Genomic DNA, 57671 nt, shown 5'->3' with positions numbered 1-57671 from the left:
CGCTGGCGGCGGCGGTGCGGCGCGTGGTGATGACGGTGCCGTCCATGACCGCGGCCGGCTGCCCGGTGACGGCGTCGAGGACGACCACGAGGGCGGCGATGGTCGGCAGGCCCGCGGCCGCGTTGGCCGGGGTGACGCTGCCGAACTTGGACACCGCTGGGTCCGCCGTCGACAGGCGGGCGGCGTAGCAGAACGCCACGGCGCCGTCGTCCGCGGCCGGCAGCATCAGCTTGTCCGGCTGCACCGCCGTGCCCTTCCCCAGCGCCTCGAACGCCGCCCGCTGCGACTCGACGGCGGTCTCCGGGTCGAACAACGCCGCGACGTCGGCGGCCGAGAGGACCATCACGTCCGCTGTCATCACGTCTCCTCAACCTTAGGTATAATACCTTACATTCCAATCGGTCCGCGGTCGAGAGGGTGCCGTCGTGAACAGAGTCGCCGTCGTCGGCGCCGGAGTGACCGGCTTGGCCACCGCCTGGTTCCTGCAGGAGCACGACGTCGACGTCACGGTGTTCGACCGGACCGGTGTCGCGGCCGGGGCCTCGTGGGGCAACGCCGGGCTGGTCGTGCCGGCCCTCACCGCGCCGCTGCCCGCGCCCGGCGTGCTGACGTTCGGTCTGCGTGCGCTGCTGAACCCGGCGTCGCCGGTGTCGGTGTCACCGCGGCCGGACCCGGAACTGCTCCGGTTCTTGACGGGGTTCGCCCGGCACAGCAGCCAGCGCCGCTGGGCGGCCGGGGCGCGCACGTTCGTCCCGCTGGACCGGCTCGCGCTCGAGGCCTTCGACCAGCTCGCGGCCGGTGGTGCGGGTACGGACGGCGCGGGCGGCCGGGCGGGTCCGCTCATCGCCGCCTATCGCACCGAGCGGGAGCGCGACGTCCTGCTCGCCGAGCTGGACCACCTCCGCGCCGCCGGACGTGAGCCGGCGTTCGACCTGCTCACGGGCGACGAGGCGCGGGCGGCCGCGCCGGCACTGTCCGGAGCGGTCGGCGCGGCGGTCCGCCTGCACGCCCAGCGCCACGTCGACCCCGGCCGGTTCGTCCACGCGCTGGCCGCGTCCGTCACGGCCCGCGGCGGCACCGTCCGCACCGGTGTCGAGTCCGCCGCCGTGACCGCGGTGGCCGACACCGGCGCGGACGTCGAGGTGCGGATACCCTCCGGGACAGAGCCCTACGATGCCGTCGTGCTCGCGACCGGCGCGGCCCTCGGCCGACTGGCCCGCCGGTTCGGCGTGCGCCGCGTCGTGATGGCCGGACGGGGCTACAGCTGCAGCGTGCCGGTCGATCCGCTGCCGGCGACGCCGCTGTACTTCCCGGCCGCACGCGTGGCCTGCACGCCGATCGGCGGCCGGCTGCGGCTGGCCGGCATGATGGAGTTCCGCCGCATCGACGCCCCGCCCGACGCCCGCCGCGTCCGCGCCGTCGCCGACGCCGTCCGCCCGCTGCTCACCGGCGCAGACGTCGACGACCAGCGCGACGTCTGGGTGGGCGCCCGCCCCTGCACGCCCGACGGCCTGCCGCTGGTCGGCGCCACCCGATCGCCGCGGGTGTTCGTGACCGGCGGCCACGGCATGTGGGGCGTCACCCTCGGCCCAGCGACCGGCCGGCTGCTGGCCGAGCGCATCGTCACCGGCCGGCTGCCACCGGAACTGGCGCCCTTCGACCCGCTTCGCTGACGTCGCGCCGCACCCCCCGTTGCCCGCCGTCCCCGCCGGCATGTGGCCGTGGGGTCAACGGGGAGTTGCCGGGCGATATGCCCGGGGGCGATCGATACCCCGGTTGCCCCGGGATCACCGCAGTCGGGACGGCAGGCGGGGACGGGCAGGGCGACCCGGAGTGCGGCCGCTTCAGCCGGAGTGTTCGGCGTGACCGGCCCAGATGCCGCGAGTGTGCCGCAGGTGGCGATCCATGATGGCCGCTGCCAGGTCGGCCTCCCCCGCGGCAACGGCGTCGATGAGGGTGTCGTGCTCATGGGTGGACTCCATGAGGCTGGCCGAGCCGGCGACGTGGTCGAGGCCGTAGAGCCGGCCCTGGTCGCGCAATGAGCCGACGATGGTGAGCAGCCGCTCGTTGCCGAGGTGCGCGAGCAGGCCCATGTGCAGGTCGCGGTCGTTGTCGAGGAAGCCGACCCAGTCGCCGTCGGCGGCGCACTTCTCGGTGGCGGCGGCGATCTCGCGGAGGCGGTCCGCCTCGGCGTCGGCGAGCAGGCCGCGCTCGGCGATGGTGCGCACGGCTGAGACCTCGATCATCCGCCGCAGCTCCACGATCTCGTCGAGGTCGCCGTCGGTCATCTCGCGGACCCGGAAGCCGCGGTTGCGGGCCAGCTCGACGAGGCCCTCGCGGGCGAGGTCGAGGACGGCCTCGCGCACCGGCGTCACCGAGACGCCCAGCTGCTCCGCCACCGCGCCGAGGGCATACAGCCGTCCCGGCGCCAGCTCGCCGGAGATGATCCGTGCCCGGATCACCCGCAGCGCCTGGTCGCGCAGGCTCGACGCCGTCAGCTTGGCTCCGCCCAGCTCCTGACCCAGACCCGTCACCGCTTCACTCACCCGATCATTGTCGCACAGACACGGAAGAAAGGCTTGACACCACACACGTAAGGTATTACACCTAATGTTCAACCAGGCGGATCGAACGGGAGCGAGTGATGACCCTGCACTCCGACGCGATCGTGATCGACGGCACGTGCCCGGCCCTGTGGTGGCGTGAGCAGTACCCGAGCTGGATCGCCGGCGGCGCCACCGCCTGCGTCGTCAGCGTCGCCGCGTGGGAGAGCTGCCGCGACACCGTCGGCCTGCTGGGCGACACGTACCGGTTCCTCCGCGAGCGCGACGACCTCGTCCTCGCCACCACGGCCGACGACATCCGCGCCGCCAAGCGCGACGGAAAGCTCGCCGTGGTCCTGCACTTCCAGGGGACGCAGCCGGTCGAGTACGACGCCGGCCTGGTCGAGGTGTACTGGCGGCTTGGCGTGCGCGTGGTCCAGCTGACCTACAACGTCCGCAGCCCCGTCGGCGACGGGTGCGAGGAGCCGAACGACGCCGGGCTCAGCCGGTTCGGGCGCCAGGTCGTCGGCGAACTGAACCGTCTCGGGATGATCGTCGACGTCTCGCACACCGGCCTGCGGACCAGCCTGGACGCCGTCGAGGCCTCCACCGCGCCCGTCATCGCGTCGCACTCGAACTGTGCCGCCGTGCACCACAGCCGGCGCAACCTGACCGACGACCTCATCCGGGCCCTCGCGGCCGGCGGCGGCGTCATCGGGGCCAACGGCTACGGCGCGTTCGTCGTGTCGTCGGCCAAGCCCACGCTCGACGACTACATCGACCACATCGCCTACCTCGCCGACCTGGTCGGCACCGAGCACGTCGGGATCGGCCTGGACTACACGACGCCGAACCCGCCGCTGGACGTCTACGAGCAGCTGATCCGCGACGGCGTGTGGTCACGGGAGAGCTACCCGCCGCCGCCCTGGCACTACCCCGCCGAGCTCGAGGACGCCTCCGGCCTGCCGCGCCTCACCGAGCGGCTGTTCGAGCGTGGGTTCGGCGCCGACGACGTGCGCGGCATCCTCGGCGAGAACTGGCTGCGCGTCTTCGGCCAGGTCTGGCGCTGACGGCGGGGAGGCGAGGGCTCCGAATGGGCACAACGACGTTGACCGGACTGGACGAGCACGTCGAGCAGGCCCTGCACGACTGGGGCATCCCCGGCGCCGCCGTCGCCGTCGTGCACGGGACCGACGTACTGCACGTCGGCGGCCACGGCGTCAAGGAGGCCGGCAGCGACGACCGCGTCGACGAGCACACGCTGTTCCAGCTCGGCTCCACGTCCAAGGCGTTCACCGCCGCCGCGGCCGGCGTCCTCGTCGACGAGGGGCGGCTGGGCTGGGACGACCCGCTGGCCGCCCACCTCCCCGGCTTCCGGCTGCACGACCCGTGGCTGACCAGAGCCGTCACCGTCCGCGACGCGCTCGCGCACCGGACCGGCCACGTGGACGTCTGGGCGCCCGGCCTGGAGATCATGGGGGCAGACGAGGCGCTGCGGCGGATGCGCTACCAGCGCCAGGCCGAGCCGTTCCGCGCCTCGTACGTCTACAGCAACCTCATGTACGGCGCCGTCGGCCAGGTCGTCGAAGCCGTCTCCGGCACGACCTGGCAGGAGCTGGTCCGGACCCGCATCTTCGAACCGCTCGGCATGACCCGCAGCGGCACCAGTGCCCTGGACTACTGGGACGACAAGCACGTCACCGCCACGTTCTTCGGCACCGCGCCGGCCGGCGAGGTGCGGCGCACCGAAGCGCACGATGGCAACGTCGCGATGCCGCACCGCCTCGGCGGCGGGCCGGCCCGCAGCATGCCCTGGCAGAGCTATGACACGCTCGCGGCCGCCGGCGCCGTCGTGTCCAGTGCTGCGGACCTGTCGAACTGGCTGGTCATGCAGCTGAACGACGGCCGGCCGATCCTCCGGCGCGACACGCTGCGCGAGATGCACAGCCCGCAGAACCCGCACGACACCGCCCGCTTCCCGTTCGAGAACACCACCCACGCGCTCGGCTGGCGCAACGAGCGGTACCGCGGCGAGACGCACGTGTCGCACGGCGGGCTCATCATCGGCTTCCCCGCCCAGGTCTCGCTGCTCCCGGACCGACGGCTCGGCGTGGCCGTGCTCGCCAACGGCGACCGGGCGAGCTTCGACCGCACGGCCCATGGCTACGACCCGTTCGCCTTCCACACGGCGGTGTCGCTGTGGGTCTTCGACCAGCTGCTCGGCCGGCCACTCACCGGCTGGAGCGCGGAGCTGGCCACCCGTCAGCGCGCGGCCCAGCGGGCGCACGACGAGGAGGCGGCAGCGCTGACCGCCGCCCGGCTGAGCGGCACCCGGCCCACCCTCGCGGTGGACCGGTATGCCGGCGACTACGAGGACCACCACCGTCTCTACGGACGCCTCCGGATCACCGCCGACGACGACGGTCTTCTGCTCGCGTTCCCCGGTGCGGGCGCGTTCGCCGCCCGCCTCGAGCACTGGCATGGCGACGTGTTCCGGATCCGGCCGCTGGGCGTGCCCTACGTGCGCCCCTTCGCCCGGTTCGCCGTGGGGCCGCGCGGGTCCGTCGAGGCGCTCAGCATCCTCGACGCCGACTTCCGGCCCGCGTCGTGAGCGCCCCGATGAGTGAGGAGACCTCTCATGCGTAGAACGTTCGCACTGCTCGTCGTCACCGGTTGCCTCGTCACCGGCTGCGGCGCGTCGTCGGACTCGCCCGCGAGCCAGGACGACGAGGTCCGCTACGCCGTCGACGGCACCTTCACCCGGTCGACGCCCGCCGACCCGGTGTCCTTCGACCCGTACCACTCCCCCGGCGCGCTCGGCTACGACGACCTTCTCTACGACCCGCTGGTCAACCTGACCCCGGACGGCGAGTTCGTCTCCGGTCTGGCCGAGGAGTGGACGGTCGACGCGACGACGGCGACCTTCACCCTGCGCGACGACGTGACGTGCTCCGACGGCTCGCCGCTCACGGCGTCGCAGGTGGCAGCGGACATCGCCTACGTCAGCGACCCCGCCAACGGCGCGGTCCTCTATGGCCTGCACACGCCGACCGTCCCGGTCACCGCGACCGGCGACGACGCCGCGCGCATGGTGACCGTGACGGCCGAGCAGCCGTTCGGCTTCCTGCTCGAGACCGTCGGGGTGCTGCCGATCGTCTGCGCCAAGGGCATGCAGGACCGGACCATGCTGCAGGCCGGCTCCGACGGCACCGGGCCGTTCGTCCTCACCGACGTGGTCGCCGGGCAGACCTTCACCTTCACCCGCCGCGACGACTACGCGTGGGGCCCCGACGGCGTCGGCACCGACGAGCCGGGCACCCCGAAGACCGTCGTCGTCCGCGTCGTCCCCGACGAGACGACGGCAGCCAACCTGCTGCTGTCGGGCGAGCTGAACTTCGCCCAGATCACCGGCGACGACCACCGGCGGCTGGACGCCGAGGGCCTGGACAAGGACCAGGGCCACTCCGGCGTGGCGCTGTGGTTCAACCAGCGCGACGGCCGCGTGACGCAGGACGAGGACGTCCGGCGCGCGCTCGCCCAGGCCCTCGACCTCGACGAGCTCGTCCCCGTCGCCACCGGCGGGACCGGCACGGCGGCGACCGGCCTGGTCGCGCTCGACCCGAACGTGTGCGACGGCGACACCGTGTCCGGCCAGCTGCCCGAGTTCGACGTCGCCGCCGCGGAGGCGCTGCTCGACGAGGCCGGCTGGGTGCGCGGCCCGGACGGCATGCGGGCGAAGGACGGCACGCCGCTCACGATCGACCTGCACGCGATCCCCACGACCAACCGGTACGACCAGCCGACGGCCGAGCTGGTGGCCGACCGGTGGGAGCAGCTCGGCGTGACCGTGGACCTCAACCTGGACGGGCCCAACGGCTACACCGAGGTCGCACTCGGCGCCGCCGGCAACTGGGACGTCTTCGTGCTCGGCTACGGCTTCTACCTGCCCAGCCAGTGGATCCCATACGCCTCCGGCCCGGTCCCGCCCGACGGCGTCAACGTCTCCGGTATCCAGAACGAGGACTACCTGTCGCTGGTGGCGCAGGCGCAGACGCTGACCGCGCCGGAGTCGTGCACCTTCTGGAACCAGGCCGAGCAGGCGCTGTTCCGCGACGTCAACACGCTGCCGATCGCCTTCCGGCCCTCCTTCTACTACCTGCGCGGTGCCGAGGCGGAGGTGTCCGGGTTCTCGTTCCCGATCCCGACCAGCATCCGCGTCCTCGAGGAGACGTCATGACGGAGCAGACGTACGGCACGTTCGACTTCGGCCTCACCGCCGAGCAGGAGGCCCGCGCCGCCCGGCTGCACCGTGACAGCGTCATCGTCGACATGACCTACCAGGGCCCGTTCTCGCCCGACGTCTGGACCGACGACCTGGTCAAGGAGTACGAGGCGGCCGCGGCCGCCGCGCCCGGGCAGGCGGCGAGTGTGGCCTTCGACTTCCTCGTCGGCAAGGCGATGCGCGGCGAGTTTCCCGAGTACCGCGAGTTGTTCGACGCCTCCGGCGCCACCGCCGGGCTCACCGGCTGCACGCTCTCGGACCGGGCGGCCATCCTGGAGGCGGCGGCGTCGCTGACGGCGACGACGCGCACGCTGCCCTGGCTGCGGGCGGTGCGGCGGGCCGACGACATCCGCGCGGCGCACGCCGACGGTGAGCACGCGCTGTGGGGCATGTGCCAGTTCAACCGCCTACGCCTCGGCGACCTGGACCTCGTCGACGCCGCACACGAGCTCGGCGTGCTGCACACCGCCGACTGCGCCTACAACACGATGACCTTCGTCGGCACCGGCTGCACCGAGCGGTACGACGCCGGGCTGAGCCATTTCGGCCTGGAGTTCGTCCGGCGCTGCAACCGGGTCGGCGTCATCGTCGACACCGCACACAGCGGACGGCAGACCACGCTGGACGCCTGCGCCGCGTCGGAGCAGCCGGTGCTCGCGACGCACACCTGCGCCGAGGCCCTGTACCGGCACGACCGCGCGAAGAGCGACGACGAGCTCCGGGCCATCGCCGCGACCGGCGGCGTCATCGGTGTCGTGACGGTGCCGGCGTTCCTCGCCCCGCCCGGCCACCCGCGGCCGACCATCGAGCTGACGCTCGACCACATCGACCACATCGTCGCGCTGGTCGGCTGGGAGCACGCCGGCATCGGCACCGACTGGCCGCTGGGCTACTCGCACGATCTTCAGCAGCGCTTCATCGTGCCACTGCTCAACGCCAACGGGTTCCGGCCCGAGCACCACATCGACGTCACCGCCACCCTGGAGGGGTTCCGCGACTACCGCGACCTGGTCAACATCACCCGCGGCCTGGTCGCGCGCGGCTACACCGACGAGCAGATCGCCGGCATCCTCGGCGAGAACTTCCTCCGGGTCCTCGAGACCGTCAACGGCTGATCTGAGAGAGGAAGGCACGCCCATGTCCGATCTCGGCACCCTGCGCGACCGACTCACCCACGTCCTCGAGACCCGCTCCGCCGAGCTGAAGGTGGCCGGCGCCGTCGTCGCGGTGTCCGTCGGGGGCGAGCGGGTCGCCGTCGCCCACGGCAGCGCCAATCTCAACACCGGCCAGCCGTTCACCACCGACACCGGCTTCCTGCTGGGCTCGGTGACGAAGGTCCTGGTGACGACCGCCCTGCTGCGGCTCGTGGAGCGGGGCGCGGTCGACCTCGACGCTCCGGCGCGGCGATACGTCCCCGAGTTCACGCTGGCCGACCCGGACGCGGCCGCCGCGGTCACCGTGCGCATGCTGGTCAACCACACCAACGGCATCGACAGCGACGGCCTGTGCCCGACCCCGGTCCGCGGCCGCGACGCCAGCCGCTCCTACACCGAGCACCTGCCGCGCATGGGCGTCCTGTTCGAGCCGGGCACGTACCTCCACTACACCAACCCCGGCTTCGTGCTGGCCGGGCGGATCCTCGAGGAGCAGACCGGGCTGCCGTTCGAGCTGGCCATCGAGCGTGAGCTGTTCGAGCCGTGCGGCATGGCCGACGCGACGGGCGTGCAGACCCAGGCGTTCCTGCGCCGCACCGCCATCGGCGCGTACACCGACCCGGAGACCGGCGCGCTGCGCGCCACCCCGCGCTTCACCCTCGGCGAGTCGCTGGCCGGCGGCGGCTCCACGCTGATCGTCACCGTCGACGACCTCATGGCGTTCGGCCGCATGCACCTCTCCGGCGGGATCGCTCCGAACGGCGCCCGAGTGCTGTCGACGGAGTGGGTCGACGCGATGCGGACCCCGACGTTCGACCTCGGCCTGCCGCAGGGCCCGCCGATGGGGCTGGGCTGGTGGCTGTTCCCCGTCGCCGGCACGACGGCACCGTGGCACGGTGGCGGCTCGCCCAACGGCGTCTCCAGCTTCGGCATCCTGCCCGAGCACGACGCCGTCATCGCCAGCTTCGCCACCGGTGGCGGCCGCGCGGTGATGAACGACCTGCTGCACGTCGCGGCGGTCGAGGAGCTCACCGGCCGCTCCGTCACCGCGCCGATCGACGTCACGCCCACGCCGGCCCACGACGCCGTCGCCGGCGAGTACCGGGCGTTCCAGACCCGCATCGTGGCCGAGAAGGACGGCGACGCGCTGGTCCTCACCCGCCACAGCGAGCCCTACGACGAGGACCACGCGGCGCAGAGCCTCGCCTACGCGACCGGTATGACCGATCCGGTGCCGCTGCCCTACCGCGGCGTCGCGCCCGGGCAGTACGCGCCCGCCGACGCCGACGAGTCGGCCCTGGGCGGCTTCTACGGGCGCATGGGCCTGGTCGCCGCCGTGCCCGCCGACGGCGCCCGCCGGGCCGGCCTGCACACCGGATTCCGCTACTACCCGAAGACCGCCTGAGAGAGGACGAGAACGATGTCGCTGAGCCCGAGCGAGCTGCAGAAGGAAGTCGACCGGATCGTCGAGAAGCACGGCGTGCCCGGCATGGTGGTGGCCACCTGGCAGGGCGGCGTACGGGCGACCGCGGCCGCCGGCGTGGCCAACCTCAACACCGGCCAGCCGTTCGCCGCGGACACCGGCTACCTCACCGGGTCGATCACCAAGGTCTGGCTGTCCACCTTGCTCATGACGTTCGTCGAGGAGGGCACGCTGGACCTCGACCTGCCACTGGTCGCGTACGCCCCGGAGGTCCAGTTCGGCGCCGACGTCGAGGTGGCCAAGACGCTGACGGTGCGCCACCTGATGAACCACTCCAACGGCGTCGACACCAGCGACCTGTTCGTCGACTCCCGCGAGTACCCGGACGGCGTCGAGGACTACCTGCCGCGGATCGCGGCGGCGCCGAAGCTCACCGAGCCCGGCGTGGTGTCGTCGTACAACAACATCGGCTGGATCGTCGCCGAGATCGTGCTGCGCCGGCTGAGCGGCCGCACGTTCCACGAGCTGCTCCAGGAGCGGGTGATCGAGCCGCTCGGTCTGCGCCGCACGGTGTTCTCGCCGCGCGAGGCGATCCTGCACCGGACCGCGATCGGCAGCTTCCCGGCGGCGGCGGGCCGGCACGAGCCGACGCCGCAGTTCATGTACCCGAGCGCGTGGGCCGCGCCGGGCACCACCATCGTCACCACCGTGGATGACACGCTGACGTTCCTGCGCATGCACCTGGCCGACGGGCTGGTGCCGGACGGTGGCGGCGACGCGCGGGTGCTGAGCGCGGCGTCGGCGCAGGCGATGCGGACGCCCACCAGCGCCGACCCGACCGGGCCGGCCAGCGGGTTCGGCCTGGGCTGGATGTACAACGAGCAGGACGGCCGGCGCGTCTTCTCCCACGGCGGCGGCTCCCCCGGCGGCTGCGCCTACGCCCTCGTCTCCCCCGACGACGACCTCGCGCTGGCCGCGTTCGTGAACAGCATCGCCGGCATGCCGCCGCTCGCCGACCTGGTCGACGCCGTCCTGCCGGCCGGTCCGTCGCCGCTGGCCCCGCCGGTCATCGGCGCCGTGCGCACGGACGTCGACCTCGCCCCGTTCCTCGGCAGGTACCAGCGGGTGACACAGCGGGTCGAGATCGTCCCCTCACCCGACGGCGACGGCGTCCTCGTGCGCCTCGTCCCGCTGCCCGACGACCTCGTCGGGGCGACCTTCCCCACCATGACCGACGTCAAGGAGTTCCGTGCCGTACCCACGGCGGAGGACACGCTGGTGTCACACGGCCCGGCGTTCGCCGGCAGCGCCACCGCCCTGCACTTCTCCGAGCCCGGCCCGGACGGCTACGAGCTGGTCTACCTGGGCAAGCGCCTGGCCCGCCGCACCGGCGAGGCGGCCGCACGATGACCATGGACGCCGCCCGGCTGCGGGCCTGGCTGACCGAGCTGATCGGACGCTTCGACGTGCCGGGCGCCACGCTGGGCGTGCTGCGGGACGGGCAGATCGTCGACGTCGCCGCCGGTGTGCTCAGCCGGGCCACCCTGGTCCCGGCCACCCCGGACTCGGTGTTCCAGATAGGCTCCATCACCAAGGTCTGGACCGCCACACTGATCATGCAGCTGGTCGACGAGGGGCGGCTCGCGCTCGACACCCCGGTGGTCGACGTCCTGCCCGGCTTCGCCGTCGCCGACCCTGGAGTCACCCGCACGGTCACCGTCCGGCACCTGCTCACCCACACCAGCGGCATCGACGGCGACGTGTTCGTCGACACCGGCCGCGGCGACGACGCCGTCGAGCGCTACGTCGAGCGGCTGGCCGACGTTGCGCAGACGCACCCTCTGGACGCCACGTTCTCCTACTGCAACTCCGGCTTCTCCGTCGCCGGACGGATCGTCGAGGTGCTCACCGGGCTGACGTGGGACGCCGCGATCCGTGAGCGCATCGCGGCACCGCTGGGGCTGATGGCCACCGTCACGCTGCCCGAGGACGCCATCCTGCACCGTGCCGCCGTCGGCCACCTCGGGGAGCCGGGCCGTTCCCTGGCGCCGACCACAGTGTGGGCGCTGCCCCGCAGCGGGGGTCCGGCCGGACGGATCACGGCGCGCGTGCACGACGTGCTGGCCTTCGCCCGGATGCACCTGGCCGGCGGAGCCGCCCCGGACGGCACCCGGCTGCTCTCGACGGCGTCCGCGGCGGCGATGACCGAGCACCAGGTCGACGTCCCCGACCCGGCCGCCATCGGCGACTCGTGGGGGCTGGGCTGGATCCGCTTCGACTGGGACGGCCACCGCCTCGTCGGCCACGACGGCGGCACCGTCGGCCAGCGCGCCTACCTGCGGGTGCTGCCGGAGCGGGACGTCGCCGTGTGCCTGCTCACCAACGGCGGCGACACCGCAGGCATGTACCGCGAGCTGTTCGCCGAACTGGCGGACGTCACCATGCCGGCGCCGTTCGCCCCGCCCGCCGACCCGCCTGCGGTCGACCTGCGGCCGTACGTCGGCCGGTACTCCCGTGCCGGCTTCGACACCGACGTCTTCGCGCGCGACGGATCCCTGGCGATGCGGGTGACGGTCAACGGCCTGCTCGGCGACCTGCTCCCCGAGCTGAGCCGCGAGCACCTGCTGGTGCCGGTGGCCGAGGGCCATTTCGCCACCCGGCCGGAGGGGGCCACGCAGTGGGAGCCGGTGTTCTTCTACACCCTCGCCGACGGCTCCCGGTACCTCCACCACGGCGTCCGCGCGAACCCCCGCGTGGAGGCAGGCGCCGAGCCCCGCTGAGCCTCACACGGCGCTGGTCTCGGCGACCGATGCGATCCAGCGGTCGATGATGCCGTCGAGGACGTCGAGGGGGACGGAGCCGCTGGCCAGCACCTCGTGGTGGAAGTCGCGGACGTCGAACCGCTCGCCCAGCCTGCGCTCGGACTCGGCGCGCAGCTCGCCGATGCGCAACCGGCCGATCAGGTAGGCCAGGGCCTGGCCGGGCCAGGCGATGTACCGGTCGATCTCGTTGACGACGTTGCTCGGCGAGGTCGCGGAGTTGTCGCGCAGGAACGCGACCGCCCGCGACCGGGACCAGCCCAGGTGGTGCATGCCGGTGTCGACCACCAGCCGGCAGGCCCGCCAGGCCTCGAACGACAGCATCCCCATGCGCATGAGGTCGCTGGTGTAGAGGCCCATCTCGTCGGCGAGCCGCTCGGTGTAGAGGCCCCACCCCTCGGAGTGCGCCGCCACGTAGCCGAACCGGCGGAAGTCCGGGATGCCCGTCAGTGTCTGGCCGAGCGCGAGCTGCAGGTGGTGCCCGGGGACGCTCTCGTGGAAGGCCAGCGCCTCATACTCGTGCCGGGGGCGGGTGCCGGGCAGCAGCGTGTTGACCACGTGCGCGCCCGGGCGGGAGCCGTCGGCCGCGGGCGGCCGGTAGTACGCGAGCGTCGCGCCCTCGGCCTCGACCGGGTGCATCTCCTCGACGTCGCACGGCGCGAGGTCGTACGGACGGAACCAGCGCGGCGCCTCCGCCATCGCCCGGTCCAGCGCCGACCGGACGCAGCTCAGGATCTCCTCCGCCGCGCGGAACCGCAGCGACGGGTCGTCGCGCAGGCGGCCCAGCACGGCGGCGACGTCGGCGCTCCCGAACGCGCGAGCGCCCAGCTCGGCCAGCTCCGTATGGACCGCCGCCAGCCGCTCCATGCCGATCTCGTGGATCACTGCCGGCGTCAGGTCCGTCGTCGTGTGCGCGCGGACGAGCGCCAGGTAGGCGTCCTCACCGCCGGGGACGTGCCGCAGCCCGACCCTGGCGTCGCCGCGGCCCACCGCCAGCAGCTCGTCGGCGAGGGCGTCGCGGAAGCGCACCAGCGCCGGGCGCACCATGCGCGCCACCATCTCCCGCGCCCGGTCGGCGACCTCGCCGCCGGCCACGCCGGCCGGGCGCGCCAGCGGGTCGTCGTCCAGGCTCAGCTCGAGATAGGCGTCGACCTGCCCGACGGCCTGCCGCACTCCGAGGGCCGTCGGGACCCGGCCGGACGCCGCCGCCTCCAGGTACCGCTCGACCAGCGTGTCGAAGTAGCCGGCCAGGCCGCCGAGACGGTGCAGGTAGGCATCGACGGCCACGCCGTCGGCGAGCCGGACGGCCGGCACCGTCGAGAGCACGAGCGACTGCGCCCCCGCGATGCTGCCGGTCACCGCCACCTCGAACGCGTCGGCGCCGAGGCCGGCGGCCAGGACGGCGCGACCGTCGCGGAGCAGGCGGCCGAGCATCGCGTGCGTGACCCGTTCCTGCTCGTCCAGGCCCGCCGGGTCGATGCCGGCCAGCCGCTCGGCCAGCGCGGCCAGCTGGTCCATCCGCCGCTGGTCGGCCTCACGGCTCGGGTCGGGCACCTCGCCGTCGTACCCGGCGACGCCGAACGCCGTCGCCGTGAGCGGGTCGGCCCGCATCTGCAGGTCGAAGTACTCGTCGGCGAGCGCGGTCAGCGGGTCGTCCAGGGCGGCCATGTCACCCCAACATCCGGATCGTCGTCGGGATCGGCGTGTCGTACCTGGTCATCTCCACCTCCGCGCCGTTGAGGTACCAGTACTCGATCTTGTCGGCGATCGGCACGACGTCGACCTCGCGCAGGATCGCCTGCTCGGCCTGATCCCAGTACATGCACGCCTCCGGCGGAGTCAGCGCGACCGCTTGGGCGGCGAGCCGATCGTACTCGGCGTTGTGCAGGTGCCCGACGTTGTTGCCGTTGGGCGGGGTGGTACCGGACAGATACGGCACCATCTGGCTGGGCAGGTTGAAGCTGTACCCGCCGAGATAGACGTCCCAGTTGCTGGTCTCGTAGAGCGTCGTCGTGGCGGCCGCGACCGCCTCGGCGCGGATGTTCGCCTGCACGCCGATGGCGTGCCACTTCTCCGCCAGCAGCTCGGCCGTGGGCTTGTCGAGCGGGTAGAACCCGGTGATGTAGGTGATCTCCACCGTGAGCGGGGTGCCGTCCTTGACGCGGATCCCGTCGGACCCGAGGACCCAGCCGGCCTCGTCCAGCAGCTCGTCGGCCGCCTCGACGTCGTGCTCCGGCAGCGGGCCCTCGATGGTGTTGTCCGGGCAGCCCTTGGGGTCCAGCGCGGTGAAGCTGGTGGCGGCGGTCCCGGTCCCGCCGGTGTTGACCCGGATCAGCTCTTCCAGGTCCAGCGCGTGCACCAGGGCACGGCGCACGGCCGGCTCCGCGGTCGGCCGGCTGTCGAGGTGGTTGAACGAGAGCCAGACGCCGGGCACCTTCCACTCGGCGGTCGGCAGGTCCTGCGCCTGGAGCCGCTGCTGGTCCTGGCCGGTGACGCGGGCGACGTTCACCTCACCCGAGAGCAGCAGGTTCGCCGCCGTCGTCTCGTTCTCGACGATCCGGATCACGACGGTGTCCGGCGTGCCCGGGGCGTCGGTGCCGGCCCCGTCCGGACCCCACGCGTAGCCCTCCCGCTTGGTGAAGGTGTAGCTCTGGCCCGGCACGACGGCGCTGAGCACGAACGGCCCGGTCCCGGCCGACGACGTCGCCAGCTGGTCCGGGTCGTCCATGCCGGCCGCGCACACGATGGGCAGCTGGCCGATCGTGTGCAGCAGGAACCCGAACGGCTCGCCCGCCTCGACCTCGACGGTGCGGGCGGCGTCGTCGGCGGTCGCGGTGACCGGCACGGCCGGCGTGTTCACGCCGTACTGCGGCGACTGGTTCGCCGGATCGCTGGCGAACGTGATGCCCGCGGCGACCTGGCCGGCCGTCATCGGCGTGCCGTCGGAGCAGGTGACGTCGTCGCGCAGCGTGAACGTCGCCCGCTGCGCGTCGACCGTCCAATCCTCGGCGAGGTTGGACACGAACTCGCCGTCGAGACGCTGGTACACCAGCGAGTCGTAGGCCAGCTGCGAGAGCCCGAGGATCTGGCGGGTGCGGTACGGATCGAAGCCGCCGGGATCGGCGTTGCGGACCATGGTGAACGTACCGCCGTCGGCGTAGCTCACCGAACCGCCGGAATCGCCGGTGGACGACGATGGCCCCGACGACGCGCCGCAGCCGGCGGCGGCGACCAGGCTCACCGCGGCCAGTGGGAGGAGCAGCCAGCGCATGGGGGTCTCCTAAGCAGCAGTGGTGCTGGGCTCGATGAGGACGGGGCGCAGCGGGAGGGCGTCGCGGTCGACGACGGCGCCGTCCTTGATCACGTCGACGATGCGGGTGTAGTTCTGCACGTCGGCCAGCGGGTCGGCCTCGAGGATCACCAGGTCGGCACGCTTGCCCGGTTCGAGGGTGCCGACCTCGTCGGCGACGTGGTAGGCCTCGGCGATGTAGCGGGTGGCCGACAACAGCGCCTCCATCGGCGCCATGCCGCGCTCGAGCGCGCCCTGGAGCCAGTACACGTGCGACTCGCCCAGCTGGGTCGGGGTGTCCGGGCTCTTCAGCAGCTTGGACAGCAGCGGGTGGTCGAGTACGCGCGGCCCCCAGGCGAACGCGTCGGTGGTGAGCAGCAGCCGTGCCCCGGCCTCGATGAGCCGGCGGTCGTTCTCGTCCTTCTTCTCGTGGACGATGCTCAGGATCTCGCCGCCGTTCTCCTTCACCCACGCCTGGTAGCGCTCGGTGCAGACCAGTGCCGCGACCGGGAGCACGCGGTCGACGATCGTCTTGAGCGTCTCCTCCGGCATCGCCTCGCGCCCGGTCACGTCGCCGTGCTGGAGCAGGTCGGCGCCGGCCTCGATCTCCATCCGCAGGCTCTCCACCGTCGTCGTGTGCGCTTGGACGGTGATGCCGGCCCGGTGCCCCTCCTCGACGATGGCCCGCTGCGTCGGCTCGGAGAACGTGATGAACTGCATCTCCTTGTGCCCGCTGCCGGCGTACTTGATGAAGTCGACGCCGGAGCGCTCGATGTAGTCGCGGACCCGCATCCGGACCTGCTCAGGCGTCAGCCACAGCAGGTCGTCGCCGACGCCCTCCTCCCACTGCCGGTTGATGCGATCGACGGTCTCCTTCGCCAGCACGTCGCCGGGAGAGAAGAAGTCCGGCGACAGCGGGCCGCCGAGCCCGATGATGTTCCCACCGGCGTAGATGCGGCTGCCGACGGTCTCGCCGCGGTTGATCGCGTCGCGTACCGTCATCGTCGGCCGCAACGGACCCCACGTGTCGAACACCGTCGTGACACCGGCGCGCAACGTGACCTGTGCCGCCTCCTCGACGAACTCGGCATACCGGCCGGCGTACTCGATCAGCACGTCGGGGACGGTCCCGGCGAACAGGTGCACATTGGCGTCCATCAGCCCGGGGATCACGTACCGTCCGGCGGCGTCGATCACCTCGGCCTGCTCCGGGACGACGGTGTCCGCCGCTGGCGACACCGACCGAACGCGGTCGTTCTCGATGAGGACGACGGCGTCGGGGACCGGCTTCCCGCCGGTGCCGTCGATGACCGTCGCGCCCACAATGGCCTTGAGACTCATGTGATCCTCTCCCCTGTCGCCCGGACGTACGCCGGCCCTGGGCCGGTGCACTCGATGGTGTCGGCCGGGCGCCGGGAAGTCCTCGTCAGGCAGAGGGAACCGGCGGCTCGGCCGTGCGTGCCACCGACGAACGCGGCCGTCAGGCGAGATACCGGGTGAACCAGTCGACCAGCGCCTCGTTCTGCGCGACCCTCGCCGCCACCGGCCCGTCCCAGGCGCCGAGGTGGGAGCAGTGCGGCAGCCTGAGCATCGCGGTGGGCACGCCTCGGCGCCGCAGTTCGTGGTAGTACTGCTCGGACTCGCTCGGCGGGCAGCGCAGGTCGTTCTCGCCGACGACGAACAGCAGCGGCGTCGTGCACGCCGCCGCGTAGGTCAGCGGCGACTGTTCCGCATAGCGCTGCGGCAGCTCGCTGGGCGCACCGCCCATCTCCTCGGCGACGAACCAGTTCCAGTCGTTGGTGCCGTAGCTGGTCGTCCAGCTGGTCACCGGATTCTCCGCGACCGCGGCCTTGAACCGGCCGGACGTGCCGGCCAGCCAGCAGGTCGCGAAGCCGCCGTGGGAGTACCCGCAGACGCCGAGCCGGTCCGGATCGGCGATGCCGGCGCGGATCGCCTCGTCGACCGCCGCATGGTGGTCCAGCGCACCGGCCGGCCCCCACTCGCCACGGATCAGTTCCGAGAACTCGGCGCCGTAGCCGTGCGAGCCGCGGAAGTTGTGCGCGACGACGGCGAACCCGGCGCCTGCCAGCAGCTGGAAGTCGATCATGTAGGTGCTGCCGAACGCGCCGTACGGACCGCCGTGGATGTAGAGGACGGTGGGCCATGGACCGTCACCGGGTGGCGTCAGCGCCCACACGTCGGTCTGCACGCCGTCGGCGGCCGTCGCCGTGAGGTGCCGCACGTCCGGAGTCACCAGACGGGTGACGAGGTCGTCGTTGTCGCTGGTGATCCGGGTGGCGCCGAGCATGAGCTCCGGCGGCCGGACGAACGACGTGGCGGCGTACAGCACCGCGCCGTCGCCGGAGACGTCCAGGAGGTAGCCCGAGCCTCCGGGTGAGGTGAGCGGCACGACGGACTCCGGGCCGCCCAGCGCCACCCGGACCACGAGGACGTCGCCGCCGGCCTGGCCGGAGAGGTAGGCGTCGTCGCCGCGGATCCGGATCCGCGGCGCGGAGAGGTCCGCCCACACCGGAAGATCGGCCTGGACCCGCACCCCGATGCCGGCCGCGACCCCCGCCGTCCGGCACTCGATCGCACCCGTCGCGACGTCGAGCGTCCACAGATCGAGCCGCTGCGTGAGGAAGTAGCCCTCTGGGCAACCCACGAACGCGATGCGCCGCCCGTCCGGGCACCATTCCGCCGCGAAGACGCCGCCCCAGCCGCCGGCCAGGGTCCGGGCCACGCCGTCGTCGACGGACACCACCCGCAGCTCGGGCAGGCCGGTCCAGACCCGGTCCGGCGGGAACGAGGCGAGGTAGCACAGCCACCTCCCGTCCGGCGACCAGCGAGGATCGCCGTCCATGCAGCGCTCGTGGGTGAGCCGGCGCACCGCGGCGTCCGCGACGTCGACCACGTAGAGATCGGTGACGACGTCGTCCAGGTGGCCCAGGCCGTCGAAACGGTACGGTGAGCGCTCGACCCGGTACGGCAGCCGGCCGGGACGCTCGGCCGGGCCGGCCGCGAACGCGATCGACCGCGCGTCCGGCGACCAGGCCGGCCGCCCCGACACCCCCTGCGGCAGGGCGGTCAGCGGCCGGGCCGGCCCGCCGTCGAGCGGCACCAGGTAGAGCTGGTCGCGGCCGTCGACCGCCGCCAGTACGGCGAGGAACCGCCCGTCCGGCGACGCCGCGGCGTAGCGCGGATCGACCAGCTCAGGGGCGACCTGGCGGCGGTCTGAGCCGTCCCGGCCGAACAGCCAGAGGCTGCGGACCTCCTCCAGGTCGCGGGTCGTCCGCACCAGGCAGTAGAAGCCGAGGTCCTGGCCCGGCACGAGCCCCGCGTCGTTGACCAGCGCCAGGTCCAGGGCGTCGACCGGCGTCATCCCGGCGAGGTCCGCGGCCGGCCGCCCGAGTGTGATGTCCATGCGGCCGCTCACTCCACCCGGATCGACGTCGGCACGATCAGCCCGCCCTGCGTGCCGATCACCTCGAAGGAGGCGCCGTTGGCGAAGATCGGCACCTCGACGTCGGCGAGCGGGACCACGGATGCGGCGTCGTACAGCGCCAGCTCCGCCTCGTTCCACGCGGCACAGGTGTCGCCGGAGCCCATCGACTCGGCGAAGGCGTCCATCGTGGCGTTGTCGACGCCGGCGAAGTTGGAGCCGTCCGGCGGTTCGGCGCCGGAGACGTAGGGCAGCAGCTGCGTGGGGATCTGGACATCGGTCTTGCCCCAGAAGATGTCCCAGTCCCCGGTCTCGAACAGCGTCGGGCCCAGCTGCGCGTCGGTGACCGGCTTGAGCGTCGTGGCGATCCCGGCGTCACCGAGGCCGGCGGCCACCAGCTCGATGGCGGCCTTCACATCCGATCCGAGCGAGGTCGGGTACATGAGCGTCACCGCGAGCGGGCGGCCGGCCAGGACGGCTTCGGCGGCCGCGGGGTCGTGGCCGGGCAGCGCGGCGGACGGGTCGACGCCGCCGCAGACCAGCGGCTCGGACAGCAGGCCCTGCGACGTCACGCCCGTCCCTCGGGTCGCCACTCGGGCCGCCTCGTCGAGGTCCATGCTCTGCAGGACGGCGACCCGCAGCGCCTCGTCCTCGAAGAGCCGGCCGGCCCTCTGGTTGAACCAGACCTGCCCCACGGGCTCGCGGAAGGCGATCGGCGTCAGGCCGGCCGCGTTCAGCCGCTCCCGGTCCGGCCCGCGGATCTCCGCGGCGTCGACCTCGCCGTCGAGCAGGAGGTTCGCCGTCGTCGACTCGTTCTCGACGATGCGCACCACCAGCGACTCCGGGAGCGGGCCGCCGGGCTCGCCGTCCGGGCCCCACGCGTAGCCGTCCCTGCGGGTGAGGCGGTACTCGCTGCCGGGCACGGCCTCACTGATGGTGTAAGGACCGGTGCCGTCGGCGCCACGGACGAGCGTCGTGCGATCGCCCAGGCCACCGGGACACACGATGCCGAGGCCTGACAGCTGCGCGAGCAGGAACTCCGACGGAGCCGACGTCGACACCGTCAGCGTGTGCGCATCGTCGGCGGACACCACGGCGTCGGCCGGGACCCGGATCCCCCGCACCGCCGACTCGTTCGCCGGGTCGAGGACGTAGTCGAGGTTGTCCTTGACGATCGCCGCGGTCATCGGCGTGCCGTCACTGCAGGTGACGTCGTCGCGCAGGGTGAACGTGACCGCCGAGCCGGACTCCGTCCACGTCTGCGCGATCCCGGGGAGGACGGCGCCGTCGGCCGCCACGTTGACCAGCGGGTCGTAGAGCAGCCTGGACGTCTGGATGACCAGACCGACCGAGCTGGCCGGTCCGTGCGGATCGAGGTTCTGTGTGTCGTCGGTGACGGCGAGAACGAACGCCCCGCCGTCGCTCGCCGCCTGGTCGGCGGTGCTGCCGCAGGCCGCAACCAGGGCGATCGGCAAGCCGGCGCACACCGCTGGGATCGCGCGCGCGAGCATCATCGTTGGCTCCTCACCACGTAGGGGATCGAACCGGGTCGAGCGACGTTCTGAGCGAGATCAGCCGGTGAGCCGGGCCAGCAGCGCGGTCATCAGGTCCGCGCGGTCGTCGGTCTGCTCGATGACCTCGAACAGGGCCAGCCCGTTCGAGGCCGCCCGGACCAGCTCGGCGAACTCCTTGGCCGGCAGCGAGCTGCTGCTGGCCAGCGGCTGCATGGCCACCTCGAACTCGTGCGAGAAGTGGCGGAACTGCGTGCGCAGCGTCGACCTGAGCTCCGGGTCGCGCATGGACGACGCCAGGAACTCGTGGTACGCGATGAACCACCGCAGGTACATCGGGTCCTCGATCTGGCCCTTGACGAGCGCGACGACGGCGTGCTCGGCGTCGTCGGCGGCGGCCGCGGCGCGCCACAGCTCGATCTGGGCCTGGTGCCGCCGTTCGAGCACCGCGAGGAACAGGCCGGCCTTGTCGCGGAAGCTGGAGTAGATCGCGCCGGTCGTGTATCCCGCCCGGGACGCCAGCCACTCCACCGAGGCTCCGTGGAACCCCCGCTCCAGGAACCCCGTCTCGGCGGACGTGAGCACCTGTTCCCGCGTCGCCGCCCGCCGCCGGCCCTTGCTCCTCGCCAGATCTGTGCCCATCGGTGCCCGCCGTTCGATAGCGTCGTTATCGCGATAATGACGTTATCTGATAATGGCGTTATCGAGCCGGCCCGTCAAGAGGTCTTCGGGCCGAAGCGCGTACCTCACCGGGCGTTCTCCCGCTCTACCACCGGTGCATGCCTCAGACGTCGAGGAGGCGGAGCTGCAGCATCGCGGTGAACCGCTGGTCACCGTCGTCGAGATTCAGGCCACCGACCTCGGTGAGCCGGCGCAGGCGGTAACGGAACGTGCTCGGGTGCACGTGCACGGCGGTCGCCGCGGCGTTGACGTCGCCGAAGGCGTCGAGCCAGGCGCGCAGACTCAGCGCCAGGTGCGAGTGGTGCTCCGCGTCGTACTCGATGAGCCGGCGGATCGGCCCGTCGGGTAGCCCGATGTCCATGGCGACGAGGTCGGACAGCTCCAGCAACAGCGCCGCCGCGTAGACGTCGGAGATGCGCACGACCGGCCCGGCGGCACGGCCGGACCGGACGACGCGCAGGGCGCGGTCGGCGTCGAGACGCGACTGGGCGAGGTCGGCGACGGTGCGCACCGTCCGGCCGATGCCGATGCCGAAGGCGATCCGCTCGCCGGTCCGCTGGAGGAACGCGTGGGCGATGCGGACGGCGCGATCCTCGCCGTCCTCGGCGTCGGCGGGAACGGGGAGGATGCCGTACACGACACCGCGGACCAGGCCACAGGCCGAGCCCGGATGGACGGTGGCCAGGTGCAGGGCGAACGCGTCGGAGCTGCGCTGCAGGTCCGCCTCGGCGCGGGCGGCCGGCACGGGCGGGTCCGCGGGCAGGGTGCACAGCGCCAGGACGACGGCCGGGCCCGCGGCGAGGTCCAGCTGGCGGGCCGCCTCACCCGCGCTCGCACCGCCACCGAGCACCGTCGCGACCAGGTCGGTGCGCAGCCGGCGGTGTACGTCGGCGCCGGCTCGCTGCCGCAGCATGTGCAGCGCCACCAGCGCGGCGGCCTCGGTGAACGCCGTCCGCCGTTGGTCGGTCAGCGCCTCCGTCACCGCCCACATCGAGCCGAGCACCTCGTCGCCCGCGCGGATCGCGACCGCGATGCGCGGGAGCACGTCGGGCATCTCGACCCGGATCGGCTCCGCGCTGCGGTAGATGGCGGTGAACACGCCGCGCTCCTCGAGCATGGTCCGGAACCGCGCCGGGCAGCGCCGGCCGAGGATGGTCTCGAACCGCAGCGGGTCCAGGTCGTCCTGGCCGCTGGAGAACGCGATGAGCCGCGAGTCGAGGTCCTCGATGGTGATGGGCGCGTCGACCAGCGCGCTGACGGCGTTGGCCAGGGTGAACAGGTCGCCGGCCGGCATCTCGATGACGGAGTCGGCACGGCCGCCGCCGACCTCGGTCTCGGCGAGGACCGAACGCAGCAGCGCCGCCACCTGCGTCCACGACGCCCCGCGCGCCAGCGCCAGCAGGGCGACGCCGGAGACGTCGGAGGCCATCCGGATGGTCTCGTCGATCACCAGCGGCGTGCGGACGATGAGCCCGACGGCGTCGGCCTTGCCCAGCTGCAGCAGTAGCGCCGCCACCTGGTGCGGCTCGTGCACGCCGACCCCGAGGACCAGCGACGCGGGCGGCAGCGGCGAGTCGTCGTGCGGGTCGTGGATGCCCACCCCGCCGACCGACGAGGACAGCCTGCCCTCCCCCACGACGAGGTTGAGCAGCGTCGTCCCGAGCTCGTCGAGCACCCGGGCCAGACTGGTGAGCGATCGGTCGGGACTCGGGCCGCCGGGCTCGGCGGCGCGCGCGACGCCAGTGGTCACGGCGGGATCACCTCCCACTCGAGCGGTTGATCTATCGCAACGGAGCGATATAGTGGCGCTACTAAATAGCGTCACTATCCACCCGGGCTGAACACCCTGTCAACGAGGAGGCGCGGAGCGGATGAGCACCCGGACCCAACGCGGCACCGGCGCCGCCCCGAAGCGCGTCCGGTCGGTCACCCGCGAGAACGTGCTGGTCGCCGCGGAAGAGGTGTTCGTCGCGAAGGGCTACCGCGGCGCCTCCATCAACGAGATCGCGGCAGAGGCCGGCTACACCATCGGTGCCCTCTACTCGAACTTCGCCAGCAAGGCGCAGCTGTTCCTGGCGGTCACCGAGCGGCGCATGCTGGCCCGCGGGCGGCGGCTCGAGGCGGCACTGCGCGGCGTCCACGACAGGCTTCCGGTCACCACGGTCGCCGAGATCGTCTGGGCCGAGCTGCAGCCGGAGAAGGCGTGGACGATCGCCGGCTACGAGTTCGTCGCCGAGGCCATGCGCGACGACTCCCTCGGACCGCGGCTGGTCGAGCTCAACGACGAGGCTCGCGACATCGTGCGCGACGTCCTGGTGGCCAGCATGGCCGGCCGGCCCGTCCCGCCCCTCCCGCTGGAGCGCATGGTGACGCTGACCCAGTGCCTGATCAACGGCATCGCCGCCACCGCGACCTACGACCTCGACCTCGACCTGACCGAGTCGCTCGCGGACGGCCTCGCGCTCATGCTCGACCAGTCCCGGAGCGCTCCCGATGTGTCTCTCGAGGCGTTCCGGGCCGGCCAGGAGGCTGCGGCCGACCAGGACATGCACGATCCCCATGCGCGTTGAGTACGACCGGGGCTGCTGGACACCACCATCATGATCGTGCGCAGGTGGGTGGACCCGAGGAGCGTCCCCATGAAATCCGCACGACGACGCGCAGGCCGAGTACGGCGAATACGCTGAGCGCGCCCGAAGGCTCGACGTTCTCCAGCGTGCCGAGAACGAGTTCGACCCGATTCCGTTCGACGCGGAGACGGCTCGCGTCTACGGGCGCGTCTGTGCAGCTGTCATCAGCGCCGGCCGCAAGCCGAGACGTCGCGTGGCCGGCCTGATGATCGCCGCCACCGCGATCGCTGAGGAGCTGCCCCTGTTCACGACGAATCCCGATGACGTCAACGGGCTCACCGGTCTTCTCACCGTTGTGCCTGTGACGCGACCGACCATCCCGCCGTCCTCCGACGAGGCGACGACGCGCTGACCGGTCGCGAACGACCTCCGGCGCCCGCCAGCCGGGTGAATCGGGAGCGGCCGGTTCGTCGCCGGCCACGAAGGGACCGTCGCAGGCTCTGCGCCGGCGACGACGACCGCGGCCGCCCGTGGCGGCACCATCGGAGCATGAGCGCCGACACCGTCGCCGGGAGCCTTTCGCCCCTTCTCACCGAGACCGCGCCGGAGCTGGCCCGGGCACTGCGGCGCAGCGCCCTGCTGACACCGCCGCGGTTCGCCGTCGCGCAGATCGACGTGCGCACCGAGCTGGTGACGATGCGCGACGGCGTCCGGCTGGCCACCGACGTGTGGCTGCCGCCGGAGCTGCCGGCGCCGGTCGTCGCCATGCGGACGCCGTACGGCCGCGGCGCCGATCCGATCGCCGGCGCCTTCCTGTCCTTCGCGCGCCGCGGCTACGCCGTCGTCTCCCAGGACGTGCGCGGCACCGGCGACAGCGAGCCGGACATCTGGGACTACTACATGTACGAGCCCGACGACGGCTACGACCTCGTCGAGTGGATCGCCCGGCAGGACTGGTCCGACGGGTTCGTCGGCGCGTGCGGCGGGTCGTACGTGGGCCAGACGCAGTGGCAGATGGCCATGCATCCGGCGATGTCCACCATCGTGCCGGAGGTGAGCGGCCTGGGCGTCGCCGTCAACACCGCGCACTACTACATGTTCCTCGACGCCTATGCGCGGGTCGTCGGCAAGGGCGAGGGCAAGGTCGCCCTGCATCTCACCGAGATGGAGGAGCACGTCGCCGCCGAGACGCTGGCCGGCGGGTACTTCAACGAGCCGCTGTACCAGCCGGTCCCGGAGCGGCTGCTGGAGCGCTACCCGCAGCTGCGGTCGCTCTCGCCCGGTGAACGCCAGCGGAGGCTGTGGGAGCTGTACTGCGCGATGAGCTGCGCCGAGCGGGCCGCCTTCGTCCGCGTCGCCACCGGGTCGCCGGCGGTCACCACCGTCGACGTCGAGTCGCTGCCGTCGGTGTTCGGGCAGCGCATCTCCCACGATGCGCACACGCTGCCGCATCCGGACCCTGCCGAGCTGGTCCGGTCCTTCCACGCGCCGGTGCTGCTGCGCACCGGCTGGTACGACTGGGGACTCAACGACGCCTTGGCGACCTGGGAGCTGCTGATGCGGGCCGCGCCGGAGCCGGTGCGCACCGGCAGCCGGCTGTTCGTCGCGCCCAGCGCGCACAACCAGCCCGGCTACCACGAGGGCATGGCCGAGCACCCGGAGCTGCACCACGCGTACGGCACGCCGACGAACGCCGAGGCGGTGCTGCGCTGGTACGACGCCGTCCGCGAGGGCCGGATCGACGAGTGGCCGGCGGTCGTCTACTACCTGATGGGCGCGAACGAGTGGCGCAGCGCCGGCGCGTGGCCCGTCCCGGGCGCGCGGACGGTGGCGCTGCACCTCGGCCCGCGCGGCACGCTGAGGACTGACGCCCCCGGCGCGGCCACCGTCCCCGACCGGTACGTCTACGACCCCGACGATCCCACGCCGACCGTCGGGGGCAGCATCGTGTCCTATCGCTACCCGCCCGGCAGCGTCGACGTCAACGCCGTCCAGCGCCGCGCCGACGTGCTCACCTACACGACGGATGTGCTGCTGGACGACGTCGACGTGGTGGGCCCGCTGCGGCTGGTCCTGTACGCCGCCTCGAGCGCGGTCGACACCGACTTCGTGGCCCGGCTCTGCGACGTGTTCCCCGACGGACGCGCGATCCAGCTGCAGAGCGGCCTGCTGCGGGCCCGCTACCGTGACCTCGACGGCGAGCCGGAACTACTGGAGCCGGGCCGCGTGTACCGTCTGGAGATCGACATGTGCGCCACTGCCAACCGGTTCGCCGCCGGTCACCGCATTCGCCTCGACATCTCCTCCGCCGACTTCCCCAAGTACGACCGCAACGCCAACCGCGGCGGCGAGCCCGGCCCGCCGGTCGCGGCCGAGCAGCTGGTTCACCACGACCGGGAGTACCCGTCCCACCTGCTCCTGCCGGTCGTCGCCGGCCGGCTCTGACCTGGAGGACCACCCCACGATGGACGCAGCCGACCTGCACCGCGACGCCGTCGTCGTCGACACCCACAACGACCTCATCCTGCTGGTGGACCACTTCGACCGGCGTGAGCAGCCTGGCCACTTCGCCGACTTCTGGCTGCCGGAGCTGCGGGCGGGCGGCGTCGACGTGCAGGTGCTGCCCATCTGCATCGAGGAGCAGTTCCAGTCCGAGGGCGCGCTGCGCCGGACCCTCCTGCTGATCGAGCGGATCCACCGGCTCGCCGACGAGCACGCCGACGACGTGGCGCTCTGCCTGACCGGAGCCGACGTCGACGCCGCGGTGGCGAGCGGACGGGTCGCGCTGGTCATCGCGCTGGAGGGGGCGCACGCGATCGGGCAGGATCCGGCGCTGATCCACACGCTGGCCCGGGTCGGCGTGCGGGTGGTCTCGCTCGCGCACTTCGGCCGCACGTTCCTCGCCGACGGCAGCGGCCTGGACGACACGTCGCGCGGCGGGCTCACGCCCGAGGGAGTCGAGGTCTTCACCGCGATGGAGCGGCTGGGCGTCGTCTTCGACATCAGCCACCTCGGCCTGGCCGGCGTCGAGGACGTGCTCGACCGCGCCACCCGGCCGCTGCTGGCCACCCATTCGGCCTGCCTCGCGCTCACGGACAGCCATCGCAACCTCGGCGACGCCCAGGTCAAGCGGATCGCCGAGCTCGGCGGCGTCGTCGGCATCGCGGCGGCCATCCCGTTCTTCATCGACGCCACCACACCGACGGCGGACCGCGTCGTGGACCACATCGAGCACGTCGCCGAGACCGCCGGCATCGACCACGTCGGCCTCGGGCCGGACTTCATCGACGACTACTACCAGCAGGTGTTCGGCGGCTGGATCCTTCCGCCGGGCCTCCCCACCGGCACGGCGCCGGCTGAGGTCGCCCGGCCGTCGGACCTGCCGAAGGTCACCGAGGCGATGCTGCGGCGCGGCTTCGCCGAGGACGACGTGCGCAAGGTGCTGGGCGGCAACACGCTGCGGGTCCTGCGCGACGTGATGGGCCGCCCGGCCGACTGAGCCGCCGGACCCGGCCCACCGGTTCGCGGATCGCGCGAATCGGGCCGCCGTCTTTGCGGCCGCAGAGCATATCCGGGCGCCGTCGCCGTCCCTACAGTCAGGGGCCAGCCACGCTGCTGAAGGAGGATCGCCATGCCGCGGTCGCCATTGCCGCCGCTCGCCCTGCTGACGACCGTGCTCGTCGCCGCGTGCGGCGCGTCGTCCGGCCCGTCCGGCTCGTCCGCCTCCCCCGGCGAAGCGAGCTACGCCACGGACGGCACCCTGACCATCGCGTTCAACTACGCGCCGGACAGCTGGGACCCGTACCCGGCCACCGGCGCCGGGATCACCGCCCTGAACTACCTCGTCTACGACTCGCTGGTGAACCAGCGCTCCAACGGCGAGTTCGTGACCGGCCTGGCCGCGGAGTGGACGGTCGACGCGTCGTCGGCCGCGTTCACCCTCCGCGACGACGTCACCTGCTCCGACGGCTCGCCGCTGACCGCCGGCCAGGTCGCCGACGCGATCGCCTACGTCAGCGACCCGGCGAACCAGTCGGCCATGTACGGCTTCCACACGCCGACGGTCCCGGTGACGGCGACCGGCGACGACACGTCCGGCACGGTGGAGGTCACGACGGCGGAGCCGTACGGGTTCCTGCTCGAGACCATCGGCCGGCTGCCCATCGTCTGCGCCAACGGCATGCGCGACCGCGAGCTGCTGAAGGCCGGCTCCGACGGCACCGGCCCGTTCGTGCTCACCGAGGTGGTGCCCGGTCAGAGCGCCACGTTCACGCGGCGCGACGACTACGCCTGGGGACCCGAGGGCGCGACGACCGCGGAGCCCGGGGTGCCGAAGACCGTGGTGGTGCGGTTCATCGAGAGCGCGACCACCACGGCCAACCTGCTGCTCGCGGGCGAGCTGAACCTCGCCCAGGTCACCGGCCCCGACGTGGACAGGCTCGACGCGGCGCCGCTGGAGCGCGTCGACTGGGAGACCAGCGGCTCGTGGCTGTCGTTCAACCACTCCGCGGAGCGGATCCTCGCCGATCGTCGGGTCCGGGAGGCCCTCGTGAGCGCGATCGACCTCGCCGAGGTGGTCAAGGTCAGCACGGGCGGCCACGGCAGCGCCGCGACCGGCCTGCTGCCGTTCGACTTCTCGGTCTGCGCGGCCGACACTGCCGACGGCCTGGTGCCCGAGTACGACGTGGCGGCGGCCGAGTCGCTGCTCGACGAGGCCGGCTGGGTCCGCGGCCCCGACGGCACGCGGACCAAGGACGGCCGCCCGCTGGCGATCGACCTGGTGTACTTCACCGTCACGTCGGAGTACCAGCGGCCGACCGCGGAGTACCTCGCCCAGCAGTGGGAGGCGATCGGCGTGCAGGTCGAACTGCCCGGCTACAGCTCCACGGCGGCCACCGAGGTGCTCTACCAGACGAGCAACTGGGACGTCTACCTCTCCGGCTGGGAGTTCATCCTGCCCAGCCAGATGGTCCCCTACCTGTCCGGCCCGGTGCCGCCGGACGGCCTCAACATCATGCACCTGGACAACCCGGAGTACGACCGGCTCGCCGCCGAGGCGATCACGATGACGCCGCCCGACGCCTGCGCGGCCTGGAACGAGGCGGAACGGGCGATCATCGGCGAGCTCGACCTCGTGCCGGTGTCCAACGCCAGCGAACCCTGGTTCCTCCGCGGGGCCGAGGCGGAGATCCAGTACCGCGGGCCCGTGGCGACCAGCCTTCGGGTGCTCGAGCAGTGACGGCGAACGACAGGAGGGCTCTCATGACACTCACGGCCATCGCCGGCGCCACCGTCGTCGACGGCACCGGGCGCCCGCCGCTGCGCGACGCCGTCGTGCTGATCGACGGCGAGCGGATCGTGTCGGTGACACCGGCCCGCGAGACGGTGCTCCCCGGCTCGGCGACGATGATCGACGCCACCGGGCGGCACGTCGTCCCCGGCCTGATGGACGCGAACGCGCACCTGTTCTCCGCGTTCCCGGACGTCATCCTCGAGCACGAGGGCCGCTACGACCAGGTCGTCGAGGAGGCGGCGCAGGTCGCGCTGAAGGCCGGCATCACCACGGTGTTCGACACCTGGGGTCCGCTCCGGCCGCTGACCGCCGTGCGCGACCGGATCAACCGCGGCGAGATCGTCGGCAGCCGGATGTTCGTCGCCGGCAACATCATCGGCTTCGGCGGGCCGTTCTCCTCCGACTTCCAGTCGCCGGGCGACTTCCTCGGGCCGGAGATCGTCGACCGGGTCAACCGGGAATGGGAGCAGGGCGTCGGCCAGGACCTGATGTGGCTGACCGCCGACGGCATCCGCCGGCGGGTCCGGGAGTACATCGAGCGCTCGGACGTCGACTTCATCAAGTACGGCGCCTGCGGACACACGACCCCGGTGCTGTTGTTCTCCGAGACGGCGCAGCGGGCGATCGTCGAGGAGGGGCACCGGGCCGGCATCACCGTCCAGGCCCACACCATCACCGTCGAGAGCCTGCGGATGGAGATCGAGGCGGGTGCCGACCTGCTCCAACACGGCAACATCACCGGCAAGGAGCCGATGCCCGACGACCTCGTCGCGGCCATTGCCGGCCGCGGCCTGCCGATCGCCGCGATCGTGCCGACGAAGCGGTACCGGGCCTGGGTCCAGGAGCACGGCCCCGAGTGGTGGCGGACGGTCGGCCTCAGCCCGGCCGCCGCCGGCAACGACCGCCGGCTGATCGACGCGGGCGCCCGCCTGCTGCTCACCGTCGACGGCGCGCTGATGGGGCCCCGGCTGCGCAGGCATCCGGCGCTGGCCCGGCTGCGTGGCGTCGTCGACCACTCGCAGCACTTCGGCGAAGGTCACTTCTACTGGCTCGAGGCGGTGACCGAGCTCGGGATGGCGCCGATGGAGGCGCTGCTGTCCGCCACCCGCTACACCGCGGAGGCGTACCACGTCGGCGACGAGCTGGGCACCCTGGAACCCGGCAAGCGGGCCGACCTGCTCATCCTCGACGGGGACCCGCTCGACGACGTGCGGAACTACCGCCGCATCGTGGACGTCATGAAGGACGGCGTCGTCGTCGACCGCGACGCTCTGCCCGTCCGTCCGATCATCTCGGCACCGGAGTGACCATGGACCGCGACATCCGCGACGGCGACACCTACCGCAACGTCGAGGAGTTCTTCCGGCGCTGGCTGGAGCCCGGGTTCGGCCGCGTGACCGGCGTAGCGGAGCCCTCGCTGCGGCCCGATGGCCGCGCCGTCGCCGTCACCGGCACCGTCCTGGAGAAGTTGGAGGGCCTGGGGTCGACCAGGGTCGCGGTGGCGGACGGCGACGGCCTGCGCGTGCTGACCGGCGGCCCCGGCAATGACCGCTGCCCCCGCTGGTCGCCGGACGGGAACACGATCGCGTTTCTGTCCGACCGGGCCGACGAGGGCGTGTTCGGCCTGTACCTGCTGCGGGACGGGCTGGGCGAGGCCGTCTCGGCGCCGCGACCCGACGGCACGGTGGAGTACTGCGCCTGGTCGCCCGACGGCGGTCGGATCCTGCTGGGCGTCGCGGGTCTGGGCGCCGACCTCGCCGGCGGCCAGGGCTCCGGGACGCACTCCGTGCGGTCCGACGACGGCCCGGGCTGGCTGCCCACCGTTGACGGCGGCGAGGAGTCGGCCTGGCGCAGCGCCTGGGTCTACGACGTCGCGGGAGCGACGGTGCGGCGGGTGTCGCCGCACGGGCTGAACGTCTGGGAGGCGGCCTGGCTGGGCCCGGACAGCATCGTCGCCGTCGCGTCCGAGGGCGACCCCGGCGAGGGCGCCTGGTACACCGCCGCCCTTGTGGCGGTGGACGTGACCGGCGGCGGCGCCGAGGTCGTGTACAAGCCGCAGTCCCAGCTCGGCTGGCCGGCCGGCTCGCCGGGCGGGCGCCGCATCGCGGTCGTCGAGGCGCTGTCCAGCGACCGGTGGATCGTCGCCGGCGACCTGAGGCTGGTCGACCCGGCGTCCGGAGCGGTCGTGGCGGCCGACACCGGCGGCGTCGACGTCACCGGGCTGCAGTGGCTCGACGACCGGCGCCTGGGCTACGTGGGCGTGCGCGGGATGGACACCGTCGCAGGCGTCTACGACACCGAGACCGGGGCCCGCACCGAGCTGCTCGCCACCGACGCGTCCTCCGGCGCGCGCTACCCCGAGGCCGCGTTCGCGCCCGACGGCACGGCGGCGCTCCTGCTCGAGCGCTATGACCGGCCGCCCGCCGTCACGCTCGTCGCGCCCGGCGGCGCCCCGGCCGAGCTGGCCGCGCTGACTGATCCGGGTGCGGAGTGGCTGGCGTCGGTGGCCGGGACCGCGGCGGCGGTGAGGTGGACCGCCCCGGACGGGCTGGAGATCGAGGGCGTGCTGTGCCGTCCTGCCGGCGACGGCCCGTTCCCGCTGGTCGTGCTGGTGCACGGCGGTCCGGTGTGGGCGTACCGCAACCGCTGGCGCATGGGCTACGACTACACCCCGCTACTCGTCAGCCGCGGCTTCGCCGTCCTGCACCCGAACCCGCGCGGGTCGTCCGGACGCGGCCAGGAGTTCGCCGGCGCCGTCTACGGCGACATGGGCGGCGCCGACACCCACGACATCCTGTCCGGTGTCGACGACCTGGTGGCACGCGGCATCGCCGACCCGGCCCGGCTGGGTGTCACCGGTGGCAGCTACGGCGGCTTCATGTCGTGCTGGCTGGTCACCCAGGACCGCCGGTTCGCCGCCGCCGTCGCCGTCGCCCCGGTGACGAACTGGTACAGCCAGCACCTCACGTCTAACATCGGCCACTTCGACGCCCTCTTCCTCGACGACGACCCCTACGCCGCCGGCGGCCGCTACCACGAGCGCAGCCCCGTCAGGCACGCCCGCGCCGTCCGCACGCCGACGTTGCTGGTCGCCGGAGCCCGCGACCGCTGCACCCCGCCCACCCAGGCCGCGGAGTTCCACACCGCCCTGCGCGACCACGGCGTCGAGACCGAACTCGTCGTCTACCCCGAGGAGGGCCACGGCGTGCGCCGCCTGCCGGCCCGCGTCGACCTCGCCGCCCGCATGCTCAGCTGGTTCGAGCGGCACCTGCGGGCTCGGTGAGGACGAGTTTCGTCAACGCAGCAGCCCGGCCATCCAGGTCTCGACGGCACCGGGCTCGCGCGGCAGGGCGGCGGACAGGTTCTCCGCGCCCGCGTCGGTGACGAGGAGGTCGTCCTCGACGCGGATGCCGATGCCGCGCAGCTCCTCGGGTACCAGCAGGTCGTCGGCCTGCAGGTAGAGCCCCGGCTCGACAGTCAGCACGTTGCCGGCCTCGAGCGTCCCGTCGGCGTACGCGGCGGCGGGCGCCGTCGTGCAGTCGTGCACGTCGAGGCCGAGCATGTGGCCGCTGCCGTGCAGCGTCCAGCGCCGGTAGAGCGCCGACTCCGGGTCGAGGGCCTGCTCGGCACTGACCGGCAGCAGGCCGAGGTCGGCGAGCCCGTGCGCCAGCACCGTCATGGCCGCCTCGTGGTAGGCCCGGAACCGCGCGCCCGGCCGTACGGCGGCGATGCCGGCGTCCTGCGCCCGCAGCACGAGCGTGTACAGGTCGCGCTGCAGGCCGGTGAAGCGGCCCGATACCGGCAGGGTCCGGCTGATGTCCGCGGTGTACAGCGACCGGGTCTCGACGCCCATGTCCAGCAGAAGGAGCTCACCCGGCCGCACCGGGCCGTCGTCGTCGATCCAGTGCAACGTCGTCGCGTGCGGCCCGGAGGCCACGATCGAGGTGTACCCGACGTCGTTGCCCTCGACCCGCGCACGGCGCCAGAACGTCCCCTCGATCCAGCGCTCGCCGTGCGCGAGGACCTGCGGCCACTCCCGCAGGCAGTCCTCGAAGCCGCGCGCGGTGGCGGCGCAGGCCGCGCGCAGCTGCTCGACCTCCCAGGAGTCCTTGACCAGCCGCAGCTGCGAGATCGCCGCGGCGAGCTCCGCGTCCCGCCCCGGCGCGTCGGACAGGGTGCCGGCCAGCGCGTCCACCCTGGGGTCGACGCCACGCAGCAGCCGGGCCGGCGGCCCGGACGCGAGCGCCGCGGGCAGCTCGTCGAGGTGCCGGCAGTCCAGGCCGAGCCGGTGCTGCGTCTCGGCCAGGCTCGGGCGGCGCCCGGCCCAGAACTCGCCGTAGCGGCGGTCGCGCCAGAACTCCTGCTCCGACCGCGGCGCCCGCGGCCGCACGAACAGCGTCGCCGTGCCGTCGTCCATCAGCAGGACCGCGTCGCTGGCCTGGTTTCCGGTCAGGTACACGTGGGCGCTGTCGGCGCGGAACCGGTGGTCGACGTCGACGTTGCGGCTCGTGGGCGCACCGGCCGGGACGACCAGCCGCTCGCCGGGGAACCGCTCGGTCAGCGCCGCCCTGCGCTTCGCGGCCCAGGCTGCCACCGGCGCGAGCTCACCCGGGTCGTCGCCGTCGGCCCATCCCGTCGCCATGAACGCGGCGAGCGCCGGGGGGACCGGCGGCTCGTTCGCTGCCGCCGTCGCATCGTCCTGGCCCACCCGTACCACCCGCCCGATCGCTCAGGCCGCCCGGCCGGGACGGCTCGAGGCTCCAGTGTCACATCGGCGGTGGCGCCGGTCCTCGTCATCCGGAACGGACGTCGGCAGCCGGCGTCGTCGGCGCCGACGACGCCAGCTGCCGCAGCGCCGGGACCACGACGTCGAGGCGGAGGAAGGTCGACACATGGTTCTCGCCGACCAGGACCCGCAGCTCGGCCTGCGGCGGCAACAACGGGTCGGGGAAGTCCAGGACCGCGACCTCGTCCTCACCGGCGATGAACCGGACCGGCTGCCGCAGCTGCGCCAGCGACCGGCGGAGCGGCGGCGCCGTCAACTGGCCCAGGTACCACGCGTGGATCGCCGCCGCGTCGGCGCCCAGGAAGGTCTCCCGCAGCCAGGCCCGCCCACCCAGCCGCTCCACGTCCGACGCGGCGGGCGCCAGCCCTTCGGCGCGGATCCGGGCGGCGGTGTCGGCGAACCGGCCGAAGCCGGCAGGCAGGTCCGTGAACCGGCCGTGCCGGCCCGACGACCCGATGGCCACGACGCCGCGCACGCGGTCCGGGTGTGTCGCGGCCAGCGCCAGCCCCACGGTGCCGCCCCACGACCAGCCGCACGCCGTCGCCTGCTCCACCCCGGCGGCGTCGAGCACGGCCAGCACGTCGGCGACGTCGTGCGGGATCCCGTACCGCGACGGGTCGCGGAACAGCGAGCTTCGCCCGTGTCCGCGGAAATCCGGCATCAGCAGCCGGAAGTCCCCGGCCAGCGCGTCGGTGTAGCCGGCCAGCCGCCAGTACTCGGCGCTGGCGATCCCGCCGTGCATGAGCAGCAGCGCCTCGCCGCTGCCCACGTCGTCGTAGTGGATCCGCGTGCCGTCCCGTTCGATCTCCGGCATGGTCCCTCCCTCTTCAGTGACGGCCCGCGGCACCGGGCTCGAGCCCGAACAACGACCGGGTGTACGGGTGGTCCGCATGGTGGTACAGCGCCGTCGCGTCGGCCACCTCGACGATCTCCGACTGCCACATGACGGCGACGCGGTGCGAGACGTACCGGGCGGCGGCGAGGTCGTGCGAGATGAACAGCGCTGCGAAACCGACCTCGTCCTGCAGCCGCCGGACCAGGTTGAGGATCTGCGCCTGCACGGACACGTCGAGCGCGCTCACGGCCTCGTCGAACACCACGAGCGCCGGATGGGAGACCAGGGCGCGGGCGATGGCCACGCGTTGCTGCTGCCCGCCCGAGAGCTGATGCGGGAACCGGCCGGCCACGCCCGGGTCGAGGCCGACCTGTTCGAGCATGTGCAGGACCCGCCGGTGCCGCTCGTCGGCCGGCACCGTCCCGGCGACGGTGAGCGGCTCGGCGACGGACGTCTCGCAGCGCAGCCGCGGGTTCAGCGACCACGACGGGTTCTGCAGCACCGCCTGCAGACGGCCGCGGTGCCGGCGTCGCTCGTCGTCGATGGGGCGGCCCTCGAACAGCACCGCGCCGGCGGTCGGCCGCAGCAGGCCGAGGAGCAACCGGCCGACGCTGGTCTTGCCCGAGCCCGACTGCCCAACCAGCCCGACGGTCTCACCGGGCGCGACTGTGAGGTTCACGCCGCTGACGGCGCGCTTGAGCTGCCGCGCCCAGGGCGGCCCGGACCGGTAGTCCAGGTCGACGCCGCGGAGCTCAGCGGTGGGGACGGGCGTGGTCATCGGCTCACCTCCGGGGCCTCGTGCAGCGTCACGACGGCGTCGAGCTCGCCGTCGCGGTGGCAGAGGACGCGGGCGGCATCGTCCGATGGCTCGGGCCGCACGCCGCCGCACCGGTCGATGCGGAACTCACACCGCGGGGCGAACGCGCAGCCGGCCGACGGCCCGGTGAGAACCGGCGGCGATCCGGCGATCGACCGCAGCGTGCCGCCTACGGTCTCCTGCCCTGGGACGGCGTGGAGCAGCCCCCGCGTGTACGGGTGCCGAGGTCGTTCCAGCACCTCCTCCGGCGGGCCGGTCTCGACCACGCGGCCGCCGTACATGACGACCAGGCGGGTGCAGTACGCCGCGATGCCGGTGAGGTCGTGGGTGAGGACGAGCAGCGCCGTGCGTCGCTCACGGCAGGAGTCCGCCAGCAGGCGCAGCACGTCGTGCTTGATCTCGGTGTCGAGCGCGGCCGTGGGCTCGTCGGCCACGAGCAGTCCTGGCGACCGGGCCAGCGCGATGGCGATCGCGACACGCTGCGCCATCCCGCCGGAGAGTTGGTGCGGGTAGCTGCGCGCGACGCGCTCCACGTCGGGCAGCCGCACCTGCTCCAGACGGCTCAGCACGGCCGCGTGGCCGGGCCGGTCCAGGTGCTCGGCGAGCTGGCGGCCGATGCGGCGTGTCGGGTCGAGCGAGCCGGCCGCGTCTTGGAGCACCAGGCCGAGCCGGGTGCGACGCAGGCCGCGCAGCTCCGCCGGGGCCAGGCCGAACACGCTCGAGCCGTCCACCAGCAGGTCCCCTGCCACGCGCTGCGCGCTCGCCGGGAGAAGCCCCAGCACCGCCATGCCGAGCGTGCTCTTGCCGGAGCCGGACTCGCCGACGACGGCGACGAGCTCACCCGCCGCGACGGTGAGCGAGGCGCCGTCGAGCGCCTGGCTGACGCCGTGCGGTGTGTCGTAGCGCACGGCCAGGTCGCGCACGTCGAGCAGGGTCATCGCAGTGCCCTCACTTCTCTCGGGTCGAGACGGTCGCGCAGGCCATCGCCCACGAGGTTGGTGGCGGTGATCGCGGCCACCAGCACGGCTCCCGGCACGAACACCAGCCAGGGCGCGATCGACAGCGCGTTGAGCCCGCCGGACACCAGCGAGCCCAGCGAGGCCGCCGGCGGCTGCACGCCCAGGCCGAGGAAGCTCAGTGCACTCTCGACCAGCATCGCGACGGACACCGCGAACGTGGCCTGCACGACGATCGGCCCGGCGATGTTCGGGACGACGTGCACGGCCATGATCCGCCAGGCGGGCACGCCGCTGATCTCGGCGCTGACCACGAAGTCGCGCTCGGCGACCGCCATCGCCGCCTGCCGGAACACCCGCACCATGAGCGGAAGGGTCACCAGCACGATCGCCGCCACCGCAGCCGGCCGGCCCGGCCCGAGGACGGCGGCCACCAGGATGGCGAACAGCAGTCCCGGGAAGGAGAACAGGACGTCGGCCAGCGCGACGACCACCCGGTCGACCGTCCCCTTGAGATAGCCGGCTGCGACCGCGAGCAGCGTGGCGCCGACCGTCGCCAGTGCCACCGCGACCAGCGCCAGTAGCAGCGTGTTGCCGATGGCCTCCGCCACCCGGGGCAGCATCGACCGGCCGAGGTCGTCGGTGCCGAGCGGAGCGCGCAGCGAGGGCGCGGCAAGCCGCTCGCCCAGCTCCGCCGGGTCGCCGAACACGCCGAACCGCCCGGCCAACCCGCTCACCACCAGCACGGCCAGCACGACCACGGCGACGACGGTGACGCCGTCGCCCCCGCGCCCGGTACGCCCGGTCAGCACGGCGCGCGTCATCGGGCCGCCCTCCGCCGGGCGCCGAGCCGCGGGTCGACGAACCCGCCGGCGAGATCGGCGAGCACGTTCGCGACGACGAACGCAGCCGCGCCGAGGACCACCGTCGCCATCACGACCGGGTAGTCCCGCGAGTTGACGGCGTTGACGGCGTACTCCCCCACGCCGGGGATGGCGAAGACGCGCTCGATGATCAACGCTCCTCCGAGGAGGTAGCCGACGTTCACGGCGCCGACGGTGACGATCGGGTTGGCGACGTTGCGGAGCACGTGCCGGCGCACGATCTGCCAGGTCGACTCGCCCCGCGCGATCGCCATCGTCATGAACGGCTCCGCGCGGACGGCCAGCACGGCGTCGCGGGTGGTGCGGGCGACGATGCCGGTGGCGAAGAAGCTCAGCGAGAGCGCCGGCAGCAGCATCCGGACGGTGCTGCCGACCGGGTCCTCGGCGAACGGGACGTACGACGAGCCGACGATGCGCCAGCCGGCCTGCGACGCCACGAACACCAGGACCGTCGCGACCACGAAGTCGGGCACGCTGGCCGACAGCGCGCCGGCCACCCGGCCCAGCCCGCTCGCTCGCCCGCGCAGGTTCGCGACCCCGGCCGCGATCCCCAGCGCCGCGCCGGCCGGGACCGAGATGACCGTGGCCAGGACGGCCAGCTGGGCGGTGGCGGGCAGCCGCACCGCCAGCTCGTCGACGATCGGCCGCGAGCTGAGCAGCGACGTGCCGAGGTCGCCGGTGACGATCCCGCCCACCCAGCTCACGTACTGCTCCAGCAGCGGCCGGTCCAGGCCCAGCGCCGCGCGCACCGTGGCGTGGCTGGTCTCACTGGCGCTCGTGCCCAGGTACACCGACTCGAACCCGCCCGGCACCGCGTGCAGAGCGAAGAAGACGAGGACGGTGACGGCCAGCATCGTCGCGACCGCCCGGGCCAGCACCAGGCCGGCGTGCCCGAGGCCGCCGCTCACGACGCCCGGCCGAACTCGGCCAGCCGGCGGAAGGTCATCTGCACCGGCTCGATCGGGTTGAGGACCGGCTCGACGCGGTCGGTGCGGTGGACGATCACCGTCGGCTTGGTGGCCAGCGGGATGAAGAACGCCTGCTCGTTGAGGTTCTCGCAGGCGGCGGCGACGGCCGCGGCGCGCTCCTCGCCGGGCGGCAGCGCCAGAGCCTCGCGGACCAGCCCGATCGTGGCAGGGTCGTCGCCGACCAGGTGCGCCAGGATCGGTGCGCGCTCGGGGTCCATGTAGGAGAGCAGGTGCGATGTGGAGCCGCCGCCGGTGAACCAGTTCAGCGTGGCGTCGAAGGTGCCGTTGGTGAACGTCTCCTCGAGCCACGCCCCGCCGTCCAGCACGCCGACCTCCGCCTGGAGGCCGATCTCCTGGAGGTTCTGCTGGATCACCTGGGCGATCTGCGGGCCGCGCAGAGCGCCGAACGCGGGCACCACCGTGAGCCGGAAGTCGAGCTCGTCCACACCGGCGTCGGCCAGCAGCGCCTTCGCCCCGTCCACGTCGCGGCCCTCGGCACCCAGAACGCCGGCCGGGTCGCAGGCGTCGGCGAACGCCCGCGGCGTGATGGCGGTGAGCTCGCCGATGCCGCCGAGCGCGGTGTCGATGATCTGCTGCCGGTCGATGGCCAGCGCGACCGCCTGCCGGACCCGCTGGTCCAGGAACGGCGAGCCGGTCCACGTGGAGTTCAGCGAGAGGTAGTAGAGGTCGGTCGTCTCCTGCACGGTCACCTCGAGGGCCGGGTCGCCCTCCAGGATGGTCCGCACGTCGGGGTTCGACGACATGGTGAAGTCGATCTCTCCGGTGCGCAGCGCGGCCAGGCGGGAGGCGTCGTCCGGGATGAACTTGATCTCCACCCGGTCGACCTGGCGCAGGTCGTCCCGCCAGTAGTGCGGGTTCGCCTCGAAGGTCCACGACACCCCGGACACGTGCTCGCCTGCGACGAACGGGCCGGTGCCCAGCAGGTCCTCGTCCGGGTTGAACGTCCCGGCGGCCAGCTCCTCGGCCGGCAGCACCCAGAACAGCTCCATGCGGGAGGGCAGGTCCGGCATCGGCGCGGTGAGCTGGACGTCGAAGGTGAGCGGGTCGACGGCCGTCATCGTGTCGACGTTCGGGAACGACCCAGTGCGCACGTCGAGCTCCTTCAGCGCCGCCCAGGTCCCGACGACGTCGGCCGAGGTGAGCTCGCGCCCGTTGGAGAACGCGACGTCGTCGCGCAGCGTGAACCGCCACGTCGTGGGCGACGTCTCCTCCCATGTCTCCGCCAGCCCCGGACCGACGTCGAGGTCCTCCGACGGCTGGGTCAGCGGTTCGTAGACCAGGCTGAAGATCTCGAAGGCGTGGATGTCGCCGGCTTTGAGCGGGTTGATGCCGGCCGGATCGGTCTCCTTGCCCCAGACGAGCGTGAACGGCCCGTCCTCCCCGCCCGCCGGCGACGTGCCGCCGGCATTGCAGGCGGTGACCACGCCCACGAGGAGCGCTGAAACCACGAGCTTCATGACGCGACGCACGATGTCCTCCCTCTGGTACACCAGGTATGAGAACTGATATATTAACCGGCATGAGCCAGCGTGTCACCACCCCGGATTCTGGCCTACACTGGCGACGCATGGAGCCCGAGCGGATCGCCCGTTCCAACGCCGACGACGCCTACCAGGCGATCCGCCGGTCGATCGTGACCGTCGAGATGCCGCCGGGCACGGCCTTCACCGAGAACGAGCTGGTCAAGCGCGTTGGCCTGGGCAAGACGCCGGTCCGCGAGGCGCTGCTGCGGCTCAAGCTCGAGAACCTCGTCGCCGTCCAGGCGCGATCGGGCTATCGGGTCGCGCCGGTGACGCTCAAGGACGTCCGCGACACCTGCCGGCTGCTCGGCTGTCTCGAGGCGCAGGTCACCGAGCAGGCCGCCGCCGACCCGCTGGCGCACGCCCGGCTGGAGCAGCTGCAGGCCCAGGCCCGCCACGGCGCCGAGACCGACCGCGCCGGCGAGACCTCCGACGGCTGGGTGCGCGGCGACTGGCAGTTCCACGTAGGCCTGGCGCGCGGCCAGGACAATCAGCTGCAGGCCGACGTCATGACGCGGCTCAACCAGCTGGTCCTGCGCTTCCGCTACCTCGCCCTGAAGCTCGGCGTCCCCGGGCACCTGCTCGCTCACCAGCACGACGACCTGCTCGCCGCCGTCGTGGCCGGCGACCAGGCCGCCGCCCGCAAGGCGACGGAGGCCGGCTGGCGCGAGACGGAGGCCGGGCTGCTCGGACTGCTGTCGGCCACCGAGTCGGTGCAGAGCACGAACGTCTGGGGCGCCGCCGACAAGAACGCCTTCTACCTCGACGCCGTCCCGGCGGGCCCGGCCCCGACGGACGTCTTCGAGCCCGGACTCACCCGGCAGACCCGGCAGCAGCCGCCGGTCGAGCCGAGCACGACCGCCTGACCCATCCCCGCCTTCGAGGAGGACCCGAGCCGTGGCCGATCACTCCCGCTACCTGTCGTCGTGCGACACCATGGTGGCCTTCACCGGACCGCCCGGCGACCGCCGCGCGATCTTCGCCAAGAACAGCGACCGGCCGGGCCTCGAGTGCCAGCCCCTCACCCACGTGCCGGCCGCCGTGCACGAGCCCGGATCCACGGTGCGGTGCCAGTACCTCACCATCCCCCAGGCGCCGCGCACGCTCGCCGTCCTCGGAAGCCGGCCCTGGTGGCTGTGGGGCTTCGAGCACGGCGTCAACGAGGCCGGGGTGGCGATCGGCAACGAGGCCATCTACACGCACGATCCGGTGCCGGAGACCGGACTGCTCGGCATGGACCTCGTCCGCCTCGGCCTGGAGCGCGGTGCCACCGCGGCGGAGGCCAAGCGCGTCATCACCGAGCTGCTGGAGCGCCACGGCCAGGGCGGCTCCGCCGCTTACGGTACGGACCGCCGCTACCACAACAGCTTCATCGTCGCCGACGCCACCGAGGCCTGGGTCATCGAGACCTCGCGGCGGCACTGGGTGGCCCGCCGGACCACCCGCGGCGCCGTCATCGCGAATCTCGTGACGATCGAGGACGACTGGGACGAGTGCTCCGATGGCCTGGAGGAACACGCGCGCGAGATGGGGTACTGGACCGCGCCCGCGGCGACGAAGCTCGACTTCCGCGCCGCTTACGAGGACCGCGAGTCGCGTCCGTGGACGGAGCCGCGCTACGGCGTCGGCTGCCGCCTGCTCGCCGGCAACGACGAGTTCAGCGTGCCGGACCTCATGCGCTACCTGCGCGACCACTTCGCGTCCGGCACTGTGAACGCCCCGCCGCCCGACGGGACGCCGCTGCAGCGCACCGTCTGCCTGCACCCCGGCATCGCGCAGGGGTCGACCGCCGCGAGCATGGTGGTGGAGCTGGCGGCCGATGCGCTGCCGCCCGTCGCCTGGACCAGCATGGCCACGCCCTGCACGGGCATCTTCCTGCCGATCACCGTCGGGCAGCCGCTGCCCCCGGTACTGGAGACCGGCGACGAGCATCCCAGCCACGACTCCGCCTGGTGGGCCATGCGCGAACTCCAGTACGTCACCGACCGCGGGCCGGTCCTGCTCACCCCCATGGCCCAGGCGGCCTGGGCGCCGATCCAGCGGCGGCTGCCCGCCGGCGGCCGGCTCGGCCCCGACGAGCTGACCCTGCTGATGGCGGAGGTCATGGAGCGCCGCGACCGGCTGATCCTCGAGCTCACTGTCGCGCAGCTGCAGCACGAGCACACCATCACCGCCAACGGCGACGGCGCCTCGCCGGCATCGCCACCCGCCGCGGGCATCGCCGGCCTGCTCGAGTCGTCCTGACGCCGGGTTCCTGCTGCGCGAGGAGCGCACTCGGCCAGCCCCCACCAGCGGACATGCTGGTGGGGGTTCACATTGCCCGACGTTGTCTCTCACAGCTCGCCTCGGCGAGATGCTCTATCTGATCCGAAGACCACGCCGACGTCGCGTCGATCTCGACACAGCTCCGACGGCAAGCGCCGGCAAAATTGAGTCTTGCGGAAACAGTATCCATAGGACACAGTTGGCTTCAGTCGGAAACAGTTGGCCGGCGGACACAGATTCGGAAGGCCTGCGCCTCGCCTCCGCCGGCTCACGCGAAGGCGGCGGCAGGTCGCCACGAGAAGGAGTAGAGGCAGTGACCGCACGTATCGGCAGGACCATCAGCGCCTCCGCGTTCGTCAGCCTGGACGGCGTGGTCAACCACATGGAGAAGTGGCACTACGACTACGTCGACGACGAGTCCGACGCGCTGGCCCTGGAGCAGTTGCGTGCCGCGGGCGCGCTGCTCATGGGCCGCAAGACCTACGAGGTGTACGCGGCCACATGGCCGGACAGGGACGGCGCGTACGCCGACGCGATCAACGCCATGCCCAAGCTCGTCGCGTCGACCACGCTCGGGCAACCGGCGTGGGCCAACACCGAGGTCCTCGACGGCGAGCTGGTCCAGAGCATCCGCGCGCTGCGCGCCGAGGACGACGCACCCATCCTCATGCACGGCTACGGTCCGGTGGCCAAGGCTCTGCTCGAGGCGGACCTGCTCGACGAGCTGCACCTGTGGGTCCACCCCCATCTGGCCGGTGTCGGCGACGAGAGCGATCTCGTGCTCCATCAGGGCCTCACCAAGAAGCTCGACCTGACAGGTACCCGGACGCTCGCCTCCGGCGTCGTCGTCCTCACCCTCCGCAACCCCGGCAGCTGACCAGCCCGAAAGGAGCACCCATGTCCGAGACACCCCCAGAAGGCTCCAGCGGCGGGTTCACCGTGCACCGCCGCCTCCACACCAGCGCCAAGCTCGTCTACGCCGCCTTCGTCGAGCCCCGCAACCTCGAGCAGTGGTTCGTCGTGCCCGGCTACCACACGCCCGCCGACCGGATGCGGGTCGACGCCCGGCCGGGCGGGCGGTTGGACGCGGTGATGATCTCCGACACCGACGGGACCGAGATCCCCTTCGGCTTCACCTATGCCGAGCTCGATCCGCCGCACCGGGTCGTCCTCCGGTTCGACGAACCACGCGAGCTGGTCACCGTCACCCTGGCCGACGCACCCGACGGCGACGTGGACCTCACCTACGAGTTCGTCAGCTGGCCCGGGCCCGCCGATCCGGACGCCTCCAGGCGGGGCGTCGACGACATGCTCGACCTCATCGAGGCCGGGATCGAGCGGGGCACCATCCATGGCAGCTCTGTCGCGGAGCGCACGACCGCATCGACGAGTACAGGCGAGACGCAGGTCTGATGGCCCCGCTCGGAGCTGGGCTTCATCACGTCACAGGTGCGGCGTTGCCGGGGTCGGCGAAGGCGTCGGTCACGGCGGCCACGCCGACGGCGGAGTCAATGATCCGTTCCGCAGACGAGAGCCGCGCGAAGAGCGCGATGGCCGCCCCTAGTCGATCGACCCGGCCGCCTCGTCGAGCTTGTCGGGCGACGCGATCCGCAGCGCCTGCGTGGGTGACAGGCGTTCGCCTTCGGCGCGGGCGGCATCGAACTCTGCTCTCCCCAGAACCCGCACCAGCGACCGGCGCAACTCCTCGTCCGGTGGCTGAATCGGCCGCATGTGCGCGCTGGCCGACTCACGTGCGGTGCGCGCGGTGCCGAGGATGACGGCCGCAGGGCGCCAGCGACCTTGCGCGGAGTACACGGAGGCCAGGGACTCCAGCGCTCGCACGAGCACGAACGACTGGCCGGCCAGCGCGATGGCGGCGACGCTCGCGCTCAGCAACCGCTCGGCGTCGGCCAGTCTGCGCTGCTCGTAGGCCCGTTCTCCGAGGATGTACAGTGCTCGGCCCGTGCAGCGCTGATCGCCGAGCCGGCGCAGCGTCGGAAGGCAGCCCGCCATCAGCTGGGAAGCACGCTCCCGGTCGCCACGCAGCCAGGCGAGCTGCCCGAAGCCGACCGTCGCGTGCACCCGATCCCCTTCGCTGCCGGCTGCCGCGGCGAGGGCCTGACTCTCCGTCAGCCACGCGTGCACCTCGTCATCGGCGATGCCGGCGTACATCGCACGCTGCGCCATGATGAACAGCGCGTTGGCCGCGTACATCTGATCGCCGACCCGACGGAACAACGCCACGCTGCGTCGCCCCCAGGCAAGAGCCTCGGCGAGGTCGCCGGACGCCTGCGCCAGAGCCTGCATGGTGAGTGCGGTCTCCCAGGGATGATCGTCGCCCAGCAGCATCAGCGCCTCGTTCAACGCGGGCAGCACCAGATCCGCCTGGACCCAGATCGCGCCCATGCCGACGGCCCGCGCCGCCCGCGCCCGGGTCTTCGCGTCCAGGCCGACGGCGAGCTCAGCGGCCCGGCGGGCCAGGTCGAAGGCGGCTCGAGAGTCCGATGGTTGCAGGATCGCACTGGCAGCGGCGACTCCGGCCACGGCCGCGCGAGCCGCGGGCGGGTGACCCATCGCCAGCACTCGCTGGATCCAGGCCTGAGCCTCGCGGCGCTGTCCGGTGGTGTCCCAGAACCGCTCCAGGGCGGCGATCCACCGCCAGGTGCATTCGATGTCGCCGGTGACGATGCAGTGGTCGAGCGCGGCCCGTAGATTCGGCTGCTCCGTGCTCAACCGGTCGAGCCACACCCGCTGGTCCGTGGTGCGCAGTCGCTCGGCGCCCTGTTCGGCGAGAGCGAGGAAGTGCGAGGCGTGCCGCCGCCTGGTCGCGGGTTCGGCTCCGGAAGCGGTCAGGCGCTCGGCCGCGTACAACCGGATCGTCTCCAACAACCGGTAGCGCCGCGTCGCGCGCTCCATGGTCGACACCAGGGACTTGTCCACCAGACTCGGCAGCAACGCGATCATGGACGTCGCACCACGCCCGTCCGCCCGGCACACCGCCTCGGCGGCCGCGTAGTCGAAGTCGGCGGGGAACACGCCGAGCCGGTCGAACACCGTCCGTTCGGCGTCGTCCAGCAGTTCGTAGCTCCAGTCGATGGCGCCGCGCAGCGTCTGCTGTCGCGGCGGTGCGGTCCGGGCTCCGCCGGAGAGGAGTTCGAAGCGTTGGTCGAGGTGATCGACCAGGTCGGCCGGCTCGAAGCTGCGAACCCGGGACGCGGCCAGCTCGATCGCGAGCGGTAGCCCGTCGAGGCGCTGGCACAGCGCGGCGACGCTCGCGGCGTTGGCGTCGGTGAGCGTGAAGCCGGGTGCGACCGTGCCCGCGCGCTCGACGAACAGCCGAACGGCGTCGAAGGCTCCGGCGACGGCGGCCGAGGCGGCGGCCTGCGGCGCAGGCGTCGGCAGGGGACGCACCTGGTACGTGACCTCCCCGGGCACGCCGAGCGGTTCGCGGCTCGTGGCGATCACGCGCAGCAGCCTGCCCGCGGTGAGGAGATCGGCGACGATCTCGGCGGCCTCCGCGATGACGTGCTCGCAGTTGTCCAGCAGCAGCAGGCAGCGCATCCCGCCGGCCACCTCGCGCAGGATGTCGCGCAGCGACCATCCCGGCTGCGGCACGACACCCAACGCCCGCGCTACGGTGTCGCCGACCAGGCCCGGCCCAGCCGATGCCAGCTCAGCGAGTCGGGCACCGTCGGGCCCCTGCGCGGCCCGGTGCGCAGTCAGGTGCAGGGCGAGCCTGGTCTTGCCCACCCCGGCGGGCCCGAGGAGTGTCACCAGGCGGTGCGTGCCGAGCAGCTCGGCCAGCTCGCCCAGTTCGTTCGTCCGGCCGACGAGGCTGGTGAGCGGCGTGGGCAGCGCTCCATCGACGCTGCCGCGGCGCAGCTCCACACCGATCTCGGCCAGCGCCGCGCGGTCGGTGACGCCGAGCTTGCGCATGAGCGCGGCGATGTGGCTCTCCACGGTCCGTACCGAGACGTGCAGCCGCTCGGCAATCTCACGGTTGCGCAGTCGCTCGGAGACCGCGGCCAGCACCTCCGCTTCGCGCTCGGTCACGCCGGTGCGGGCCAGCTGCTCCCCTAGCCCACCCTCGCGACCTGCCATTCAGGCATTGTGCTCCAGCCCGGCGTCCCGCGGTACTGACACGGCGTCCGTGCAAAGACCCGTGGATCGCACGGATGTGTCCCTGCCCGGGACCACCGAGGCTCGTCTCCAAGGACGAAACGGCGGCAGTGGCCGCCGGACGTCGACGCCCAGGGGGACTCACCACGATGCCAAGGCACCGCCACCGCCACGACGTGGTCGTCGTCGGCGCTCGCGCCGCCGGCGCGGCCGCCGCGATGCTGCTCGCTCGGCTCGGTCACGACGTGGTCGTCGTCGACCGGGTCGTGTTCCCGGCCGACACCCTGTCGACCCACCAGCTCGCCCGGACAGGCGTGCTGGCGCTGCACCGGTGGGGCCTGCTCGATGAGGTGCTGGCCACCGGTGCGCCGGCGATCCGCCAGGTCACGTTCACCACTGCCGGTGAAGCCGTCACCCGTCGCGTCAAGGACAAGGCAGGCGTGGACGTTCTGGTCGCACCCCGCCGTAACGTGCTGGACACGGTGCTGGCCGAGGCAGCGGCGGCCGCCGGTGCCGACGTCCGGTTCGGGGTGAACGTCGACGGCGTGCGCCTGGATGATCGCGGACGGGCCTTCGGGGTCTATGGACACGATGACGCCGGTGCCCCGGTCGAGCTCGACGCCCGGTTCGTGGTCGGCGCGGACGGGCTGGGGTCCAGAGTGGCCCGGTCGGTAGGCGCGAAGGTGGTCGAGCATCGAGGCGACGGCGGTGCGGCACAGTACGCCTACTTCGACGGCCTGCCGTGGAACGGCATCGAGCTCGTCGCCGCTGACCGGGCGCTCGCCGGCGTGTTCCCGACCCACCACGGTCAGGCCTGCGTATGGGTGTGTACGCCGACCCGCGACGCGCAGGCCGCGCGCCGCCAGGTGCCGTCCCGCGCGGCGGCCTTCACCGCGCTCCTGGAGCGTGCCGCTCCCGAGCTGGCAGCGCGTCTGCTCAGCGGCCGCCGCACGTCGCCCGTGACCGGCATGCTGCGCATGCCCAACCTGGTGCGCGAATCGTCCGCCCGGGATGGGCGCTGGTCGGAGACGCCGCCGTCCATCGGGACGCGGTGACCGGCTATGGGCTGAGCGATGCGTACCGGGACGCCGAGTTGCTCGCCGGCGCACTGCACGCTGCGCTGTCGGGTCGGCGGGACGAACCGGCCGCGCTGGCCGGCTACCGGTCCGCACGCGACCAGATCTTCCGTGACGTGTTCGAGCTGACCTGTGCGCTGGCCGCCTATCCCCCGGTACCCGAGTTCGTCGAGCTGCAGAAGCAACTCGGGCAGGCCATCGACCAGCAGTCGGCCGAGCTGGCCGCACGACCCCTCCCCGGTGAGCGTGAGCTCGCCCGGGCCTGAGCTGCTCGCCATCGAGTGCGAGCGCCCTGTCCGCACCGTGCGCCCGCGCGGTGCCCGATCGAAGGAGAACCAGCACATGACCACGGCACTCGACGACTCGACCCGCAACGGGGTCGACACCGCCGCCCTGTTCGCCACGCTGGACGCGGTCAAGGCTGCACCGGCGGCGGCCGCGTTCCAGTTCCGTGCCCGGAACGAGTGGATCTCCGGCACGCACAGCCGCGGCACGATCAACGAATACTTCGGCGCCGGCGAGGAGCGCACGCACGAGCGTGTCTTCCAGTTCGACGCCGACCACCCCGCCGTGCTGGTCGGACGCGACAACGGACCCACCCCGGTGGAGTTCGTCCTGCATGCGCTCGCGTCCTGCCTCACCGCGGGGCTGGCCAACATCGCCGCCGCCCGCGGGATCCAGCTGACGCAGGTCCGATCCACGGTGTCCGGTGACATCGACCTCAACGGCATCCTCGGGCTCGACCCGACCGTCCGGAACGGCTACCAGCGGATCACCGTCCGGCTCACCGTCAAGGGCGATGCGCCCGCCGAGAAGCTGCGCGAGATCGTCGAGCAGTCCCGTGCCCGGTCCGCCGTCTACGACGTCATCAGCGGGCAGGTCCCGGTCGCCATCGAGGTCGACACCGACTGACGCGCCTGCCGGACGCCGGCGCGAGCACTCGACCATCGCGCCGGCACCACCATCGAGAAGAGGAATCCATGGACACCCTGTACATGGTGGCGGTCCAGCACGACCTGCTCGTCCGCCAATCCGACACGCCGGAGCGGCGGCATCTCGCCGCCGCACTCGCGGCACGCGAGCCCTGGCGCCTGCGCCTGCGCCTGCGGCGGCTGAGGCTGCCGGTCGGCCCACCACCCGCCACGATGGCGGCGCGGGGGCCCACGGCGCCCCGGCCATGAACGCGGACGCCCGGTCGCCTGTCGGAACGGTGCGTCGCGCGACGACGCCTACGCTCGGGTCTCGATCGTCGTCGGTGTGCGGTCCGAGCCCGGTCCGCTCCGATCGGAGGACGCGGGCACTGGGTATCGGGCCGACCCGGGCGCCACGTGCCAGGCGCTCCGGTCGAAGACGATCAGCGCCAGAGCCACGATCCACCAGCAGACCCCGTAGATCCAGTTCATGCGCTCCGCGTCCGCTCCGCTGAAGCCGAGGTCGCCGTAGGAGATGCTTCCCTCCATCGCGTGGAAGACGAGCGTCAGCAGGACGCTGCCGTCGGCGTGGTTGAACAGCCAGACGTAGACGATGGTGATGAAGAACGTTGTGGGCAGTCCGATCAGCCCCAGGTCGCCGCTGACAGCGAGCGGGAGGTGCCAGCCGGCGACCAGGACGCCGAGGATCACCGCGGAGGCCAGTGGTGACCGAGTGGACTGCTGGCGCGGCAGCGCGTAACCACGCCAGGCGGGCTCTTCCGATACCGGTGCCTCGAGCGGGTTCACCAGCCGCAGCGCGAACACCGCGGCGAACCCGGACCATGACAGTTCGGCCCACTGCACGCCCGCTGCCCCGAGTGCCACGTTCGTCTCGGTCGCGACCAGGCGGACCAGCAGCGGCAGCCCGAGCGCCACCACGTACCAGTACCAGGCGACGCGCCACCGCACGATCCTTCGTCCCAGGTCCCGCCAGCCCGGCCGGCCCTCGGTGACACCGATGACGATCAGGGCGGCGATCAGTGCGCCGGTGGACACGATGATCGGCTCGGACATGAGGCCCGCGGCCTGGAACGGCCACGTCGACCATGTCAGGGCGTAGGCGAGGACGAAGAATGCGGCGAGACGATGTCGGCGCATCCACGAGACGAGACCGGACATGGGGTTCTCCTCCGAGACTCAGCTGGGTTCCGGTGGCGACGACCGCCCGTCGGCGGGTGGTTCGGCCGGACGCTCGGGCTCGGCCTCGGCAGGCGGCTGACCCGGGTCGGCGGGGACCGGTTCGGCCCCGGGCGATTCGTGGTCGGGCTCGTCCTGGATGACACGGGTCTTCACGAGCGGCTCCTCGCGCGCGGTGGGATGCCACCACGCTCGCAGCCGACGTCATCGCGGGTAAGGCGGGTAACTCGTCGATTCAGGGGCCGGGTTTCTGGTGTGGCCGCGGGCCCATGATCACGAGCGCAGGTACAGCAGCACGGCCAGGACGCGCCGGGAGTCGCTGCCGCTCGAGGGGATGCCGAGCTTGTCGAAGATGCTCGACACGTATTTCTCGACGGCCCGCAGGGTGATCACGAGCCGGTCGGCGATGCCCTGATTGGAGTTCCCCGCGGCCATCAGCTCGAGCACCTCCCGCTCACGGGGCGTGAGCCGCGCCAGCGGATCGCCGTCGCGGCGCTTCGACAGCAGAGTCGAGACGATCACGGGGTCGATCGCCGAGCCGCCCGCAGCCACCCGCCGCAGCGCACCGATGAAGTCCGGCACGTCGCTGATGCGGTCCTTGAGGAGATATCCCACGCCCTCCGCCGAGTCGGCGAGCAGCCTCATCGCCAACCCGAGCTCGACGTACTGCGACAGCACCAGCACGCCCACGGTGGGATGGCCCGCACGGATGTCCAAGGCCGCCCTGAGTCCTTCGTCGCTGTGGGTCGGGGGCAGCCGGATGTCGACGATGGCGACGTCCGGCAACGGGGCGCGCATCGCATCGCGAAGCTCGTCCGCGTCTCCACACCGGGCCACGACCTCGAAGCCGGCGTCGCCGATCAACCGCGCCAGCCCTTCTCGCAGCAGCACGCTGTCCTCGGCGATCGCTACCCGCACGGGATCTCCGCCCGCACCCGCGTGCCGGCCCGCAGCGGAGTCCACACGCGCAGGCGTCCGTCGAGGGCCTCGACGCGGTCGGCCAGCCCACGCAGCCCGGTGCCTCGTTCGGTGTCCGCGCCGCCGATGCCGTCGTCGACGACCTCGACGACGACACAACCGTCCTTGCGGACGACGTCCACGATGGCTGCGGTCGCCTGGGCGTGTTTCGCGACGTTGGCGAGGCTTTCGCAGACGACGTAGTACGCGGCCACCTCGACCTGCTCGGCGAGGCGGCCGCCGACGTCGACCATCAGCCGGACGGGCACCGCGGCCCGAGCGGCCAGGGACTCCAGCGCGACGTCAAGGCCGTGCGCGCTGAGAACGGCCGGATGCAGCCCACGGGCGAGGTCGCGGAGTTCGTCCAGCGACAGTGCGATCTCGCGCTTGGCCTGAGCGAGCACCGGGCGTGCCGCCGAGTCGGTGTCCAGCCGACTCTCCAGCAGGCCGAGGTCGAGGGACAGGGCGACGAGCCGCTGCTGTGCTCCGTCGTGCAGGTCGCGCTCCAATCGCTGTCGTTCCTTCTGGCCGGCCTCGATCACACGCGCCCGCGATCCACGCAGTTCGTCGAGGTGGGCCCGTTGCTCGGCGCGCAGCCGGCCGTTCTCGAGGGCGATCCAAGCGGCGGCGCGCACCGCGTCGAGCAGTTCCGGCTCGTCGTTCAGTGCCGGGTCGTGCACCAGCGCGGCCATGGGTTCGACGCCCGTACCGATCAGCGTCACCGCGCTCCGGCCGTCGTCCGGTGGCAGGACGACGGGCCGTCCGTCCTGGTCGGCCCAGCTCCCGAACTGCGGCAGCCAGTAGGCGATCGTCAGGGACGGATCTCGCAGTGCTCGAGCGAGCGGTTCGCGCAGATCCACCGGCGGCGCCCGCAACGCCAGAAGCAGGTCACCGACGGCGGTACGGGCGAGGCGGGCGGTCAGCAAGCCGGCGACGAACGCGATCGGGGCCAACCCGAGAGCCGCGAGCGCGACCGCTTGCACCACAGGGAACGGCCTGCCCTCGAACACGCCCGCGAGCAACAGGAACGCGATCATGATGAAGCCGAGCGCGAACGAGTCGATGAGCAGCGACAAGGACCGGCGCAGCGGCTGGCCCTCGGCCCTCCTGCGAGTGGCGAGCACGACGACACCCCCGATCGCGACGCCACTGATCACGACCAGCTCGACGTCGTGCAGCACGCCGGCCCATGCGGCTTCGTCCGTCATGGTCAGCACCTGCCCCGGACCCAGACCACCCAGGAGCATGACGGCCAGTTGCGCGCCGATCGCCGCCGTGTAGCCCACCGTCAGCAGCACCCGCTCGAGCCGCCCGCGGAGGCGCCCGGTCGGATACGCCAGGAACACGTGGAGGATCAGTGCCACCGGAACCAGGTCGAAGGCCTGACCGATCGCGTGCGGCACCTGGCCGCCGGCCCACGACAGCGTCGCGAGGAAGGTGGCGAAGCCGGCAAGGATCATCAGCGCGCCGATGCGGCTGTCCGGCCGGTGCCACCAGGCGAGCACGCCGCTGAGGACGTACGACAGCACGATCCAGCACATCAGGGTGGCATGCAGGACCGCATGGCCGGTCGCCGCCGCCAGGGCCGCCGACGCAATGACCGCGGCCAGGCCGGCCACCGCGATCGCCCGCAGCACCAGAGGCTTGGCGGCGATGCCGATGCTGCTCGTCGGATGATGGCGGTCGTCGAGCATGGCCACCTGCCCCTCGCGACCTCCGCCCGCGCGCGCCCGGGCGGTTCGACGATCCGATGACCGGCGCGCCGGGCGCGTCCCATGCGGGGAAGGATCACACGCAGGCTACGCCCGCGACGACGACGGCACCAGTGCCGCGCCTCGGACGAGGGCCTCCGGCCCGGCCATGCCCGCCGCGGCGGCAGTCGGACGCTCGCCCCGCTGGTCCTTCTCGATGTGGCCGGCCATGACGACTCCCTGGGAATCCGAGGCTGGACGTATCCAGGCTCGCAGCCGTCGCCGGCACGTCGGGCGGGTGACCCCCGCCGATCCGGTACCAGAAACCCGTCCCATGGAACCGCGAGATACCCGCCTTACGGATCCGGGCGCGGACTGCGACCGTGACGATCACGTTCAGTCCTGCACCCGGGGAGGGATCATGGGACCAACCGTGAGCCGCGACGAGTCCGGCGTTCCGCGCCATCGACGCCACTCCGGCCGGATCAGTCGCTGGTCCGTCGCGATCGTCACCGTCGCCATGGTGGCGACCGCGATGCCGGCGAGTGCGGACGCCCGATCCCCGTCCGCTGTGGACACCTCGGGGCACCGGCAGGTCGGGTGGACCGCCTGCGGCCCCCGCCTCGAGTGCGCGAGCGTCCCGGTACCGCTGGACTGGGACCGTCCGAGCGGAGCGACGATCTCGCTCTCGGTGATCCGGCATCTCGCGAGCGACCCCGAGGAGCGGATCGGGTCGCTGTTCTTCAATCCCGGCGGTCCCGGTGGCTCCGGGGTGGGCGCCGTCGCCGAGCGCGGCGACTCCTTGGACGCTTTGACGCAGGGCCGCTTCGACATCGTCGGCTGGGACATCCGCGGCTCCGGTGGCAGCGCCCCGGTGAGCTGCTTCGACGACGCTGCCGCCCGCGCCGGCTTCTGGGAGGGCCTGCCGGTGCCCACCACCGGCGCCGAGGAACGGCGCTACTTCGCCAAGACGGTCGCGCTCGCCCATCGCTGCGGTGAGCTCAACGGCGATCTCCTGGCCCACATCTCCACGGTCGACACCGCCCGCGACCTCGACCACCTCCGCCGGCTGGTCGGCGACCAACGGCTGAGCTACCTGGGCGAGTCCTACGGCACCCACATCGGCCAGACCTACGCCAACCTGTTCCCGAACCGGGTCCGGGCCATGGCGCTCGACGGCCTCGTCGACTCGGCCGCGGCCGCCGCCGGCCTGGGGCCGGTGCTGGCCAGCAGTCTCCGCGGCACCGACCAGGTGTTCAGGCGATTCCTGGAGCTCTGCGAGACGGCCGGCCCGGACCGGTGCGCGCTGGCCGGGCACGGCCCGGTGGCGGCACGTGTCGAGCTACTGCTCGACCGCCTTCGCCACGCTCCGATCCCCGCCCCCGACGCCGATCCGCCCGGTGTGCTGACCTACGGCGAGACGCTGACGGCGCTCAAGTTCGTCGGCCTGCCCAATCCCGCTCTCTGGCCCCAGGTCGCGGCCTTGCTCGAAGCCGCCTTCCAGGGCGACGGCTCGGCGATCGCGAACATCGCCGCAGGTGCCACCTCCGACGAGGCCCGGCTGACGCTCCAGGAGCAGGGCGTGGCGCTCGTGTGCGCCGACACCCCGGCACGGCGACACCCCGCCGCGTGGCCGTCGGCCGTCGGACGTCTGGAGATGGTCAGCCGCGTCGCCGGACCCGTCGTGGGCTGGATCAACGCGCCCTGCGCGTCCTGGCCGGCGGCGAGCCCGGACCGTCACACCGGGCCGTGGAACGCCACCACCCCGAATCCGATCCTGCTCATCGGCACCCGGTTCGACCCCAACACGCCGCTCGCCAGCGCCCGCCTCGCGGACCGGCGACTCGGCAACGCGGTCCTGCTGATCCACGACGGCTACGGCCATCTCAGCCGCCGGGACCCCAGCACCTGCGTGATCGAGGCCACCGGCCGATACCTGGTCGGCCTCGTCACGCCACCGTCCGGGACGGTCTGCCCGTCCGACCGCATCCCGTTCGATCCCGAATTCGGCCAGCCGGCCGACTAACGCCGCTGACCCCTGCCACGAGAGGCAGACCATGGCCCTGGGTACGGTCCGAGTCAGCGGCGAGAGCGTGACCCCGGGCACGGCGCTGTTCCTCGGGATCGGACCGTCCGACGTGGAACCCGTCTCAGCGTCGGGGTCCCTGCCGGTCATCGCCTGGGTCGCCGTCGCCGTCCGCCGCCCTCGTCGCCGGCGGAGTGGTGGTGCTCGCCGGAGTCGCGCTCACCGTCGTCGCGGCGACGACCTGCTCGACCTCGTGGCCCTCGGTGCGGCGGCGGACCGGCGTGCGGGCGGCATCTCGCTCGGCGCTCTGATCTGCGACCACAGCTGCTGATCCTCGACGGCAGCCGCTGCACACCCGAGATCACTACGGCCCGCAGAGGGCCGGAGGCCTGGAATACTCGTGTGGGAGACGTGAGGACCGGAGCCGATGCCTGAGGGCCACACCATCCACCGCCTGGCGCGCGAGATGAGCGAGCTGCAGGGCCGGGCCCTTCGTGCCTCCTCCCCCCAGAGGCGGTTCACCGATGGAGCGGCTGCCGTCGACGGCGCGGTGCTGGAACTGGCGGAGGCTTACGGGAAGCATCTGTTCCTTCATCTGTCCAGCAGCCGATCCGTGCATGTCCACCTCGGCATGCAGGGCAAGTGGATTCGCAGCACCGATCCGTCCGCACCGCCGCTGCCCCAGGTGCGGCTCCGGCTGGCCGGCGACGACGTCGCGTGGGACCTCATCGCGCCGTCGACGTGCGAGATCCTCGACCCGCTCGGTGTGGCTGAGCTGATGTCCCGGTTCGGCCCTGACCCACTCCGTCCAGACGCCGACCTGACCCGCGTGCTCCGAGCCCTGGCACGTGCGCGAGGGCCGATCGGCGCGGTCCTCCTCGATCAGACAGTCATCGCAGGTGCCGGCAACGTCTTTCGCAGCGAGGCGCTGCATGCCGTCGGAGTCGCGCCGACGCGTTCGGCGCGAGCGATGTCGGAGTCCGAGGTCGGGGACCTGTGGGTTGTGCTGCGACAGATGATGTCCCGGGCAGTGGAGGACGGCCGGATCATCACCGTCGATGAGCCGGACCGGCTGAGCCTGCCCGAGAGCGAGGCACGCAAGGTCTACAAGCAGGAGCGCTGCCGCGACTGCGGCGCCCCGGTCGTCACGAGCAAAGTGGGGGGTCGTACGGCATACCACTGTCCCGTCGAGCAGCCGTCCTGAACGGAGGCGAAGCCGGCCACGGAACCACGACCCGGTTGCCGTACCGCCGCGTTCGCCACGCGTTCTCGATCCCGGCCCGGGCGCGGTCCATTGGTGCGAGGCGAAACTCCTGCGCCCCCCTGTTCACGCCTCCCCCGGCGGCGCCGCTCGAACCGTGGAACACTGCGAGAGCAACGCCGGCGCCATACCCGTTCGCGGGAGGTCTCCGGCACTGAGCCGGTGATGACGGCCCCGGCGCGGCCATCTTGACGCCGGGGCCTGGGCGGCCGGTCCTCTCGAGCGAACCGGCGTCCTTGAGCCCGCCAGTTCCCCGACGGGCGGATTTCACTCACGGCTGTAGCCGGTCCTACGTAGGTGATGCACGACGCGGCAGCCGTGGTCCCGGCCAAGGCGCGCCGTTCAAGGTCGTTTGGCATCGCGTGACCGGGGAAACTGCTTCAAGGTCACAGGAGCGACCCGAGGGGGGTGTGTGCGATGACGACGGGCCAAGAGCATGTCGCTGCGCGACGATTGGATGATCGTACGTCCACCGTCACGCACGCGGACCCGTCCACACCGGCCGACGTCGCGCACCAGATGGGCCGGATGGCGCGGCACCTCCAGGAACAACCCGAGGTCGGCGACGCCCTGCGCAGCATCGTGCACGCCGCCGTGAGTATCGTTCCCGGCGCTCAGTACGCCGGCATCTCCGTCGTCGAAGGCCGTGCGACCATGCGCACGCCCATCTTCTCCGACGATCTGGTCGCAGCGGTCGACCGCGCACAGATCGATCTCGACGAGGGACCGTGTCTGGATGTGCTCTACCAACGGCACACCGTGCATTCCGCAGATCTGGCCGACGAGCCGCGCTGGCCGCGTTTCGCCGCGCGAGCGGTCGAGCTGGGTGTGCGCAGCATGATGGCGTTCCAGCTCTACGTCAAAGATGGCGACCTCGGCGGTCTCAACCTGTACTCCCGCCACCCCGGAGCCTTCGCCGACGACGACTCCGAGGAGATCGGGATGCTCCTCGCCACACACGCCGCGGTGGCCATTGCCGACGCCCTGCGCATCGCCGACCTCACCCGCGCGGTCGCCAGCCGCGACATCATCGGTCAAGCCAAGGGGATCCTGATGGAACGCCACAACCTCAGCGACGACCAAGCTTTCGCGCTGCTCGTACGCATGAGCCAGACCACGAACACCAAGCTCGTCAAGATCGCCACGTACATCATCGACAAGCGGCGGGTGCCCCCTGGTGCTGCCTGACGCGGAGTCCTCTCCGCGGCCTCAGCGATGCTGCTCGATCAGGCACCGGGCCATGGCCTTGGCGCGTCGGGCGGCGTCCACGTCGCCCTCTGCGGCGGAGACGATCGAGCCCTTCATCAGGATGTGCCAGGAGCGTGCGAACTCTTCGGACTCACGCAGACCCGCCTGTTCGGCTCGCTCCCGCACGATGGCGCGGATGTTCTCCAAGTACTCGATGCTGGCCTCGCCCAGCGGATGTGCCGATCCCATCTCCAGCAGCACGTTGATGAATGAGCATCCGTCGAAGTCGTCGCTGACGAACCAGTCGGCGAAGACGTCGAAGATGGCCAGCAGCCGCTCTTCCGGCGTGGTCCCACGCCGTTCGGACTCCGAACGGACCAGGCCGATGGTCCACTCCTGCTCGCGCCGTTCCAGGAAGGCGAGGACGAGGTCGTTCTTCGACGGGAAGTGCCGGTAGAACGTCGCCTTCGCCACACCGGAGCGTGCGATCACCTCGTCCACCCCGACCGCTCGGATGCCCCGGCGAGAGAACAAGTCGTAACTCGCGGCCAGCATCCGCTCCCGCGCCTGCACCGGGGCGGCGAGCCCGCCCGCCACCGAATCGCGCATGGCAACACCCTCAAGCTAGTTCCGGAGCAGCCAATCTAGCGTGACGAGGGCAGGCCCGCCGCTTCGAGCATGGCCGCGTCCCGTCGGTCCCACACGCGCCGGCGGTCGACATGAACGGTGCCTGCCCCGCACTGTACGGGCTGCAGCGCAAGGGCGCCGGCCTGCCGGAGGTGCTGGTCCGCATCCCGATGATCTTCCACGCGTTCGGCACAGAGGTCGGTCGCCAGGGGCCACCGAAGGCGACCCAGCTGGAGCCGGCAGTCCACGCGACCGAGTCGCAGGCCACTACGTACGGGTGCCCCGCCCCTCGCGCTCGAGGGGCGGGGCACCGTCATGGTGGTCCCGTCCTAGGAGGACAGGTTCGCCGGGCCTCCCGGCCCGCCGAGCGGCCGCCGCCGCTGCGTGGCGGCGAGGACCAGGCCGCCGATCAGCAGCGCCATCCCGCCGGTGAGGAACCACCCGGTGATATCAGCACCGGTGTCCGGCAGGTCGGGCCCCGGCTGCTCGTCCGGCGTGTGATGGTCGGTCTCACAGCCGGCGTTGCCGTCGGCCGCCGGGACACACACCGCCCGGTCAT

At 72.5% G+C, this 57671-nt stretch carries 49 protein-coding genes and 2 pseudogenes (1 of these 51 running past the window's edge); 26 read left to right on the top strand and 25 right to left on the bottom strand.

What is annotated here, in order from left to right; translation table 11 throughout:
• Positions 1-358: the 5' portion of an ornithine cyclodeaminase family protein gene (locus E1212_RS06275; RefSeq protein ID WP_131980443.1), read on the bottom strand. It extends 638 nt beyond the left edge of the window; the window shows 358 of its 996 coding nt (coding positions 1-358); the start codon lies at positions 356-358; the stop codon falls past the left edge of the window.
• A gap of 67 nt (positions 359-425) precedes the next feature.
• On the opposite strand from E1212_RS06275, the gene E1212_RS06270 reads away from it, so the two are divergent.
• The gene (locus E1212_RS06270) at positions 426-1673 is read left to right on the top strand and encodes an NAD(P)/FAD-dependent oxidoreductase (protein ID WP_131980441.1); all 1248 of its coding nucleotides are present in this window, start codon (positions 426-428) and stop codon (positions 1671-1673) included.
• Positions 1674-1844: 171 nt separating this feature from the next.
• Here the strand turns inward: E1212_RS06270 and E1212_RS06265 are convergent, their stop codons facing one another.
• Positions 1845-2546: a GntR family transcriptional regulator gene (locus E1212_RS06265; RefSeq protein ID WP_203416492.1), complete on the bottom strand. Its 702-nt coding sequence runs from the start codon at positions 2544-2546 to the stop codon at positions 1845-1847.
• A gap of 98 nt (positions 2547-2644) precedes the next feature.
• On the opposite strand from E1212_RS06265, the gene E1212_RS06260 reads away from it, so the two are divergent.
• The 7 genes and pseudogenes from E1212_RS06260 to E1212_RS06230 form a co-directional block, all read left to right on the top strand.
• A complete protein-coding gene (locus tag E1212_RS06260; protein WP_131980439.1) occupies positions 2645-3613 on the top strand; it encodes a dipeptidase in 969 nt (322 codons plus the stop codon).
• A gap of 23 nt (positions 3614-3636) precedes the next feature.
• The gene (locus E1212_RS06255; protein WP_131980437.1) at positions 3637-5154 is read left to right on the top strand and encodes a serine hydrolase; all 1518 of its coding nucleotides are present in this window, start codon (positions 3637-3639) and stop codon (positions 5152-5154) included.
• A gap of 27 nt (positions 5155-5181) precedes the next feature.
• Positions 5182-6780: an ABC transporter substrate-binding protein gene (locus E1212_RS06250; protein WP_131980435.1), complete on the top strand. Its 1599-nt coding sequence runs from the start codon at positions 5182-5184 to the stop codon at positions 6778-6780.
• Positions 6777-7940 carry a dipeptidase gene (locus E1212_RS06245; protein ID WP_131980433.1) on the top strand — a complete coding sequence of 388 codons (1164 nt, stop codon included), beginning with the start codon at positions 6777-6779 and terminating at the stop codon, positions 7938-7940. The genes E1212_RS06250 and E1212_RS06245 overlap by 4 nt, the downstream gene beginning before the upstream one ends.
• Positions 7941-7962: 22 nt before the next feature.
• Positions 7963-9384 (top strand): serine hydrolase domain-containing protein, encoded by a 1422-nt coding sequence (locus tag E1212_RS06240; RefSeq protein ID WP_131980431.1) that lies wholly within the window; start codon positions 7963-7965, stop codon positions 9382-9384.
• Between the two features lie 15 nt (positions 9385-9399).
• Positions 9400-10812 (top strand): serine hydrolase domain-containing protein, encoded by a 1413-nt coding sequence (locus E1212_RS06235; RefSeq protein WP_131980429.1) that lies wholly within the window; start codon positions 9400-9402, stop codon positions 10810-10812.
• Positions 10797-12182 (top strand): annotated as a pseudogene (locus tag E1212_RS06230) (serine hydrolase domain-containing protein); the annotation flags it as partial. The gene E1212_RS06235 and the pseudogene E1212_RS06230, both read left to right, overlap by 16 nt.
• Positions 12183-12185: 3 nt before the next feature.
• On the opposite strand, the gene E1212_RS06225 reads toward E1212_RS06230, so the two are convergent.
• From E1212_RS06225 to E1212_RS06195, 7 genes are all read right to left on the bottom strand, one after another.
• Positions 12186-13889, bottom strand: a complete 1704-nt coding sequence (locus E1212_RS06225) for a DUF885 domain-containing protein (protein WP_131980425.1) — start codon at positions 13887-13889, stop codon at positions 12186-12188.
• A gap of 1 nt (position 13890) precedes the next feature.
• Complete coding sequence (locus E1212_RS06220; RefSeq protein ID WP_131980423.1) at positions 13891-15492, bottom strand: ABC transporter substrate-binding protein; 1602 nt, start codon at positions 15490-15492, stop codon at positions 13891-13893.
• 9 nt (positions 15493-15501) lie between these two features.
• Positions 15502-16851, bottom strand: coding sequence for an amidohydrolase family protein (locus tag E1212_RS06215; RefSeq protein WP_131980421.1), 1350 nt, complete (start codon positions 16849-16851; stop codon positions 15502-15504).
• Positions 16852-16990: 139 nt separating this feature from the next.
• Positions 16991-18934 carry a S9 family peptidase gene (locus tag E1212_RS06210; protein ID WP_131980419.1) on the bottom strand — a complete coding sequence of 648 codons (1944 nt, stop codon included), beginning with the start codon at positions 18932-18934 and terminating at the stop codon, positions 16991-16993.
• 8 nt (positions 18935-18942) lie between these two features.
• Positions 18943-20466, bottom strand: a complete 1524-nt coding sequence (locus tag E1212_RS06205; protein WP_131980417.1) for an ABC transporter substrate-binding protein — start codon at positions 20464-20466, stop codon at positions 18943-18945.
• Positions 20467-20523: 57 nt separating this feature from the next.
• Complete coding sequence (locus E1212_RS06200) at positions 20524-21105, bottom strand: TetR/AcrR family transcriptional regulator (protein WP_131980415.1); 582 nt, start codon at positions 21103-21105, stop codon at positions 20524-20526.
• Positions 21106-21247: 142 nt separating this feature from the next.
• Positions 21248-22894: a PucR family transcriptional regulator gene (locus E1212_RS06195; RefSeq protein ID WP_131980413.1), complete on the bottom strand. Its 1647-nt coding sequence runs from the start codon at positions 22892-22894 to the stop codon at positions 21248-21250.
• A 121-nt stretch (positions 22895-23015) separates the two neighbouring features.
• On the opposite strand from E1212_RS06195, the gene E1212_RS06190 reads away from it, so the two are divergent.
• The 7 genes and pseudogenes from E1212_RS06190 to E1212_RS06160 all read left to right on the top strand — a co-directional run bounded on the left by E1212_RS06190 (position 23016) and on the right by E1212_RS06160 (position 32290).
• Positions 23016-23714 carry a TetR/AcrR family transcriptional regulator gene (locus E1212_RS06190; protein WP_131980411.1) on the top strand — a complete coding sequence of 233 codons (699 nt, stop codon included), beginning with the start codon at positions 23016-23018 and terminating at the stop codon, positions 23712-23714.
• Positions 23704-24126 (top strand): annotated as a pseudogene (locus tag E1212_RS31020) (PIN domain-containing protein). The gene E1212_RS06190 and the pseudogene E1212_RS31020 overlap by 11 nt, the downstream one beginning before the upstream one ends.
• A 137-nt stretch (positions 24127-24263) precedes the next feature.
• Positions 24264-26159 (top strand): CocE/NonD family hydrolase, encoded by a 1896-nt coding sequence (locus tag E1212_RS06180; protein ID WP_131980409.1) that lies wholly within the window; start codon positions 24264-24266, stop codon positions 26157-26159.
• 19 nt (positions 26160-26178) lie between these two features.
• Entirely contained in the window at positions 26179-27213 is a 1035-nt protein-coding gene (locus E1212_RS06175; protein WP_131980407.1) for a dipeptidase, read from the top strand.
• Positions 27214-27345: 132 nt separating this feature from the next.
• Entirely contained in the window at positions 27346-28953 is a 1608-nt protein-coding gene (locus E1212_RS06170) for an ABC transporter substrate-binding protein (protein ID WP_131980405.1), read from the top strand.
• A gap of 23 nt (positions 28954-28976) precedes the next feature.
• Complete coding sequence (locus E1212_RS06165; protein ID WP_131980403.1) at positions 28977-30314, top strand: amidohydrolase family protein; 1338 nt, start codon at positions 28977-28979, stop codon at positions 30312-30314.
• Positions 30315-30316: 2 nt separating this feature from the next.
• Entirely contained in the window at positions 30317-32290 is a 1974-nt protein-coding gene (locus E1212_RS06160) for a S9 family peptidase (RefSeq protein ID WP_131980401.1), read from the top strand.
• A 12-nt stretch (positions 32291-32302) separates the two neighbouring features.
• Here the strand turns inward: E1212_RS06160 and E1212_RS06155 are convergent, their stop codons facing one another.
• From E1212_RS06155 to E1212_RS06125, 7 genes are all read right to left on the bottom strand, one after another.
• On the bottom strand, positions 32303-33715 hold the full coding sequence (locus E1212_RS06155; RefSeq protein WP_203416488.1) for an aminopeptidase P family protein: 1413 nt from the start codon (positions 33713-33715) through the stop codon (positions 32303-32305).
• A gap of 85 nt (positions 33716-33800) precedes the next feature.
• Complete coding sequence (locus E1212_RS06150) at positions 33801-34607, bottom strand: alpha/beta fold hydrolase (RefSeq protein WP_162605343.1); 807 nt, start codon at positions 34605-34607, stop codon at positions 33801-33803.
• Between the two features lie 13 nt (positions 34608-34620).
• A complete protein-coding gene (locus tag E1212_RS06145; protein ID WP_131980397.1) occupies positions 34621-35406 on the bottom strand; it encodes an ATP-binding cassette domain-containing protein in 786 nt (261 codons plus the stop codon).
• Positions 35403-36383, bottom strand: a complete 981-nt coding sequence (locus E1212_RS06140) for an ABC transporter ATP-binding protein (protein WP_131980395.1) — start codon at positions 36381-36383, stop codon at positions 35403-35405. Before E1212_RS06140 ends, E1212_RS06145 begins: the two co-directional genes overlap by 4 nt.
• Positions 36380-37225: an ABC transporter permease gene (locus E1212_RS06135; RefSeq protein WP_131980393.1), complete on the bottom strand. Its 846-nt coding sequence runs from the start codon at positions 37223-37225 to the stop codon at positions 36380-36382. Before E1212_RS06135 ends, E1212_RS06140 begins: the two co-directional genes overlap by 4 nt.
• Positions 37222-38193, bottom strand: a complete 972-nt coding sequence (locus E1212_RS06130) for an ABC transporter permease (RefSeq protein WP_131980391.1) — start codon at positions 38191-38193, stop codon at positions 37222-37224. The genes E1212_RS06135 and E1212_RS06130 overlap by 4 nt, the downstream gene beginning before the upstream one ends.
• Positions 38190-39743 (bottom strand): ABC transporter substrate-binding protein, encoded by a 1554-nt coding sequence (locus E1212_RS06125; protein ID WP_131980389.1) that lies wholly within the window; start codon positions 39741-39743, stop codon positions 38190-38192. The genes E1212_RS06130 and E1212_RS06125 overlap by 4 nt, the downstream gene beginning before the upstream one ends.
• Positions 39744-39841: 98 nt before the next feature.
• Here E1212_RS06125 and E1212_RS06120 point away from each other — a divergent pair, with 98 nt between their 5' ends.
• The 4 genes from E1212_RS06120 (at position 39842) to E1212_RS06105 (ending at position 43472) form a co-directional block, all read left to right on the top strand.
• Positions 39842-40660, top strand: a complete 819-nt coding sequence (locus E1212_RS06120) for a GntR family transcriptional regulator (RefSeq protein WP_162605342.1) — start codon at positions 39842-39844, stop codon at positions 40658-40660.
• Positions 40661-40691: 31 nt separating this feature from the next.
• Complete coding sequence (locus E1212_RS06115) at positions 40692-42038, top strand: C69 family dipeptidase (protein WP_131980385.1); 1347 nt, start codon at positions 40692-40694, stop codon at positions 42036-42038.
• Between the two features lie 334 nt (positions 42039-42372).
• Positions 42373-42936: a dihydrofolate reductase family protein gene (locus tag E1212_RS06110; RefSeq protein WP_162605341.1), complete on the top strand. Its 564-nt coding sequence runs from the start codon at positions 42373-42375 to the stop codon at positions 42934-42936.
• 20 nt (positions 42937-42956) lie between these two features.
• Positions 42957-43472: an SRPBCC family protein gene (locus tag E1212_RS06105; protein ID WP_131980381.1), complete on the top strand. Its 516-nt coding sequence runs from the start codon at positions 42957-42959 to the stop codon at positions 43470-43472.
• A 147-nt stretch (positions 43473-43619) separates the two neighbouring features.
• Here the strand turns inward: E1212_RS06105 and E1212_RS06100 are convergent, their stop codons facing one another.
• Complete coding sequence (locus tag E1212_RS06100) at positions 43620-46160, bottom strand: ATP-binding protein (RefSeq protein WP_131980379.1); 2541 nt, start codon at positions 46158-46160, stop codon at positions 43620-43622.
• A gap of 74 nt (positions 46161-46234) precedes the next feature.
• Here E1212_RS06100 and E1212_RS06095 point away from each other — a divergent pair, with 74 nt between their 5' ends.
• The 4 genes from E1212_RS06095 to E1212_RS06080 all read left to right on the top strand — a co-directional run bounded on the left by E1212_RS06095 (position 46235) and on the right by E1212_RS06080 (position 48435).
• On the top strand, positions 46235-47233 hold the full coding sequence (locus tag E1212_RS06095; protein ID WP_131980377.1) for an FAD-dependent monooxygenase: 999 nt from the start codon (positions 46235-46237) through the stop codon (positions 47231-47233).
• The gene (locus E1212_RS06090) at positions 47230-47520 is read left to right on the top strand and encodes a hypothetical protein (protein ID WP_131980375.1); all 291 of its coding nucleotides are present in this window, start codon (positions 47230-47232) and stop codon (positions 47518-47520) included. The genes E1212_RS06095 and E1212_RS06090 overlap by 4 nt, the downstream gene beginning before the upstream one ends.
• 76 nt (positions 47521-47596) lie before the next feature.
• The gene (locus E1212_RS06085; protein WP_131980373.1) at positions 47597-48166 is read left to right on the top strand and encodes an OsmC family protein; all 570 of its coding nucleotides are present in this window, start codon (positions 47597-47599) and stop codon (positions 48164-48166) included.
• A gap of 68 nt (positions 48167-48234) precedes the next feature.
• Positions 48235-48435 (top strand): hypothetical protein, encoded by a 201-nt coding sequence (locus E1212_RS06080; protein WP_131980371.1) that lies wholly within the window; start codon positions 48235-48237, stop codon positions 48433-48435.
• A 48-nt stretch (positions 48436-48483) separates the two neighbouring features.
• Here E1212_RS06080 and E1212_RS06075 read toward each other — a convergent pair whose 3' ends face one another.
• The 5 genes from E1212_RS06075 to E1212_RS30710 form a co-directional block, all read right to left on the bottom strand.
• Entirely contained in the window at positions 48484-49344 is an 861-nt protein-coding gene (locus E1212_RS06075; RefSeq protein ID WP_131980369.1) for a CPBP family intramembrane glutamic endopeptidase, read from the bottom strand.
• A gap of 18 nt (positions 49345-49362) precedes the next feature.
• Complete coding sequence (locus tag E1212_RS29275) at positions 49363-49518, bottom strand: hypothetical protein (protein WP_162605338.1); 156 nt, start codon at positions 49516-49518, stop codon at positions 49363-49365.
• Positions 49519-49635: 117 nt separating this feature from the next.
• The gene (locus E1212_RS06070; protein ID WP_131980517.1) at positions 49636-50280 is read right to left on the bottom strand and encodes a response regulator transcription factor; all 645 of its coding nucleotides are present in this window, start codon (positions 50278-50280) and stop codon (positions 49636-49638) included.
• Positions 50271-52013 (bottom strand): sensor histidine kinase, encoded by a 1743-nt coding sequence (locus E1212_RS06065; RefSeq protein WP_131980367.1) that lies wholly within the window; start codon positions 52011-52013, stop codon positions 50271-50273. The genes E1212_RS06070 and E1212_RS06065 overlap by 10 nt, the downstream gene beginning before the upstream one ends.
• A gap of 105 nt (positions 52014-52118) precedes the next feature.
• The gene (locus tag E1212_RS30710) at positions 52119-52241 is read right to left on the bottom strand and encodes a hypothetical protein (protein WP_275296154.1); all 123 of its coding nucleotides are present in this window, start codon (positions 52239-52241) and stop codon (positions 52119-52121) included.
• 190 nt (positions 52242-52431) lie between these two features.
• Between E1212_RS30710 and E1212_RS06060 the strand changes: the two genes are divergently transcribed.
• The gene (locus tag E1212_RS06060) at positions 52432-54036 is read left to right on the top strand and encodes an alpha/beta hydrolase (RefSeq protein WP_162605337.1); all 1605 of its coding nucleotides are present in this window, start codon (positions 52432-52434) and stop codon (positions 54034-54036) included.
• Positions 54037-54160: 124 nt separating this feature from the next.
• Here the strand turns inward: E1212_RS06060 and E1212_RS06055 are convergent, their stop codons facing one another.
• A complete protein-coding gene (locus tag E1212_RS06055; RefSeq protein WP_131980363.1) occupies positions 54161-54358 on the bottom strand; it encodes a hypothetical protein in 198 nt (65 codons plus the stop codon).
• 105 nt (positions 54359-54463) lie between these two features.
• Here E1212_RS06055 and E1212_RS06050 point away from each other — a divergent pair, with 105 nt between their 5' ends.
• Together E1212_RS06050 and E1212_RS06045 are read left to right on the top strand one after the other, a co-directional pair.
• Positions 54464-55240, top strand: a complete 777-nt coding sequence (locus tag E1212_RS06050; protein ID WP_131980361.1) for an Fpg/Nei family DNA glycosylase — start codon at positions 54464-54466, stop codon at positions 55238-55240.
• 474 nt (positions 55241-55714) lie between these two features.
• Positions 55715-56485, top strand: coding sequence for a GAF and ANTAR domain-containing protein (locus E1212_RS06045; RefSeq protein WP_131980359.1), 771 nt, complete (start codon positions 55715-55717; stop codon positions 56483-56485).
• A 21-nt stretch (positions 56486-56506) separates the two neighbouring features.
• Here the strand turns inward: E1212_RS06045 and E1212_RS06040 are convergent, their stop codons facing one another.
• Both E1212_RS06040 and E1212_RS06035 read right to left on the bottom strand, forming a co-directional pair.
• Positions 56507-57094 (bottom strand): TetR/AcrR family transcriptional regulator, encoded by a 588-nt coding sequence (locus tag E1212_RS06040; protein ID WP_131980357.1) that lies wholly within the window; start codon positions 57092-57094, stop codon positions 56507-56509.
• Between the two features lie 347 nt (positions 57095-57441).
• Positions 57442-57671: LPXTG cell wall anchor domain-containing protein (locus E1212_RS06035; RefSeq protein WP_131980355.1), on the bottom strand; the 230-nt coding region annotated here is incomplete at its 5' end.

The sequence above is a fragment of the Jiangella ureilytica genome (assembly GCF_004348545.1).
In the GTDB taxonomy this organism is placed as follows: domain Bacteria; phylum Actinomycetota; class Actinomycetes; order Jiangellales; family Jiangellaceae; genus Jiangella; species Jiangella ureilytica.
Note: the sequence above shows the minus strand (reverse complement) of the source record. Positions and strands in the feature narration are given on the sequence as shown.

Excerpts from the sequence above, each read along its gene's own strand:
- E1212_RS06260 (WP_131980439.1), top strand. The coding sequence starts at position 2,645 with ATGACCCTGCACTCCGACGCGATCGTGATCGACGGCACGTGCCCGGCC.
- E1212_RS06255 (WP_131980437.1), top strand. The coding sequence starts at position 3,637 with ATGGGCACAACGACGTTGACCGGACTGGACGAGCACGTCGAGCAGGCC.
- E1212_RS06250 (WP_131980435.1), top strand. The coding sequence starts at position 5,182 with ATGCGTAGAACGTTCGCACTGCTCGTCGTCACCGGTTGCCTCGTCACC.
- E1212_RS06245 (WP_131980433.1), top strand. The coding sequence starts at position 6,777 with ATGACGGAGCAGACGTACGGCACGTTCGACTTCGGCCTCACCGCCGAG.
- E1212_RS06240 (WP_131980431.1), top strand. The coding sequence starts at position 7,963 with ATGTCCGATCTCGGCACCCTGCGCGACCGACTCACCCACGTCCTCGAG.
- E1212_RS06235 (WP_131980429.1), top strand. The coding sequence starts at position 9,400 with ATGTCGCTGAGCCCGAGCGAGCTGCAGAAGGAAGTCGACCGGATCGTC.
- E1212_RS06225 (WP_131980425.1), bottom strand. The coding sequence starts at position 13,889 with ATGGCCGCCCTGGACGACCCGCTGACCGCGCTCGCCGACGAGTACTTC.
- E1212_RS06220 (WP_131980423.1), bottom strand. The coding sequence starts at position 15,492 with ATGCGCTGGCTGCTCCTCCCACTGGCCGCGGTGAGCCTGGTCGCCGCC.
- E1212_RS06215 (WP_131980421.1), bottom strand. The coding sequence starts at position 16,851 with ATGAGTCTCAAGGCCATTGTGGGCGCGACGGTCATCGACGGCACCGGC.
- E1212_RS06210 (WP_131980419.1), bottom strand. The coding sequence starts at position 18,934 with ATGGACATCACACTCGGGCGGCCGGCCGCGGACCTCGCCGGGATGACG.
- E1212_RS06205 (WP_131980417.1), bottom strand. The coding sequence starts at position 20,466 with ATGATGCTCGCGCGCGCGATCCCAGCGGTGTGCGCCGGCTTGCCGATC.
- E1212_RS06200 (WP_131980415.1), bottom strand. The coding sequence starts at position 21,105 with ATGGGCACAGATCTGGCGAGGAGCAAGGGCCGGCGGCGGGCGGCGACG.
- E1212_RS06190 (WP_131980411.1), top strand. The coding sequence starts at position 23,016 with ATGAGCACCCGGACCCAACGCGGCACCGGCGCCGCCCCGAAGCGCGTC.
- E1212_RS06180 (WP_131980409.1), top strand. The coding sequence starts at position 24,264 with ATGAGCGCCGACACCGTCGCCGGGAGCCTTTCGCCCCTTCTCACCGAG.
- E1212_RS06175 (WP_131980407.1), top strand. The coding sequence starts at position 26,179 with ATGGACGCAGCCGACCTGCACCGCGACGCCGTCGTCGTCGACACCCAC.
- E1212_RS06170 (WP_131980405.1), top strand. The coding sequence starts at position 27,346 with ATGCCGCGGTCGCCATTGCCGCCGCTCGCCCTGCTGACGACCGTGCTC.
- E1212_RS06165 (WP_131980403.1), top strand. The coding sequence starts at position 28,977 with ATGACACTCACGGCCATCGCCGGCGCCACCGTCGTCGACGGCACCGGG.
- E1212_RS06160 (WP_131980401.1), top strand. The coding sequence starts at position 30,317 with ATGGACCGCGACATCCGCGACGGCGACACCTACCGCAACGTCGAGGAG.
- E1212_RS06150 (WP_162605343.1), bottom strand. The coding sequence starts at position 34,607 with ATGCCGGAGATCGAACGGGACGGCACGCGGATCCACTACGACGACGTG.
- E1212_RS06145 (WP_131980397.1), bottom strand. The coding sequence starts at position 35,406 with ATGACCACGCCCGTCCCCACCGCTGAGCTCCGCGGCGTCGACCTGGAC.
- E1212_RS06140 (WP_131980395.1), bottom strand. The coding sequence starts at position 36,383 with ATGACCCTGCTCGACGTGCGCGACCTGGCCGTGCGCTACGACACACCG.
- E1212_RS06135 (WP_131980393.1), bottom strand. The coding sequence starts at position 37,225 with ATGACGCGCGCCGTGCTGACCGGGCGTACCGGGCGCGGGGGCGACGGC.
- E1212_RS06120 (WP_162605342.1), top strand. The coding sequence starts at position 39,842 with ATGGAGCCCGAGCGGATCGCCCGTTCCAACGCCGACGACGCCTACCAG.
- E1212_RS06105 (WP_131980381.1), top strand. The coding sequence starts at position 42,957 with ATGTCCGAGACACCCCCAGAAGGCTCCAGCGGCGGGTTCACCGTGCAC.
- E1212_RS06100 (WP_131980379.1), bottom strand. The coding sequence starts at position 46,160 with ATGGCAGGTCGCGAGGGTGGGCTAGGGGAGCAGCTGGCCCGCACCGGC.
- E1212_RS06095 (WP_131980377.1), top strand. The coding sequence starts at position 46,235 with ATGTGTCCCTGCCCGGGACCACCGAGGCTCGTCTCCAAGGACGAAACG.
- E1212_RS06085 (WP_131980373.1), top strand. The coding sequence starts at position 47,597 with ATGACCACGGCACTCGACGACTCGACCCGCAACGGGGTCGACACCGCC.
- E1212_RS06080 (WP_131980371.1), top strand. The coding sequence starts at position 48,235 with ATGGACACCCTGTACATGGTGGCGGTCCAGCACGACCTGCTCGTCCGC.
- E1212_RS06075 (WP_131980369.1), bottom strand. The coding sequence starts at position 49,344 with ATGTCCGGTCTCGTCTCGTGGATGCGCCGACATCGTCTCGCCGCATTC.
- E1212_RS06065 (WP_131980367.1), bottom strand. The coding sequence starts at position 52,013 with ATGCTCGACGACCGCCATCATCCGACGAGCAGCATCGGCATCGCCGCC.
- E1212_RS30710 (WP_275296154.1), bottom strand. The coding sequence starts at position 52,241 with ATGGCCGGCCACATCGAGAAGGACCAGCGGGGCGAGCGTCCGACTGCC.
- E1212_RS06060 (WP_162605337.1), top strand. The coding sequence starts at position 52,432 with ATGGGACCAACCGTGAGCCGCGACGAGTCCGGCGTTCCGCGCCATCGA.
- E1212_RS06050 (WP_131980361.1), top strand. The coding sequence starts at position 54,464 with ATGCCTGAGGGCCACACCATCCACCGCCTGGCGCGCGAGATGAGCGAG.
- E1212_RS06045 (WP_131980359.1), top strand. The coding sequence starts at position 55,715 with ATGACGACGGGCCAAGAGCATGTCGCTGCGCGACGATTGGATGATCGT.
- E1212_RS06040 (WP_131980357.1), bottom strand. The coding sequence starts at position 57,094 with ATGCGCGATTCGGTGGCGGGCGGGCTCGCCGCCCCGGTGCAGGCGCGG.